At 36.4% G+C, this 57,671-nt stretch carries 48 protein-coding genes, 2 tRNA genes and 1 pseudogene (1 of these 51 running past the window's edge); 18 read left to right on the forward strand and 33 right to left on the reverse strand.

Annotated elements, in window-relative coordinates; genetic code table 11:
• Together ACFINS_RS06935 and ACFINS_RS06940 are read left to right on the forward strand one after the other, a co-directional pair.
• Positions 1-216: hypothetical protein (locus ACFINS_RS06935; RefSeq protein ID WP_375706039.1), on the forward strand; the 216-nt coding region annotated here is incomplete at its 5' end.
• Positions 209-429 (forward strand): annotated as a pseudogene (locus ACFINS_RS06940) (hypothetical protein). The gene ACFINS_RS06935 and the pseudogene ACFINS_RS06940, both read left to right, overlap by 8 nt.
• 166 nt (positions 430-595) lie before the next feature.
• On the opposite strand, the gene ACFINS_RS06945 reads toward ACFINS_RS06940, so the two are convergent.
• From ACFINS_RS06945 to ACFINS_RS06970, 6 genes are all read right to left on the reverse strand, one after another.
• Positions 596-907, reverse strand: a complete 312-nt coding sequence (locus ACFINS_RS06945) for a hypothetical protein (protein ID WP_375612158.1) — start codon at positions 905-907, stop codon at positions 596-598.
• A 131-nt stretch (positions 908-1,038) separates the two neighbouring features.
• Positions 1,039-1,341, reverse strand: coding sequence for a hypothetical protein (locus tag ACFINS_RS06950; protein WP_375706028.1), 303 nt, complete (start codon positions 1,339-1,341; stop codon positions 1,039-1,041).
• On the reverse strand, positions 1,338-1,526 hold the full coding sequence (locus ACFINS_RS06955) for a hypothetical protein (protein ID WP_375706029.1): 189 nt from the start codon (positions 1,524-1,526) through the stop codon (positions 1,338-1,340). The genes ACFINS_RS06950 and ACFINS_RS06955 overlap by 4 nt, the downstream gene beginning before the upstream one ends.
• A 710-nt stretch (positions 1,527-2,236) precedes the next feature.
• Complete coding sequence (locus ACFINS_RS06960; protein WP_375612156.1) at positions 2,237-3,178, reverse strand: outer membrane protein; 942 nt, start codon at positions 3,176-3,178, stop codon at positions 2,237-2,239.
• A 561-nt stretch (positions 3,179-3,739) separates the two neighbouring features.
• The gene (locus tag ACFINS_RS06965; RefSeq protein ID WP_375612155.1) at positions 3,740-4,012 is read right to left on the reverse strand and encodes a hypothetical protein; all 273 of its coding nucleotides are present in this window, start codon (positions 4,010-4,012) and stop codon (positions 3,740-3,742) included.
• Entirely contained in the window at positions 4,006-6,381 is a 2,376-nt protein-coding gene (locus ACFINS_RS06970; RefSeq protein WP_375706030.1) for a mechanosensitive ion channel domain-containing protein, read from the reverse strand. Before ACFINS_RS06970 ends, ACFINS_RS06965 begins: the two co-directional genes overlap by 7 nt.
• Positions 6,382-6,561: 180 nt before the next feature.
• On the opposite strand from ACFINS_RS06970, the gene ACFINS_RS06975 reads away from it, so the two are divergent.
• The 4 genes from ACFINS_RS06975 (at position 6,562) to ACFINS_RS06990 (ending at position 12,364) form a co-directional block, all read left to right on the forward strand.
• The gene (locus tag ACFINS_RS06975) at positions 6,562-6,939 is read left to right on the forward strand and encodes a hypothetical protein (protein WP_375651179.1); all 378 of its coding nucleotides are present in this window, start codon (positions 6,562-6,564) and stop codon (positions 6,937-6,939) included.
• Between the two features lie 91 nt (positions 6,940-7,030).
• Complete coding sequence (secD, locus tag ACFINS_RS06980; protein ID WP_375651181.1) at positions 7,031-9,544, forward strand: protein translocase subunit SecD; 2,514 nt, start codon at positions 7,031-7,033, stop codon at positions 9,542-9,544.
• A gap of 99 nt (positions 9,545-9,643) precedes the next feature.
• Complete coding sequence (gene ybaL / locus ACFINS_RS06985) at positions 9,644-11,395, forward strand: YbaL family putative K(+) efflux transporter (RefSeq protein WP_375613485.1); 1,752 nt, start codon at positions 9,644-9,646, stop codon at positions 11,393-11,395.
• Positions 11,396-11,410: 15 nt separating this feature from the next.
• Positions 11,411-12,364, forward strand: coding sequence for a YbhN family protein (locus ACFINS_RS06990; RefSeq protein WP_375612150.1), 954 nt, complete (start codon positions 11,411-11,413; stop codon positions 12,362-12,364).
• Between the two features lie 1,099 nt (positions 12,365-13,463).
• Here ACFINS_RS06990 and ACFINS_RS06995 read toward each other — a convergent pair.
• Positions 13,464-13,539 (reverse strand) — tRNA-Lys (locus ACFINS_RS06995).
• 436 nt (positions 13,540-13,975) lie between these two features.
• Between ACFINS_RS06995 and ACFINS_RS07000 the strand changes: the two genes are divergently transcribed.
• Complete coding sequence (locus ACFINS_RS07000) at positions 13,976-15,544, forward strand: TerC family protein (RefSeq protein ID WP_375651183.1); 1,569 nt, start codon at positions 13,976-13,978, stop codon at positions 15,542-15,544.
• Between the two features lie 622 nt (positions 15,545-16,166).
• Here the strand turns inward: ACFINS_RS07000 and ACFINS_RS07005 are convergent.
• The 5 genes from ACFINS_RS07005 to ACFINS_RS07025 form a co-directional block, all read right to left on the reverse strand.
• Positions 16,167-16,340: a DUF6990 domain-containing protein gene (locus tag ACFINS_RS07005; RefSeq protein WP_375631244.1), complete on the reverse strand. Its 174-nt coding sequence runs from the start codon at positions 16,338-16,340 to the stop codon at positions 16,167-16,169.
• An 88-nt stretch (positions 16,341-16,428) separates the two neighbouring features.
• Positions 16,429-16,623, reverse strand: coding sequence for a hypothetical protein (locus tag ACFINS_RS07010; protein ID WP_375706031.1), 195 nt, complete (start codon positions 16,621-16,623; stop codon positions 16,429-16,431).
• Positions 16,624-18,456: 1,833 nt separating this feature from the next.
• Positions 18,457-18,663 carry a hypothetical protein gene (locus ACFINS_RS07015; protein ID WP_375620801.1) on the reverse strand — a complete coding sequence of 69 codons (207 nt, stop codon included), beginning with the start codon at positions 18,661-18,663 and terminating at the stop codon, positions 18,457-18,459.
• A gap of 546 nt (positions 18,664-19,209) precedes the next feature.
• Positions 19,210-19,401, reverse strand: coding sequence for a hypothetical protein (locus ACFINS_RS07020; protein WP_375651185.1), 192 nt, complete (start codon positions 19,399-19,401; stop codon positions 19,210-19,212).
• 537 nt (positions 19,402-19,938) lie between these two features.
• Positions 19,939-20,015 (reverse strand) — tRNA-Arg (locus ACFINS_RS07025).
• 264 nt (positions 20,016-20,279) lie between these two features.
• On the opposite strand from ACFINS_RS07025, the gene ACFINS_RS07030 reads away from it, so the two are divergent.
• Both ACFINS_RS07030 and ACFINS_RS07035 read left to right on the forward strand, forming a co-directional pair.
• Positions 20,280-21,053, forward strand: coding sequence for an NAD kinase (locus tag ACFINS_RS07030; RefSeq protein ID WP_375651187.1), 774 nt, complete (start codon positions 20,280-20,282; stop codon positions 21,051-21,053).
• 146 nt (positions 21,054-21,199) lie between these two features.
• Positions 21,200-22,603 carry a DEAD/DEAH box helicase gene (locus tag ACFINS_RS07035; RefSeq protein ID WP_375612144.1) on the forward strand — a complete coding sequence of 468 codons (1,404 nt, stop codon included), beginning with the start codon at positions 21,200-21,202 and terminating at the stop codon, positions 22,601-22,603.
• A gap of 59 nt (positions 22,604-22,662) precedes the next feature.
• On the opposite strand, the gene gltX (ACFINS_RS07040) is transcribed toward ACFINS_RS07035, so the two are convergent.
• From gltX (ACFINS_RS07040) to ACFINS_RS07070, 7 genes are all read right to left on the reverse strand, one after another.
• Positions 22,663-24,036 carry a glutamate--tRNA ligase gene (gene gltX / locus ACFINS_RS07040; protein ID WP_273790689.1) on the reverse strand — a complete coding sequence of 458 codons (1,374 nt, stop codon included), beginning with the start codon at positions 24,034-24,036 and terminating at the stop codon, positions 22,663-22,665.
• Between the two features lie 10 nt (positions 24,037-24,046).
• The gene (locus ACFINS_RS07045) at positions 24,047-25,708 is read right to left on the reverse strand and encodes an NAD+ synthase (protein ID WP_375651191.1); all 1,662 of its coding nucleotides are present in this window, start codon (positions 25,706-25,708) and stop codon (positions 24,047-24,049) included.
• A gap of 119 nt (positions 25,709-25,827) precedes the next feature.
• On the reverse strand, positions 25,828-27,207 hold the full coding sequence (locus ACFINS_RS07050) for a class II 3-deoxy-7-phosphoheptulonate synthase (RefSeq protein WP_375612142.1): 1,380 nt from the start codon (positions 27,205-27,207) through the stop codon (positions 25,828-25,830).
• A gap of 68 nt (positions 27,208-27,275) precedes the next feature.
• Complete coding sequence (gene gor / locus ACFINS_RS07055) at positions 27,276-28,667, reverse strand: glutathione-disulfide reductase (protein WP_375612141.1); 1,392 nt, start codon at positions 28,665-28,667, stop codon at positions 27,276-27,278.
• A gap of 199 nt (positions 28,668-28,866) precedes the next feature.
• Entirely contained in the window at positions 28,867-29,436 is a 570-nt protein-coding gene (locus ACFINS_RS07060; protein WP_375612140.1) for a DUF2059 domain-containing protein, read from the reverse strand.
• A gap of 106 nt (positions 29,437-29,542) precedes the next feature.
• Positions 29,543-30,247: a ribose-5-phosphate isomerase RpiA gene (gene rpiA, locus ACFINS_RS07065; protein WP_375706032.1), complete on the reverse strand. Its 705-nt coding sequence runs from the start codon at positions 30,245-30,247 to the stop codon at positions 29,543-29,545.
• Between the two features lie 482 nt (positions 30,248-30,729).
• Positions 30,730-32,988 (reverse strand): ComEC/Rec2 family competence protein, encoded by a 2,259-nt coding sequence (locus ACFINS_RS07070; protein ID WP_375612138.1) that lies wholly within the window; start codon positions 32,986-32,988, stop codon positions 30,730-30,732.
• A gap of 111 nt (positions 32,989-33,099) precedes the next feature.
• On the opposite strand from ACFINS_RS07070, the gene gltX (ACFINS_RS07075) reads away from it, so the two are divergent.
• The 7 genes from gltX (ACFINS_RS07075) (at position 33,100) to ACFINS_RS07105 (ending at position 41,123) form a co-directional block, all read left to right on the forward strand.
• Positions 33,100-34,530 (forward strand): glutamate--tRNA ligase, encoded by a 1,431-nt coding sequence (gltX, locus tag ACFINS_RS07075; protein WP_375706033.1) that lies wholly within the window; start codon positions 33,100-33,102, stop codon positions 34,528-34,530.
• Between the two features lie 261 nt (positions 34,531-34,791).
• Positions 34,792-36,087 (forward strand): citrate synthase, encoded by a 1,296-nt coding sequence (gltA, locus tag ACFINS_RS07080; RefSeq protein ID WP_375612136.1) that lies wholly within the window; start codon positions 34,792-34,794, stop codon positions 36,085-36,087.
• 707 nt (positions 36,088-36,794) lie between these two features.
• A complete protein-coding gene (locus tag ACFINS_RS07085; protein ID WP_375706034.1) occupies positions 36,795-37,547 on the forward strand; it encodes a transporter substrate-binding domain-containing protein in 753 nt (250 codons plus the stop codon).
• A gap of 464 nt (positions 37,548-38,011) precedes the next feature.
• Positions 38,012-38,764, forward strand: coding sequence for a transporter substrate-binding domain-containing protein (locus ACFINS_RS07090; RefSeq protein ID WP_375612134.1), 753 nt, complete (start codon positions 38,012-38,014; stop codon positions 38,762-38,764).
• 79 nt (positions 38,765-38,843) lie between these two features.
• Positions 38,844-39,566, forward strand: coding sequence for an ABC transporter permease (locus tag ACFINS_RS07095; RefSeq protein WP_375612133.1), 723 nt, complete (start codon positions 38,844-38,846; stop codon positions 39,564-39,566).
• Positions 39,563-40,270, forward strand: a complete 708-nt coding sequence (locus tag ACFINS_RS07100) for an ABC transporter permease (protein WP_375706035.1) — start codon at positions 39,563-39,565, stop codon at positions 40,268-40,270. The genes ACFINS_RS07095 and ACFINS_RS07100 overlap by 4 nt, the downstream gene beginning before the upstream one ends.
• Positions 40,271-40,349: 79 nt before the next feature.
• Positions 40,350-41,123: an amino acid ABC transporter ATP-binding protein gene (locus ACFINS_RS07105; RefSeq protein WP_375612131.1), complete on the forward strand. Its 774-nt coding sequence runs from the start codon at positions 40,350-40,352 to the stop codon at positions 41,121-41,123.
• Between the two features lie 20 nt (positions 41,124-41,143).
• Here ACFINS_RS07105 and lpxB read toward each other — a convergent pair whose 3' ends face one another.
• From lpxB to ACFINS_RS07170, 13 genes are all read right to left on the reverse strand, one after another.
• Positions 41,144-42,340: a lipid-A-disaccharide synthase gene (lpxB, locus tag ACFINS_RS07110; protein WP_375706036.1), complete on the reverse strand. Its 1,197-nt coding sequence runs from the start codon at positions 42,338-42,340 to the stop codon at positions 41,144-41,146.
• Complete coding sequence (locus ACFINS_RS07115; protein ID WP_375706037.1) at positions 42,333-43,205, reverse strand: LpxI family protein; 873 nt, start codon at positions 43,203-43,205, stop codon at positions 42,333-42,335. Before ACFINS_RS07115 ends, lpxB begins: the two co-directional genes overlap by 8 nt.
• Before the next feature lie 2 nt (positions 43,206-43,207).
• Complete coding sequence (lpxA, locus tag ACFINS_RS07120) at positions 43,208-44,032, reverse strand: acyl-ACP--UDP-N-acetylglucosamine O-acyltransferase (RefSeq protein WP_375609506.1); 825 nt, start codon at positions 44,030-44,032, stop codon at positions 43,208-43,210.
• A gap of 24 nt (positions 44,033-44,056) precedes the next feature.
• Positions 44,057-44,524, reverse strand: coding sequence for a 3-hydroxyacyl-ACP dehydratase FabZ (gene fabZ, locus ACFINS_RS07125; RefSeq protein ID WP_375612128.1), 468 nt, complete (start codon positions 44,522-44,524; stop codon positions 44,057-44,059).
• A 1-nt stretch (position 44,525) separates the two neighbouring features.
• Positions 44,526-45,572 (reverse strand): UDP-3-O-(3-hydroxymyristoyl)glucosamine N-acyltransferase, encoded by a 1,047-nt coding sequence (gene lpxD / locus ACFINS_RS07130; RefSeq protein WP_375612127.1) that lies wholly within the window; start codon positions 45,570-45,572, stop codon positions 44,526-44,528.
• A 65-nt stretch (positions 45,573-45,637) separates the two neighbouring features.
• The gene (bamA, locus tag ACFINS_RS07135) at positions 45,638-48,034 is read right to left on the reverse strand and encodes an outer membrane protein assembly factor BamA (RefSeq protein ID WP_375612126.1); all 2,397 of its coding nucleotides are present in this window, start codon (positions 48,032-48,034) and stop codon (positions 45,638-45,640) included.
• A 202-nt stretch (positions 48,035-48,236) separates the two neighbouring features.
• Entirely contained in the window at positions 48,237-49,385 is a 1,149-nt protein-coding gene (locus ACFINS_RS07140; protein ID WP_375612125.1) for an RIP metalloprotease, read from the reverse strand.
• 15 nt (positions 49,386-49,400) lie between these two features.
• On the reverse strand, positions 49,401-50,216 hold the full coding sequence (locus tag ACFINS_RS07145; protein WP_375651203.1) for a phosphatidate cytidylyltransferase: 816 nt from the start codon (positions 50,214-50,216) through the stop codon (positions 49,401-49,403).
• A 731-nt stretch (positions 50,217-50,947) separates the two neighbouring features.
• Positions 50,948-51,508: a ribosome recycling factor gene (gene frr / locus ACFINS_RS07150; RefSeq protein WP_273790667.1), complete on the reverse strand. Its 561-nt coding sequence runs from the start codon at positions 51,506-51,508 to the stop codon at positions 50,948-50,950.
• Positions 51,509-51,545: 37 nt separating this feature from the next.
• Complete coding sequence (pyrH, locus tag ACFINS_RS07155) at positions 51,546-52,265, reverse strand: UMP kinase (protein ID WP_273790666.1); 720 nt, start codon at positions 52,263-52,265, stop codon at positions 51,546-51,548.
• A 157-nt stretch (positions 52,266-52,422) separates the two neighbouring features.
• Positions 52,423-53,346 (reverse strand): translation elongation factor Ts, encoded by a 924-nt coding sequence (gene tsf / locus ACFINS_RS07160; protein ID WP_375646790.1) that lies wholly within the window; start codon positions 53,344-53,346, stop codon positions 52,423-52,425.
• Between the two features lie 102 nt (positions 53,347-53,448).
• Positions 53,449-54,228: a 30S ribosomal protein S2 gene (rpsB, locus tag ACFINS_RS07165; RefSeq protein ID WP_273788135.1), complete on the reverse strand. Its 780-nt coding sequence runs from the start codon at positions 54,226-54,228 to the stop codon at positions 53,449-53,451.
• 167 nt (positions 54,229-54,395) lie between these two features.
• Positions 54,396-55,232, reverse strand: a complete 837-nt coding sequence (locus ACFINS_RS07170) for a cell envelope integrity EipB family protein (RefSeq protein WP_273790664.1) — start codon at positions 55,230-55,232, stop codon at positions 54,396-54,398.
• A gap of 145 nt (positions 55,233-55,377) precedes the next feature.
• Here ACFINS_RS07170 and ACFINS_RS07175 point away from each other — a divergent pair, with 145 nt between their 5' ends.
• Together ACFINS_RS07175 and ACFINS_RS07180 are read left to right on the forward strand one after the other, a co-directional pair.
• Positions 55,378-55,839, forward strand: coding sequence for a RidA family protein (locus ACFINS_RS07175; protein WP_375620782.1), 462 nt, complete (start codon positions 55,378-55,380; stop codon positions 55,837-55,839).
• Positions 55,840-55,973: 134 nt separating this feature from the next.
• Positions 55,974-56,396 (forward strand): HIT family protein, encoded by a 423-nt coding sequence (locus tag ACFINS_RS07180; protein ID WP_273790662.1) that lies wholly within the window; start codon positions 55,974-55,976, stop codon positions 56,394-56,396.
• Between the two features lie 7 nt (positions 56,397-56,403).
• Here the strand turns inward: ACFINS_RS07180 and clpA are convergent, their stop codons facing one another.
• Positions 56,404-57,671, reverse strand: the 3' portion of a protein-coding gene (gene clpA, locus ACFINS_RS07185; protein WP_375706038.1) for an ATP-dependent Clp protease ATP-binding subunit ClpA. It continues 1,084 nt past the right edge of the window; 1,268 of the gene's 2,352 nt are visible here — the last part of the coding sequence; its start codon lies off the right edge, out of view; its stop codon occupies positions 56,404-56,406.

Here is a 57,671-nt window from a genome sequence, read left to right on the forward strand (position 1 = left end):
AGGTGGAAAGTGAAGTTAATCAAAAAAGTGATGCTGATGTGCGTACTGCTCTCTCTGACTGGTTGCGCGACAAATAAATATGCTTCTTCTTGTATTGGCTGGTTGCCAATTTATTTAAGCCGGAAAGATCTGAACACCATCAGTTCAAACTTAGCAAGAGAAATTTTAAAGCACAATAATCTAGGTGAACGCGTGTGTGGGTGGAAACATGGCTAGAAAAAAATCCAAAAAACACACAGAGCTTACAGAATCAGAAAAAGAAATACTTCAAGAAATGATCATCACCTATCAAAGTGTGAAAATGATGTCTCGTTTGATGAAGTGGATAGCATTTTTTCTTTTTTTTGCTTATCCTTGATTTTGCACGCCTTATGGATGCGATAGACAATATCTTTGCACATTATAAAACAGTGGCTAACCAAAAACTGAAAGCTTTACCCCCTTCCCGCTTTTAAAGCGAGGAAAGAGAGATTATATCGTAATCTATCCGCTAATCGCTTAAATGTTTCTTAGACACCTGACGCGACAATAGACATAACAATTATCAAGCCTCTCCAGATATAAAAGACGCCCATTGTTCTGAGAGAACACGGCGCTATTCTAAAAAATCCGTCCGCATGTAAGCCTTTGTCACTGAATTCCCAACTGAATACGCAAGAACAGATTCTGCAATTTCAAATGGTGTTGACGTTGTCTCTGCTATACAGTCCCGCAGAATCGATCTGAAACCATGAAGTCTATAATTAAAACCTTTGTTTTTCATGAATTTAGAAAGTGCTACATCAGATATGGGCTTTCCAAAACTCTCAACAAATAAAAAACCATTTTTTGCTTTTTCAATAACAGCAAGCGCTTCAGCTGTAAGCGGCACATGAAAGTCAGAAACCTTTCCAACAATTCTCTTCATATTTTCTTTTGGGATAATCCATATTGATCCATAAATCTCTAAATATGCCTGATTGGTATAAAAAAACCGTCAAAATAAGAAGTTTTAAAGCTAGATGTGATACAAGCTCATCATTTTAAGATTGAAAAAACTTAGGCATTTCTTTCCATGGCATAGCTGGAATATTTGGGGCATTTTGAATAAACTTTTCTAATAAAGCTTTTGCTTTTAATTGCATATCTACATTTATACCAAGTGCCGCCGCATGTTTTATAGCTATATTCAAGCGGGGATAGAGCTTTACTTGCTGTTTCGTTTTTTGTCTTCCAAATGGGAAAAATGCATCCTTTTATATCAATCTGCGTCAGTTCAATGATTGGCGTATCATCAAGTTTAGAAAAAACATGTAACTCAAGAGGTGTTAACCAGCTTGCTGCTTTTCCTTCATTTTTCAATTCGTTTTTTTGGCTTCAAAAGTACTAGAGGCAATTTCTCGTAAAGAAATACCCCCTGCTCGACGTAAATTTTCTTTTTGTTTTCGGCGAATCGGGTCAATTCTTTGATCTAAAAGATCACGACAAGCTAAAGCTTTGAACAGTGCTTCTTTTAAAGATACATTGCGACAAGAGCCTAATCCCATTTCTCGTCGTATTTATATTGAGGTCAAACCTAAAAACCCATCATCCTTGATCTGGTGTAGTTTTGATAAGCCATAAACCAGCTCTGTCAGCATATTTTCCTTTAGATAGATTTTTTACAGATAAGACAGACAGTCTATCACGTTCTTCGAACCACCTTTTAAAAACCACCTTTTGAATTGCACTTGGAGCACTTTCATCTGGTACCAAGATTATATATAAAAGGCAATTTAATAAATAAAATAAAATAAAAACAATTAGTTATTAAACAGAAAAAAGATAAACTGTGCTATCAGGTGATATTGTAGAGAGTTCTAAGGGAAGAAAAAATTGTTGCACAAACGTACACGCCGTCCGCACCACTCTATGTAAATTTTCTTTATTTTCTCATTACTCAGATAGTAAAAACTCTCTTTAAGTTTACTGTTTGCAACTCTATAACGGTATTATAAAGTGATAACTGTAATAATATGAAAGACGAAGCAATCCTTCTTTGCCAATAAATGTTTCAACCACACCTCGTGAACTAAAAATTTTTTATTCTTAACAATTAAGAATCTGAGTAACTCTTCCTTACCTCCTCATTCTCACTCAAAGTCAAAGCCCCCCTTTTTTCACCATAAAATAGTGTTTACAATGCATAAAATTAAAAAATAAAGGCCCTATCAAAGAAATAGGACCTCTTAAATTTAAGCTCCTTTATCCTACAAAATTAGAATTTGTAAGCTATTCCTGCGCGAAAATCATTCGTCTTATACTTAACTTCAATCTCGTCTTTGAATTTCCTTTTACCAAAATCTGAGTAACGATATTCCGCACGCACAATAAGATGATCTGTCATTGCAAAATCAACACCACCACCGAGAGTATAACCAATCATCGTTTTTGTTACATCCGATGTCCTATTAAATGGCTCACCTCCCGTAATTACTGTCGACAAAATATCCTGAAACTGTCCATAAGCAACACCACCAGCAATATAAGGCATCACACGCCCTGCAGAAAACCCAACACGCACCCGTGTAGCACCTGTCCATTTTTGTTTTAACGTATGATTAAACGTTAAACTGTCTTTCTCTTCTTTATCCTCTGCAGAAGAGCGAGAAAAGCCTCTGCCCTGTCTCCTGACAATTTTTGCCTTTTTTCGACTTTTTTCTTCTGTATCTAATTCCTCAGTATCACTACCCGATCCTTCAGTGCCCGATCCTTTAGTGCTGGATCCTTCAGTTCCACCAGCACTCGATTCATCTGCATGAAATCTTGTTTTTGTATCCTTTTTTTCCGTTAAAATGATATCCGTATCAATCCCCATAATAAAATTATTACCGAGATCAAAATTAACACCCGCATAAAAACCACCTATAAACCCAGAAAGATCGGGCATTTTCTGTTTCTCGACAGGTATCCATGGTTTACTTTTACTCCCCTCATCAGGATAGAGAGGAATATTAACATCAGGCACTGTTGCAGAAATCTTACTTGAAAAGCCACCAACTTGCCCCCCGAAATAAAAACCTGCCCAAGAAAAAGGTGAAGAAGCAACAACTTCTGAGGCAACATGTACTGGCTCTTCGTGAGCCACCACATCTGCAGCCTGTACTATAGAAGGTGAAATCAAAGAAAAAACAGATGCTGTTATAAATTTTGTATTCATAAAATTATACCCCATTGCTAAATTTAAATATAATCAAAAATCACATTTAGAAAAACAAAGTTTTATAAAATCTTATGCCGCAAAATCGCATGTACTCCTTTATAATTACATTTAAATCTATTACTATATTAATATATCATTACATCAAAATTTAATATTATCAAATAAATTTTAAAATGTTATAATAATGATTACTTCAAATAATAAATATTTAATAAAAATACCTATTATCTTGTCAAAAGGAGGAAATATAAAACATTTTGTATTAAAATTACCGCAAAAAAATCACAAAATAGTATATTTTATGCCTTTTTTCATGAAAAAATTCTAAAAATGATGTAATTATTTTTAGAAAATCGATGTTCATTAACAATACTATAAATACCTCAATATTCTTACATCCAAAATGCATACTGTAGATTCTACATAGTATAAAAAAACATCCATTTTATACTAAAATCATACTTTTTTTTTACCATTTTCTAAAGGATGAGATTATTAATTACACACAATATCATTATCCTTCTAAATCTTGTCCCAAAACAAAAATTCTCAATCATTTTATTTAAAAATTGCTCTTCCCCTACTGATTTCTATATTATCATCTGCCTTTATTGCAAAACGGTCTTTATTAGGAAAAGTTATAAAACATCCCTTCATACAAATTGTAATTGTTTGATGAGTATTTAAAGAAATTTTTGAAGGTATACTTCCTTCAACAACAATAAGAGATTGTATCTTTAAATCAGTATTCTTCACTGTTGCAGCAAAAGCTGTTATGGTAAAAATACTTAATAGAATAACTGTAATCAAAATATAAGTATATTTCAGCATTCTAAGATTCCTTCCTCAGAAAAACGCTTATATAGGCTAAATCGAAGAGCATTGGTTACATGAGAAGATGAGGTAATATTAGGCACATAAATAGCCAAATTAAAGGAAAAACTCTTACGATCAAATGCTGTAAAACTTACCTGTGGGATAGGATTTTTTAAAACGCCTTCTGTCGCAGAAGCAATCTCTAACAAAATTTTAGCAACATGCTCTGGAGCAACCTTAGATGATACAGTAACTGGTACATCAATTCGTCCTACTTTATTATGTCGTGTCCAATTACTAACGTTGTTATTAATAAGGCTTGAATTGGGAATAATAATCGTCTTACGCTGAATTGTCTCAAGTTCCGTTGCACGCACACTAATACGCTTAACAACACCCCCTACTGATCCAGATTCTATATAGTCCCCTATTTTAAATGGTCTTCCAACTAAAATAATAAGTCCAGAGACAAAGTTTTGGACAATATTCTGTAAACCAAAACCTATACCAAGTGAAAGTCCTCCAGCAATAAGAGCGAAATTTCTAAGATCCAAACCTGCCATTGATAATCCGGTCAAAGCAGATACAACAACGCCTCCATAACTTATCACTGTTTTGATAGAATTACGTATACCAGAATCGAACTCTCCATGAACCAACACCACATTATCTAACCAACCAATAAATCGGCGAATAAGAAACCAGCAAACACAAAAAGAAATAATTCCTGTTACAAGAGAAATCAAAGAAAGACTAATATTTCCAATCTGAAAACCGGTCACCGATTGCCACAAAACTGCTTTTAAATCAGAATAGGAAAATCCAAACTGGACAGCAATTGGCATTGCACAAAATATAACAACAAATAAATTGAGAAAAACGCTCACAAAAACTCCCAATTGATTCATCGTTTTTTCTTCTAAATGAAACCTCTGCATCAAAAGATGACCAACCGTTGTTTTCATAAATTGGTCTTTAGTTCCAAGTGCTTGAGCGCTTTGTATTCCTAAATACATGAGAACTAAAAATGCTCCATCAATCATAATTTGCTGCGTAATAAAACGTGCAAGTCCAACGTAACCTAAAAAATTCAATACAAAGAGCAGTAACCCCAAGCCAATAAGAGGAATGCGTATATAAAATGGCCAAAAGTATGGCTCTTTTTTTTCTTCTTGAACACGCCTACGTCTAAACCGCAAAGGTACAAATGATATTATAAATAGCAATATCGCTACAAGAAAAACAGCAATAAAACTTTTAGCAATTGTCAAAGATAGAGGCGCTGAAATGATTTGATAAATACTATCAAGAACAGCGTCAAATGCCAAAATACCCCCTAAAGAAGTGAGTAAAATCACTAATTGATAAGCAGACGATGGTGCAATACTGAGAAGACGCACATGGGGCCGATTCGATGATAGAAGAACAACAGCTAATCGATTGATTAAAAATAATAAAATAATTTGACAACCTATCATATCAAAAACTGTTGTAAGCTTACCTGGATCTAAGTTAAAACTACGAAACAAAAACAACACAAGGTAAACGCAAAAAATACAGATAAGTGAAGGTAAGAGAACTGAAATAAAGGCGATCAATAAGCGTTGTAAATAAGATATTTCCTCATTAGACTTCGTAAAGTGGCAATACACATGAACAAGAACTTTTTGAGAAAAATACGAAAGTCCCAAAGTAATAAAAAGTGGAATTAAAAAGCAAAGAAATAGTTGTAAAAACTTGAAGTAAAATATAAAATTCCACCAAGAATTTAACAACACAAGAAAATCTGATGAAGCCTCTTTTGTTTTTTGGGCGAGATGTTTAACCATCGGAATCGAAAACTCAAGCCTATACGTAAGCGTGCGTTTAAAAAGCTCCCGAGATTGAGAAATAGAAAGTTCAGCTATTCTATTTGCCGCTAAGAAAATTGCTTCAAAACGAAGCATGATACTGTTAATTTTAGCTTTTTGCTCTATCAAGTAGGAATATTCCTTCACTGAGCTTTTCAGTTTTTTCACGTCACGATGGAGCTCCATTAATTGATCAAGAAGTGTATTAATCTCATTAAGAGGAGGACGCAAAACAAATGCTGCCTCAATAGCACGTTCACTGATATCTTGTGCACGTAACCGTAATTCTTCTAAAGCACGCTCATCTTCTGGCTTTCTGTCAAAATCTCTTTTTAAAGTTTCAGTATTTTCTTCAAGAGTCTCAATAATCAACTGTTGTTGCTGAATAATTTCATCAACTGAATAAGAAGCTATCGTTTGTTCGACAATTGTATTTTGTGCCCCCCTATTACCCCATGCACCAGAATTAAATACAAAGATAATCCCCAAAAGAAGGAAAAGTATGTGGATGTTTTTTCTACAAAATGAATACATATCTACCTTATGAGCACAAAAGGGATTTTATTTTTCTCTTTTAAATATGGTATAAAGTAGATATTTTCAACTTTTATAGAATAATCTTATAAAAGCTTTCCCTTATCCTATAATACTGGTAATAAGATAAAAGAATGATAAATAAGCTGAACTCAATAAGTTTAAAGAAGGCACTCTAGCATGTTTTTTTTGCACCTTTATTGCAAAAAAGAAGATTTTCTTCCTTTGACAACCTGGATTTTTCTATCCAGTTTAGGTGTATTCTTGACGAGCAACCTAGAAACACGTGCTTATTTAATCAAACAATCACACATCAATAATGTCATTAAAACGAATAGACTTGATTTACATCATAAGTGTGACCATGTGAATGTTACCACAACTGAAAACAAAAAACTTGTAACACTCCATACAGAATCTATTTTTATCAGGACCTTTCAAAAAATCCTAACATTGGATTTCTTTTTAATAAAGCTTCCAGCTGTTGACACACGATTTCGTAACGTTAAAACACAATATTTCTCAAATAAACGCGCTCCTCCCAATGAACATACTTAATTCTCTTCCTTGAATATAAAAACGATCATCTTATTTTACTTGTGCTTTTAACTTTGAATAACTGTTAGATTGCCTATTTACGGAATATATCATGCGTACACCTGGTTGGTTAACTACCCTTTATTGTTTTATTCTTTTAAGCAGCATTTATGTTGCCTTACCCAATTTATTTTCACACGAACAAGTTAACAACTCGAAATTTTTACCCAATACCCGTGTGGCACTTGGTCTTGATCTTCAAGGAGGCTCTTCTCTTCTGCTCGAGGTTGATAGCAAAACGTTAAAACGCGATCAATTACACATCGTTTTAAGCAATGTGCGCAATGTATTGCGTGAAAAACAAATCCGTACATCAAATGTGCGTATTGTTGAAGATAGCGTTGTCGCGCTTATTTCTGATCCCTCACAAACTGAAAAAGCACTCTCTGCTTTGAAAACATTAATAATCCCCATACACAGTAGCTTTGGCACGACAGAACATAACATCACGATCAGTGCTCAAAATGAAATGTTTCGTATCACATTAACGGAAGCTGGTATAAAAGATCGTATAAGCAATGCTATTGAACAAAGCTTAGAAATCATCCGGCGCCGTATAGATCAAGTTGGTGTTTCAGAACCAGCCATCCAAAAGGTCGGAAATGACCGTATTATGGTCCAATTGCCTGGTTTACAAGATCCAAAACAATTACGTGATCTTTTAGGAACAACTGCCAAAATGAGTTTTCATCTTGTTCCTTCTAATGTGGATCCCAATAATCCACCGATAGGTGTTTCAATTCTTCCTGGATATACTGATGAAACGCAACGCTATGCAATTTATGATCAAATTGCTTTAGATGGAAATGTCCTGAAAGATGCCCGTGCAGGTTTTGACCCCCAAATACCAGGACGTTCCATTATTTCATTTACGCTAGATTCCGCTGGTGCAAAAATATTTGCCGATATAACACGACAAAATATTAACCGTCCTTTTGCCATTGTTCTGGATAATAAAGTTTTAACCGCTCCGACCATCAATAGTGTCATTCCCAATGGACAAGGTCAAATTACAGGAAACTTTGACTCCAAAGAAGCCTCAACTCTGGCTGCTCTGCTTCGTGCTGGTTCCCTCCCCGCACCACTCACGGTCATTGAAGAGAGAACCGTAGGTCCAAATCTTGGTGCTGATGCCATCCAAATGGGACTTTACACCGGCATAATTGGCTTTATTCTTGTTGCAATTTTTATTTTTCTTCTCTACCGTATTTGGGGATTAATTGCCAATATAGCACTAGCTCTGCACACGATTTTAACATTTGCTGCACTGAGTCTTTTGGGAGCTACGCTTACGCTGCCTGGTATTGCTGGTATTATTTTAGGCATCGGTATTGCCGTTGATGCTAATATCCTTATCAATGAACGTATCCGTGAAGAAAGTCGAAAAGGTGTGGGTGCTTTTGCAGCCCTAGATCGTGGATTTAAACACGCTTTTGCAACCATTGTTGATGCAAATGTTACGGCAATTATAGCGACTGTCTTACTATTTTGGTTCGGCACCGGTCCCGTTCGTGGTTTTGCCGTAACAATGTTGCTTGGTATTATCATCTCCATGTTTACAAATATCACCATTGTACGCATCATCATGATTTGGATCGTTCGTAAATGGAAAATTAAAAAGTTGCATATTCACTCTGCTTTCAACATCATGCCACAAAACACAACTTTCCACTTTATGAAAGCACGTTTCATTGGTATTGGCGTCTCAATTGTTTTATCAATGGCTTCAGTTTTTCTCTTTTTTAAGCCTGGATTGAATTTTGGTATTGATTTCATTGGCGGAAGCCAAATGAGTATTACCACGAAAGGACCAGCAGATCTAGCAACTCTGCGTTCCAAGCTTTCTACTCTTAATATTGGTGAAGTTACCTTGCAAAATATTGATAACGAAAATACCGTATTAATTCGCATGCAGAAACAAAGCGGTGGCGAAGCACAACAAACCACCGCCATTGATAAGGTCAAAACAGCTGTACAAAATATCTATCCCGATACCACATTCGATCAAATAGAAGTTGTTGGTCCCAAAATTTCAGGTGAGCTTGCCACAGCTGCTTTTACTGCTGTTATTCTTGCGGCTATTGCCATGTCTCTCTATATATGGTTACGCTTCGAGTGGTTCTTTGCCATTGGAGCAATTATCACTCTCATTCTAGACACCACAAAAATGATTGGCTTTTTTGCTTTATTTCAATTTGATTTTAATTTAACGGCTATCGCCGCACTCTTAACAATTGTTGGATATTCTATAAATGATAAAGTTGTCGTCTATGATAGGATGCGCGAAAATATGCGTCTTTATAAAAAAATGCCGTTGCGCGAGCTGATTGATCTGTCAATTAATCAGGTTCTTGTACGTTGTTTTTTTACATCAGCCACAACAATTCTTGCGATGCTCCCCATGGCGATATGGGGTGGAAGTGCTGTTCATAATTTTGCATTACCCATGGTCTTTGGGATTATTATTGCAACATCATCCTCTATCTTTATTGCTGCTCCTATTTTACTCCTGCTAGGAAATTGGTGGCGTGAGCGAAATAATCGTGCAAATATCAAAGTGAAATAAAAATGCCCTTTAATGCGTATGGTACATCTCGCCTCTCTTCTCATAGAAATATAGTCGTTTTCATTCATTCGCTTTTTGATCAAGAATAGTAAATAATCCATGCTCCACGACACACCACTTATCACAACTATTGTTGCAGGCTTATGTTTAGCATTTCTCTTGGGAATGATTGCTAGCCGTTTACGTATTTCACCCCTTGTAGGCTATTTGTTAGCTGGTGTTATTGTGGGACCCAATACAGGCGGATTTAAAATAGATTCCGTCATCATTAATCAACTTGCTGAAATTGGTATTATTTTGCTGATGTTTGGTGTTGGGCTCCACTTTTCATTAAAAGACCTTTTATCTGTCAAAGCTATTGCTGTCCCCGCTGCTATTGCACAAATGGCATTTTCTACTTTTCTAGGTTTGTGCCTTGGTCTGATTATGGGATGGGGCTTTAGTGGTAGTTTGATTTTCGGTCTTGCTTTATCCATAGCAAGTACCGTTATCCTGCTACGTGCTTTGCAAGAGCGTCATCTTATTGAAACAGAAAAAGGACGCATTGCCGTTGGATGGTTGATTATTGAGGATTTAGCAATGGTCCTTATACTTGTCCTCATCCCTTCCTTGGCAAGTGCCCTCAGCAATACCAAAAAAGAAGCGTTGGATCCTCTTGTTCAATGGTTGGATTTAAGTATTTGGGGTATTTTTGGTCTCACCATCCTGAAGGTAATTGTATTTATTGCACTTATGCTCGTCATTGGGCGACGCGTTATCCCATGGCTTTTAAAAATGAGCGCACAATCGGGATCACGTGAATTATTTCGTCTTAGCGTCTTTGCTATTGCATTAGGAGTAGCTTTCGGAGCCGCTCATTTATTTGGAGTTTCTCTTTCTCTTGGTGCTTTTTTTGCTGGTATGGTCATGAGCGAATCAGAATTAAGCCACCGTGCCGCGGAAGAATCTTTACCACTGCGCGATGCTTTTTCTGTTCTCTTTTTTGTTTCTGTAGGCATGTTATTTGACCCCGAGAAACTCTTAACTCATTTTTTCCCTCTCTTAGCAACCTTATTCATTATCGTAATCGGAAAATCTGCTGTTGCCTTTTTCATCGTTAAAGCTTTTCGCTATTCTAATGCGACAGCTTTGACTATTTCTGCAAGCCTTGCCCAAATCGGAGAATTTTCCTTTATCCTTGCTGGTTTAAGTTTAAGCTTAGGACTTTTAAACAATGACGCTCATGATTTAATTCTTGGAGGAGCAATTTTTTCTATTTTGCTCAATCCTCTTGTTTTCATTGCCTGTAATAAAATTAAAAAACGTCTAGAAAAAAATTCTGCATCTTCACAAAATACCCAAACAATTATTGATATTGATCCACAAGATCCTGACCAAGATTTTTTACCGATGACCTTAAAAAACAACCATATCGTAATTATTGGCTATAGTCGTATCGGTAAGTGTGTTGCATTATCTTTAATAAATAGAGGTGAACCTATAGTGATCGTAGAAGAATCAAAACGCCTCTCTGATAAAGCGATTGCAGATGGCTTTGAGGCTATTTGCGGCAATATCATTCAACAAGAAATAATGAACGCAGCAAATATAAATAATGCACATAAAGTTGTTATTACAATGCGAAGTACCATTGAAGTAGGAGAATGTATCGTGAATATCCGTGATATGAAGAAAGATATCCAGATAATCACACATGCATTATCCGACACAGAAACAACATATCTCATTGATTTAGGTGCTGATGTTGTAGTAACAGATGATGAAGAAATTGCCAATGGCATTATAGAGTATATAACAGAACGAAGATCTGTAAGGAATATGCTCAATCATGAAAATTTACAGAAAACATAAAATGGATACAGAATCGTGAAAATAAAGCAATTTATATGGCCATTGATTGGTATCTTAGCAATGCTGGTATCTATTCGAATTCTTTACATGAAGCTCTCTGTCATTTCATTTGGGGATGTATTGGAGCGCTTGAGCAATTTAAATGCACAGCACTGGTTATTAGCCTGTTTATGTTCTCTCCTAGCTTATGCTGCTCTTGCTGGATATGATCGAATTGCTTTGCAACATCTAGGCCATAAAATTTCTTGGATTTTTATCGCTATATGTTCATTTACAACCTACGCTCTTTCACACAATATCGGTGCTTCAGTTTTTTCTGGTGCCGTTGTACGCTATCGCGCCTATAAAATGAAAGGATTAAATGGAACAGAAATCGCGATATTAGTAGGTTTTTGCTCTTTTACTTTTGTAATCGGCACAATCTTACTTTTGGGAATCGTTTTGGTGCTGCAACCCGAAATTATCACCCTCATTCATAAAGAACTTCCTGAATGGCTCGGAACAACGGCTGGAGCAATTTTACTCAGCTGTATAGCACTTTATACGTTTGGCAGCTGGCTTCAGTTAAAACCCTTACGCTTGGGTAAAAAAATTCAACTCTCCTATCCACAGCTGAAAATTGTTATTCAACAGCTTCTCATTAGCCCTCTAGAGCTTTTAGGAGCAGCAGGAATTATATATGCTGTTCTCCCACATAACGCAGATATTCATTTTATATCTGTTCTTGGTGTTTTCCTAGCGTCTTTTACGATAACTCTTCTCTCTAATGCTCCAGCAGGAGGAGTAGGAGTTCTTGAAGCTCTCTTCATAACAGGCATGCCCAATATAAATCCAACCGATGTTATTGCAGCACTTATTGTTTTTAGAATGTTTTATTTGATTATACCGCTCATCCTTTCATTATTTGTGGTCGTCATTTTTGAGGCGCAACAATATTGGAAAAGAGCCCCCAAAACACCACCTGAATAAATAAAAGGCTATCAATTACTTCTTTTTGTGTGCCTATATAAGAACAGAACACCATCGTGTTACCAATTTACATATCTTTTTTAAGAAAACTCTCTCAGTGCTCTTCCCCATTACACAACAATACCCGTGAATGGTATAATAGTAAAGCTATTGTTGCACCATTATCTTTATACTTAATAAAAGAGCAAGCCTGCGCCATTATACTATTTTTCCAATGTTATGATAACTTTTAGCACTTAAGAACATTAATGAGAATTATTTTTATGCCTTTCTTCAATAGTCTTTATCCACACGTTAATCCCATTTATGATGCAAAAATGAATGATTTTAATTAATTCATTATAAGAGGGATTGAAACAAAAGAAGTTTATGATAGTAAAGTTTTTTTTAAATAAAGAATAATCAATTCTTTATAAATAAATATATTATAATGAATCTGTGTGGCTTTCTTAATATTTATATTTTTAGAGGTTAAGCTAATGGAAAGACAGCATAGCGTAACCACGCAGCTTAATATTTTAAAACTTTAAGCCTCATTAAAGCCTATTGTCTTTCGTTTAACAGGTATTAGCTTTAAACAATTAAACTGATCTAATTTTATTACTTGTATGTCCAGCTAACTACTTTATTTTATCTTGATTTACCCTCTTGGAATACTGATGATTATTACAGAAGTTTTTTGTTTAAGCGGGAGAGTTATCAAAAAATATCCACGCTGCTGACACAACTAAAGTGTAAAGTTTCTTCTGTCGTTAAACAATATGTTAAAAATCCAAAAAAAAATTAATCAATTTATATTAAAAGAAGTGAAAACTGTTGATTTTTATACCCCTTTAAATAACACAATTGTCGGTAAGAGGCTTCTCCTTACCAATTGCAACTTAAAAAAAGAAACAATACGCATTAAAAGATCTTTAAATGTCCTTTGGAAGTTTTTTGAATCCCCTAAAAAGTACAAAAACCGATGACTAAGCTATATCAACAATCTTCACTTTTAAACAAACAGATATGGGGAAATCCTACTGCCCAATTTTATTTAGCAACTCGTACCTTAAAAAAAATTACGCAATCAATAAGTTATTTACGGTATAAAATAAAATGGTGGGTGATGAGGGGATCGAACCCACGACCCGCTGATTAAGAGTCAGCTGCTCTACCGACTGAGCTAATCACCCATAAGCTTCTCAAAAGACGAGAATGAGCGTTTCTATAACGCTCCTAAGGATAGATGTCCAGATATTTTGTTGTTTGTTATATAAACTCATTGTCTGTAAGGTTAAAAATATGATATTCACCACTTGATCTTATATAAAAATAAACCCATTATAAGAGGCTTTATAAATAAATGTTCTGATTGTTATACAGAACCTATAGTTAGAGGATTATCGAGCATAATGCCCGAGCGAAAATTAGAGGAACCTTCTTGTGGTTGTAAGCGGGATGGGGCATCGTTTTGTTTTATCAACAATAACATGCATTCAAGCAATATTGTGCTGTTTTTTTCTTTGAATATAAGTTTTTTATATTCAATGTTCATGATCCAATATACGAATAAAAGCCTATGAATTTTTTTTGTCAATCGCGCGCTTTTAAGCTTCTAAAAGGTAATGAATGATGGAATGGATCACTGATCCCCATGCGTGGTTTGGTTTGATCACGCTGGTTTTTCTCGAAATTGTTTTAGGAATAGATAACCTTATCTTTATTGCAATTTTAGCTGAAAAATTGCCACTGCATTTGCGTGACCGCGCACGCTTTATAGGTCTTACTTTAGCATTAATTATGCGGCTTTTCCTTCTTACCGTTATTGGATGGGTTATGAGACTCGATAGGGTAATTCTTTCACTTTCATCTTTTGTATTTAGTTGGCATAGCTTTATTTTAATCGGTGGTGGAGCCTTTTTGCTCGCAAAGGGAACGCTAGAATTACATGAAAGGTTAGAAGGAGTATCACATGAAAGAAAAACAGGCGTTGGTTATGCTGTTTTTTGGCAAGTAATCGTCCAAGTCGTGGTGCTGGATGCTGTTTTTTCACTAGACAGTATTATTACCGCAACAGGTATGATTGCAAAAGAGCAGGCAGCAGTTATGTATATCGCAGTCATAGCTGCTATGGGAGTAATGATGTGCGGATCTGGTGCTCTTATGCGTTTTATTAATCGTCATCCCACTATTGTAATCCTTTGTCTTGGTTTTTTGATGATGATTGGTTTTACTCTCATTGTTGAAGGATTTGGTTTTCATATTCCAAAAGGGTATTTGTATGCTGCTATTGGTTTTTCTGTTCTCATCGAAGCTTTTAATCAAATTGGACGTCGTAACCGTGAAAAAATGATTAAAACGAATAATCTACGCAGTAGAACAGCTGATGCTGTTTTGAGGCTCTTAGGAGGAGGAAGCAAAGATAGTCACCTTGCTGAGACTGTAGATGTTATTGCTGAACAGGCCGCAGCTTCTGAGTTGTTTAGACCAGAAGAAAAGGAGATGATTCGTGGTGTTCTCGATTTAGCTGATCGCCCTGTTCGCTCTATCATGTCGCCGCGTAATGAGATTGAGTGGTTAGATTTAAATGCTGATGAAAATGAAATGCGTGAAGAATTACAAAAGGTTAAACATAGCCGCTTAATTCTTGCGCGTGAAAAAGTGGATGAATTTGTTGGCGTTGCGTTGACAAAAGATCTTCTTTTGAATTTGGCTGAGGGGAAAAAGATTAATTGGAAAAAAGCTATGCGAGAACCCCTTGTTGTTCATGAAAATACAAGTGTTTTACGATTGATGGAGCAATTACGTCATTCTTCGATTCAGCTTGCAATTATTGTTGATGAGCATGGATCTTTTGAAGGAATTGCAACACCAACCGATATTCTTGAAGCTATTGCAGGAGACTTTCCTGATGACGATGAAGAACTCATGATCGCAGAACAACTTGAAAATGGCAGTCTTCTTGTTGAGGGATATGCTGATATCCGCCGTTTAAGTGGTTATCTTGGGCGTAACCTTGTGGATGAAGCAGATCGTTATACGACTCTGGCAGGCTTTATGCTTTGGCAGTTTGGTCATTTACCAAATGAGGGAGAAAGCTTTGAAACTGATGGTTTACACTTTAAAGTGATTGAAATGGAACGCAGAAACATATCTAAAATCCTTATTTCTCCACTTGTATCACCAGAAAAAAGCTAGTTCTTTTTACAAGCAAAATGAATAAAAAGATTTTTTTATGATTAAAAATTGAAAAGAATAAGCAGTTGATAACTCAATTGCATTTCATTATTTTTATATTTTTTTAAGCGTAAAATAATGACATACAAAAGTTATATTATCAATGAACTTTCCATTATAAAAAATTTTCATTGATGATTGACGAAAAGCTGGGAGAGAGAAAATGGTGCAAAATTATTTGTCAATGGTCATTAATCTCAAAACAATGAATATATACAATATATTGATTTATAATAATTATTTATTACAATATTACCTTCACATCAAGAAAGCCTCTTTCAAACATCAGATTTCCGCCAATGGATAAAACTCCACCATTGTTGAGTTCACTCAACTGATGATGGCATCTTTAAACCAGACTCTGGCTCCTATAATCTTTTTAGATCTTCTTGATATTTCTTAAGGAGCTATTCCTTAGCTTTTGTTTCGATAAATTTAGCTATTTTTTTCCTTGCAAGAATGAAACTCCACCTCTCTGGAAAGGCCCTTATTAAGAACTTTGTTTTTCTTCTAGATAGCTCATATTTTTGCTACTTTTTAATTAAAGCGTAGCTGAGCTGCTTAGATTTCACCACTTCTTTGACTAAAGCCAATGCACGTTCAGATGAATCTGTTGGGTATTTTCATCAAAGCCTAAATGATCCTCTGCACTGAAACTTTGATAATAAGATTGTAAGGTTGCAACATCACCCAATAAAGACAGTGCACCAATATGAAGTAAGCTATAATCTGCATCATATACCTTGATAACCTTTATGTGCCTCCAACTTCATTCTTTCGCCAAGATGGTGCTCCATATCTGGAATAAAAGCATTTATGAAGATCAATTCTTTCTATCGCCTATTTCAAGACATAATCAAGCTTAATTCCAACCAATCTGCATATATTCCTTCTTCACAAACTCTCAACCCCTTTTTATAAAAATCAAGTTGTAGATCTTGTAAGTGCTGAGAATTGATAGGGATCAATTGCAGATAAAATACCAGTACTAATCGAAACTCCAACATCAAATTACGGATAACCTTTGATAATTGCGTCATTATAAAGAATTTGTACTTCACAATCTGGTAGTTGATAACGTGCTGAATAATTATCTACCTCTTTAATTTTTTCAACAGACCAATCAAGATTTTGAAGAGCACTGTTGCACTCTCCATGATTAAAAAATTCTTTGCTCTAGCTCAAAAGAGGTTTTATCCATATCAAAAGTCAAAAGCGAAGCAGATTTTTGCAAACAAAAGTGATAACGCCGTGTAAGAGAAGAATCTTATCAATAAGGCCTTTGGTGATTTCTTTTGTAACGTCTAAACGAGATGGAATCTTATTCATAAAAAAATATAATAAAGTCAATAGTTTGTGTGCAATTATTTTATATGAATCCCATTTAAAATCTACACTTTTATACGTGATTTAATTAACCATTTTTCATAAACAATTACCATGTATGGATAGACCATAAAACGCATGTAAACATTCAAATGAAGTGAACGCAGCTATCATTCATAACAGTTCATAAATTTTATGATACGTTTTTATCACACACAAATCGCATTATTAAAAACGTAATCGTTTGAAATTATCGATAACATAAATTGCATGCGTTTAAAAAATGGTATGGGGTTTACTCTTTTTTTGAGCTAAACCTTAAAAGAAATAATCATTTGAAACTATCATAGAATAGGTTTTAATTCATTAAGGGCACATAAAAGGATTTAAAGACAAGTCGATTTTAAAGCGCCGCTTACTAAAAAGTTAGTCAATAATAAGCAGACATTATATAGATACTATCATCACAACAGGTAATGAAATTGATAATGTTATGTCGTAGAAATCAAAAGATTTTTAATGATATAACGCAGGCAAACAAGCAAAAAACGTTTTAAAAGTTATAGTTTAAAAATACGAAACCAAATGAAATCCCCTCAAATTTGAGGATACTTATTAAGACAAAGATAAGTAGATAAATTTCAAAAGGATTGCAATCATATTACAAAGGCATGGTGTTTTACTCAATTTTGAGTCAAAAGCGACAATGTTTAAAGAATGCTCTATTCTAAAGTTAACGAACTCGAATTTGAGCTGGTTAATTTTGCCAGCCCAAATATAGAGCGGCTTATTTGAAAAGAAGTTATGTTTAAATGCAAAGTGAAAATACGCTTATGAGAACCTCACTAAATGAACGTTTAAACGTTTAGAGACATAAAATGATATCTCTATAAATACGTTTGAAACCTAGATTTATAACAGTTTAAAAGCCTTAGATTTTATAAAAAGCGGTTGTTTATTGTCTTATGAAAAGCTGCTTTTAAAAACCAATGTTCGTAAATGTAAACAACGGGTTTTGTTACAAATATTTACTTAATACGCATTTTCTCTTGATTGTCTTGATATGAACCTACCAAGCGTTGAGACATTTTGATAATGTACTTTGTGTCAAATGACCACTTCAAAAATGCGAGCGTTATTCTTAATACGCTTTATAGCCATACATAAAGTGTTTATAGGTTCTGTAATTCAAATGAGTGATTAAAGATCATATCTGTCATTTACGTTCCTTTTGATCAGTTTTAATCAATAGAATAGAGCGTTTGCAATATGATACGTTTTGTATACATACATTCATTATTGACTTCTTTTGTATGATCTGTAGTACCTCTATTTAAAAGCAGCGTCATATCAATTGGCACAGCTTTCTTTTATGATGCGTTTATAACCATCAAAGAAGCACCCTCCACGTCTGTCATTTATTCTGTTTATCAATCTTGATAACATCATCACTTTCATAAACCTCTCAATTTATGGGAACCGAATATAAATCGCTATGTCTTTTTATTCTTGCATTGCCATATACATTACTTCTAATCACGATATAATCAGGAGATCTTGGCATTGCCATAAACAGAGCCGTAGACCTTAGTATGACACCCCACGCTAGCATTGCCGTAAACCTTGCCTAACAACCGCATGATCATAAACCGCGGCATTGCTATGAATACGTGCACTACCGGATAATTTTGCATTCCCATAAACCCGCGCTTAATGATAAACTCAAACGTTATAAGAAAGATGAGCATTGTCATAAACATGAACACCAAAATACACATGGGTTTTATCACATATAAGGGTATTGCCATACACATAGCCACCAATGGCAGCATTGCCATAGCCCCTTATATTTTCATAAACACAACCAGATTTTACAACACAGACATTATCAGCAACCCAGCAATTACCATCATGAGAGAGATTGCTTTCACTTTCAATAAAAGCATCCAGATCGCCTTTTTTTACATCACCAAAATCGTTTAAAGCACGAATGCGATATAAGATATATGACCAGTCACGAAATCTATTTGATTGGTCAATTCATATTTTTGGGATGGTTTTTTCTTATTAACAGGAGCGGTTTTATTTGCAATGGAAGAAATAACGGAGATGTTTTTGATATAGTTGTCATATTCAAACTAATAATAACATATTCATTACCTAGTAGTAGAATACTAACTCCTACACCTGCATAAAGCGAAGCAATAACCCGCCCATATGGCTATGCTGTATGACTATAATAGAACCCAAAACCATCATTGCTACACTCGCAACACCAGCAGCAAAACGGATCAAAAGGACTAAGTGTTAACGCCATGAAAATAATTAAGTGCACTCATCACTATAGCTGCACAAGATAGTATGCTAGGAGCAAGAAATATAATCCCAATTCTGCCAAACGTAAAGAACATACTCCCAACTAAATAACCACCATAATTAGCGTTCAGTATATAAGAAAGTTGATTAAAAGTAAACAATCCCTCATCCAACATAACTGGCAATATTGGTGTATAGAGAAATCACCAGATACCCATATCAAAACCATATCGAATACAGCATTTTGAAACAATTCAAATCTTAACGGTTGTTTTTTCCCCCTTATTATTCCTTTAACTGGTGATATTCCTCATCCGCGTTCCATATCACCATAACAGCCTTTAACTCCAAAAATAGAATAAAAGCAAATTTAGCTATCTATTTTAATGCTCAAAACAATATATTTAGCGATCTACTATCAACATCGCCAGATCAGTTTTACAATAACATATTGAATTAATATGTATTTTTATGTTATAAATGTTTATAGTTAAATTGAAAGCATATTTAGATAACCTTGCTTTTTTATCTCGATATTCAAAATGACTAACCGAAAAATTATATACGCAGCCGTAAATTTTACTTCTCTTAAAATCATTTGCTTATTCGCTGCAAAACTTAATAAACAACTCAAATAACCATTTTCATAAAAGAGGAAATTGGCTTCTTTTTAGATAATATTGTTATTTAATATGATATAAAGTTGAAAAATTTGGTGCACCCGACAGAATTCGAATCTGTGACCTCTGCCTTCGGAGGGCAGCGCTCTATCCAGCTGAGCTACGGGTGCTTCACACTGATTATTAAAATCAGTTATGGTCTTTTAACTAATCATACCCTTAGCTTCAATGCTAAATTATCATTCTAATAAAAAAAATTACTCGTTTGTAATTTATCTAACGACGCATTCCTTTTACTTTTTAATGATACTTTACCTTGAAATAACTTCTCTTTATTCAATGCTCTTTTTATTATAAAAAGAGCATTTATTACAACTTCAAAACTCTCAAAAATAAGTTACAACATAAATTATAAGTATCAGGATAATTTTTAAATGGCTACATTACCAAGTCGCTTTCATTTTATTTCCGCAGAAACTGAGGAGGCTATCAAAGCTACCCATAAATTAATTTCCGTTTATGGTCATTCTTCTCTGGAAGAAACTGATATTGTTGTTGCAATCGGTGGTGATGGGACAATGTTACAAACCGTACGAGATATCATGAACACAGGCAAACCTATTTATGGTATGAATCAAGGTTCTGTAGGATTTCTTATGAATGAATTTCATGAAAAAAAATTGCCCAATCGTATTGCTGCCGCACATAAAAAAGAAATCCATCCCCTGCGCATGATTGCAAAATCTGAATGTCAAGATTCTATCGAGGCGCTTGCAATTAATGAAGTATCCCTTTTTCGGCAATCTTATCAAGCGGCAAAAATTCGCATCACCATTGATAACAACGTACGCATGGAACAATTAAGTTGTGATGGTGTCCTCGTTGCTACACCAGCTGGATCAACCGCCTATAATTTATCAGCACAAGGACCTATCTTACCTCTTATGGCTCCCCTTATGGCCCTCACTCCCGTTAGCCCTTTTCGCCCTCGGCGTTGGCATGGAGCTTTGCTTCCCGATACAGTAACAGTGCGCTTTGATATGCTTGAACCTAACAAACGCCCTGTAAACGCTGCTGCAGATAATATTGAAGTTAAATCTGTCCATTCAGTTACTATTTCAATGGCAACAGAAGTAACAGCTTCAATCCTTTTTGACTCAAATCATTCATGGGATGAGCGCATTTTATCAGAACAATTTCGCTATTAATGATTGTATTATGCGTTTTATATGTATATGATTGTTATAGTTAGTTTTTTTTGTGAAAACATCTTAACACTTTTAAAGAGTGTAGAATATTGGTTATAATCATCATTAGATAGCGCAGTTAAAATCACAGAGCAGTTGATAAAAAAATGATACCATCTTTAAACAGTTTTGATGATTTAGGTCTTTCCGCAAAGGTTATTAATGCGGTGAAATCAGCGGGGTATACAGCTCCGACACCTATTCAAAGTGAAACAATTCCGCATGTCCTTCAAAGAAAAGACGTTTTAGGAATCGCCCAAACGGGAACAGGTAAAACCGCCTCTTTCGTATTGCCTATGCTCACTCTCCTTGAAAAAGGTCGTGCAAGAGCACGAATGCCCCGTACACTCATCTTAGAACCAACAAGAGAAATTGCAGCTCAAGTTGAAGAAAATTTTGATAAATACGGAATAAATCATCGTTTAAATGTTGCTCTTTTGATTGGTGGAGTTTCTTTTGAACTCCAAGATCGCAAACTTGAACGGGGAGCTGATGTTCTTATAGCAACACCAGGGCGCCTTCTTGATCATTGCGAGCGCGGTAAACTGCTCCTGATGGGCGTTGAAATCCTTGTGATTGATGAAGCTGATCGCATGTTGGATATGGGCTTTATTCCTGATATTGAACGTATCTGTAAGCTAACCCCTTTTACGCGTCAAACTTTGTTCTTTTCTGCAACAATGGCGCCAGAAATTACAAAACTAACGAAACAATTTTTACATTCTCCCGTATCTGTTGAAGTTACAAAAGCTTCCTCAACAGCTACCACAATTACACAACGGCTTGTCAAATCTGGAAATAAATCATGGGATAAAAGAGCGGTTTTACGAGAGCTTATCCAAAATGAAGGTGCAGAGCTTCAAAATGCAATCATTTTCTGTAATCGAAAGAGAGATATTTCTGAACTTTTTAGATCGCTCATCAAACATAACTTTAATGTAGGGGCACTTCATGGAGATATGGACCAATATTCGCGCATGAACACCCTAGCTGATTTTAAAAATAATAAACTTACACTTCTTGTTGCTTCTGATGTTGCTGCCCGTGGACTCGATATTCCAGCTGTAAGTCATGTATTTAACTATGATGTTCCTACACATGCTGAAGACTATATCCATCGAATTGGTCGTACAGGGCGTGCAAATCGTAGCGGAAAAGCCTTTACAATCGTTACAAAAGCTGATCAAAAATATATCAATGCCATCGAGGAAATGAGTAATGAAAAAATTGAATGGCTCAATGGAGATCTCTCAACTTTAATAGCCGATGATCAAACAGAAGATATTGTTGTAAAGAAAAAATCTTCAAAACCATCAAAGAAAACTACTCCAAAAGAGACTGTTGCTCACACTAAAAAATCTGTAGAAGAGAATAAAACAGAATATATCAAAAATGCAAATAATAAGGAGAAGCCATCTGAGCAACAACGCTCACGAAAAAATAAGAATTACACACCTATTGGATTTGGTGATGATATTCCTGCTTTCATGCTTATAAAAACGTGTAAATAAACCCGTTCTCTACTCTCTTTTAGAGTGAAATGAACGAAATACTTTTAAAAAATCCGCTCTTATTTCCTAGAGAGCCTTTCCGTTACCTTTTCACGCCCTAAAAGCTGCAAAATTTTTCCCATTTCAGGTCCATGATCCATGCCCGTAAGTGCCTGACGTAATGGCATAAATAAAGCTTTTCCTTTTCGACCTGTTTTTTCTTTTAATGCTGTTGTCCAAATTTTCCAACTTTCCTCATTCAAAGCACCTTCAGGTAAGAAATCGAGTGATTGGTGCACAAAAGCACGATCCTCTAGTGCTACTGTATCAAAATTCTGTTCATCATGAATGATTTTCCACCAAAAAACAGCATCATTGACTTTATTAATATTGCTTCTTATCGCGTTCCAGAAATATTCCGCCTTATCTCCCTCAATAGAAAGTTTTTTAAGGCGCATTTTTACTTCCTCATAGGTTAACTCATGGACAAGATGACTATTCAAAGCAAGAAGATCAGCAATATCAAATTTTGCAACGGATCTTGACGTATCTTGGAGATTAAAATGCTCTAAAAGCGCAGCTTGATTGGGATAGGGATGCACATTTTGCGATGTCCCAATCAAAACGGCAAGGCATTGAACAGCTATAGATTCAAATCCTTCTTCCCGTAGAGAACGAATAGAAAGATCATTATTACGTTTTGAAAATCCTTTTCCTAAAACTGTCGCCAATAAATTGGTATGAGCAAAAACCGGTAATTCTGCATTAAGAGCTTTAAAAAGAGCAATTTGAGCGCCTGTATTTGTAATATGATCATCCCCACGAATAATATGCGTAATAGCCATATCTACATCATCAACAATAGACGGCAATGTATAAAGATAGGTTCCATCTTCACGAATAAGAACAGGATCTGAAAGAGAAGCTAAATCAATCGTCTGCTTTCCCTTTATTGCATCATTCCAGCAAACTTCTGTTCGCTTTGTGTGTAAAGGATCACTTTCAAAATTAGGAAGAAGAAAACGCCAATGGGGTTTACGACCTTGTGATTCAAAGTTTTTTCTCTCTTCTGTTGTCAACTTCAATGCTGCACGGTCATAAACAGGAGGCAATTTGCGTGAAAGCTGGATTTTACGACGCCGCTCTAATTCCTCTGTTGTCTCATAACAAGGATAAAGAAGGCCACGTTGTTTGAGAATTTCTGCCACTTCATCATATCGATTAAATCGCTTGGATTGGTAATAAATTGCATCTGGTTGAATACCAAGCCATTCAAGGTCAACAGCAATAGCATCGATATATTCTTGTTTAGAACGTTCAATATCTGTATCATCATAGCGTAAAATAAATTCTCCCTTATACGCTTGCGCATAAAGCCAGTTGAAAAGCGCAATACGGATATTGCCAATATGAATATAACCTGTTGGAGAGGGAGCAAAACGAACTTTAACCATAAAATAATACTCAATTTTTATCGCGAAAATGATTGACTATAGGATAGCGACGATCGCGTCCGAAATTTTTGTAACTGATTTTTACACCAAGCGCAGATTGACGCCTTTTATATTCGGCACCATAAAGAAGCTGTTCAACTTTCGCAACAGTTTCTCGTGAATGTCCACGTTTAACAATATCACAAATACTCATGTCATTTTCTACAAGATATTGTAATATATCATCTAAAATAGGATAAGGCGGAAGAGAATCTTCATCTTTTTGATTTTCCCGCAGCTCTGCAGAGGGTGCTTTTTCTATAATATTGGATGGAATGATCATTCCTTCTGGTCCTCTCAAATTGTGCAAGTGATTTTTATTGCGCCACTCCGCTAATGCATAAACCTGCATTTTATAAATATCTTTAAGAGGATTAAACCCGCCATTCATATCCCCATACAGTGTTGCATATCCCACAGCCATTTCTGACTTATTGCCTGTCGTTACCACCATTGAGCCGAATTTATTTGAAAGCGCCATTAAAAGTGTACCGCGTATACGACTTTGAAGATTTTCCTCTGTGACGTCAGAGGGTAACCCTGAAAAAACAGATGCCATTGTCTTTAAAAAAGCCTCAACAGGTTGTGCAATCGGTATGATTTCATAACGACATCCCAAAAGATCAGCACATTCTTTGGCATCTTTTAATGATTCTTGCGAAGTATAATGATAGGGCATCATAATGGTGCGAACCCTCTCAGCACCAAGAGCATCCACCGCCATTGCCGTACACAGGGCTGAATCAATTCCTCCTGAAAGACCAAGAATAACATCCTTAAAGCCGTTTTTATTAACGTAATCTTTCAACCCCAAAACACAAGCTTGATAATCAGCCGCTAATCCATTGAGAAGACTTTCATTAGGACCTGAAATACAGTGCCATCCCGTCGTTGTTTTTTGCCAATGGCTTAAAGCAATATGGCTATCAAAGTGTTTCATTTGAAATATCTTTTTGCCTTGTCCATTCAAGGCAAAAGACCCACCATCAAAAACGAGCTCATCTTGACCACCTACTTGATTAGCGTAGATAATTGGCACTCCAGATTGTAGAGCCTGTGTATGAACAACGTCTATACGTTTTAATGTTTTATTACGATAATAAGGAGATCCGTTAAGGACAAGAATAATTTCCGCTCCTTTATCTTTAAGCTCTGTACTAAGAGAGGAATCATTCCAAAGATCCTCACAAATGACTATTCCTAATTTAATTCCATGATAGACAATAGGCTGAGGACGTGGACCTGAAGAAAATAAACGCTTTTCATCAAATTCAGCATAATTAGGTAAATCAAACTTCAAACATTCGGCAATGACTCTCCCTTCATCAAGAACCATGACAGCGTTGTAAATATTACCATTGCGCCTTAATGGAAGACCAATGACAATTCCTGGTCCGCCTACGGTTATCTTTGCTAATTTCTCAACAGTCTCTTCACATGTTTTTGTAAAAGCAGGTTTTAGAACAAGATCTTCCGGCGGATAAGCACTTATAAAAAGTTCCGTGAATAAAACAAGATCAGCCCCCTCTTCTTTGGCCTTTTGATGCGCCATGACAGCTAAAGAAAAATTCCCCTCAATATCACCGACAATAGGATTTAATTGGGCAATTGATACCCGAAAATCATTTTTCATAAGCCTTTGTATCATTTCATCAGTTTAGCAACCACAACTTTATTCTTCATCATCGGAAACATCATTTTTTAAAATTCTTTTCTGCCATAATGACCTAAAAATATTAGGCAAATTTTTGCCTACCCCCCAGCAGCAATTGCTAACGATTCAGTCACGCGATTTTTTTTAAGGAGTTCAGCAACAAGAAAAGCCAATTCTAACGCTTGATCTGCATTTAACCGTGGATCACATTGCGTATGATAACGATCAGATAAATCGTCCACAGAAATGGCGTGCGCCCCTCCTGTACATTCAGTAACATCACGACCTGTCATCTCAATATGAATGCCTCCTGGATAAGTTCCTTCTCCACGATGCACTGCAAAAAAATTCTCTACTTCTTTTAAAACATAATCAAAAGGACGCGTCTTATAACCATTGGCAGTAATTGTATTGCCATGCATTGGATCACATGACCATATAACCGCACGCTTCTCGCGTTCAACAGCACGGATGAGTTTAGGCAGATAACTTTCAACTTTATCATAACCAAAGCGCGTAATGAGAGTAAGCCGCCCCAACTCGTTTTCAGGATTTAAAATATCAATTAATTTTAAAAGCTCATCAGGTTCAATGGAAGGACCACATTTTAATCCTATAGGATTCTTAATGCCGCGACAATATTCAACGTGAGCATGGTCAATCTGACGCGTACGGTCACCAATCCATAACATATGACCAGATGTTGCATACCAATTTCCTGAAGTTGAATCAATCCGAGTCAAAGCCTCTTCATAACCAAGCAACAGTGCTTCATGACTGGTATAAAAAGATGTTTCACGCAATGAAGAATGTGTTTTGGATGTAATCCCTATAGAACGCATAAAATCAATTGCTTCAGAAATACGCTCTGCCAATAATTCATAACGTTCTCCCTGCGGACTGTTAGAAACAAAACTCAACATCCATGTGTGAACATTTTCTAAATTAGCATAGCCACCTTGTGAAAAAGCACGCAATAGATTAAGTGTTGCCGCAGATTGGCGATAAGCCATAGACATCCGTTGCGGATCTGGAATACGAGAACCGGCTTCAAATTCAATGCCATTAATAATATCCCCACGATAAGCAGGAAATTCAACTCCCTCTTTTCTTTCAATATCAGAAGAGCGAGGCTTTGCAAATTGACCAGCAATACGACCAATTTTAACAACCGGTTTAGAACTACCAAAGGTCAAAACAATCGCCATTTGCAAAAATACACGAAAAAAATCACGAATATTATCAGCTTCATGTTCTGCAAAGCTTTCGGCACAATCACCACCTTGCAATAAAAAAGCTTGGCCTTTCGCAACGGCTGCTAATTCATTTTTTAAATCACGTGCTTCACCGGCAAAAACTAAAGGAGGATACCTTCTCAGTTTTCGCTCAACATCTTCTAACATAGACTTATCCGGATAAGTCGGAACTTGTTTAATTGGCCTTGTTCTCCAAGTGTCAGGCGCCCATTCTTTTATCATTACACTCTCTCTAAAGATTAATCTTACAGATTAGCATATCAAAAGCTTTTTACCGCAATATATGCTGTTTAACTTTCTATTTTCTTCCCATTTTCATATATATAACTTGGTTTATACATCGTTACTAATTCTTCTGCCATCGTTGGATGCACTGCCATCGTCTCATCAAAGATATCCTTCGTCAGCTTACCCTTGAGAGATATCCCTATAAGCTGAGCCATCTCACCAGCATTTTCCCCTAAAATATGAGCGCCCACAACAATACGGCTTTCACCATCAACAATGAGTTTCATAAGCATTTTCTCTGAACTACCAGAAAGAATATTACGCATAGGACGAAAAACTGTACGATAAATTTCAAGACGCTTATAACGCTTTACCGCCTCCTCTTCTGAAAGACCAACCGTTCCAATCTCTGGCTGTGAAAAAACTGCTGTTGTAATTAAATCATAATCAGGTGTTGTTGGAATATTTTCAAATGCTGTCTTAACAAAACACATTGCATCATGAATCGCAACGGGTGTTAATTGAATATGACCTGTTACATCACCAACAGCCCAAATATGGGGGATATTTGTTGTCATTTTCTCATCAACAACAACTGCACCAAATTCATTCACCTTAACACCTGCCCGCTCAAGTCTTAAACCCGTTGTATTTGGTACACGCCCCGTAGCCAACATAATCTGATCGGCTCTGATTATTTTCCCATTTGATAAAACAACTTCATAACAATTTTCTGCAGCCTGCACTTTAGAAATTGTTATGCCATAGAGAATAGAAATCCCTTTTTCAATCATTGCATCGCTGAGCAATTGCCGCAAATCATGATCAAAATTACGAAGGATTAAATCACCACGATGAAGGAGTGTTGTTTTTACACCTAATTCATGAAAAATATTAGCAAATTCAACACCAATATACCCTCCACCAACAATCACTATTGATTTTGGGAGTTGATTAAGGTCAAAAATCTCATTAGAAGTAAGGCAAAATTCACCGCCTTCTATGGACGTATTTGGTGCAAGTTTTGCCCCTGTTGCAATCAAAATTTTTTCTGCACTTACCCGCTCACCCGTGGCAGAAAGCTCTAATGTGTGATCATCTATAAAAGTAGCACGACTTTCATAAATATGCACATTGTTATTTTCTAATCCCTTACGATACAACCCTTCTAACCTTGATATTTCTTTATTTTTAGCTGCAACCAACTTTTCCCAGCTAAAAATTGGATCCGCATATTCCCACCCAAAACCAACACTTTTCTTAAATTCTTTTACATATTGTGATGCATAAACATAAAGTTTTTTGGGAACGCAACCACGAATAACACAAGTGCCCCCTATACGATATTCCTCTGCTATAGCGACCCGCTTGCCAAGACCTCCAGCAAGCCGTGCTGCACGCACTCCACCAGAACCACTTCCAATAACAAATAAATCAAAGTCAAAAGAGCCCACGAATTATTCCTTCTTATACATCTGCAAGAGTAGGCTAAGATCTTTTATTATCAAATGAAAGTCTTTTTTTTGAAGAAGCCTTTTTTATAAAGCAGTATTCTAAAAAGACTTATTCTCATTAAAATATTTAAAACGGCGGGAAAACCGCCGCTATTAAAAAAATCAGAAATTGCCTATTGTTGTCATGATATCGATCAAGCTATTTTTTATTTTCTGAAGATTCTGATTTTATAGGCATATTTGTAGGCATAGTAGAATTATTCAAATTAAGTGTTTCAGACATCTCTTTTTTCACATTTTCTACAAGATCCCGCATAAGAGCAGTACGCCATATATCAAATGCTGAATAAGAATCACGTGCAATATTGGGGACTTCTGTCAAAAACTTTTTACCGGTATCAGAATTATAAAATGTTGTTATCGCATCAAGCTCTTTTTGAGTAAAATATTTTGCATATACATGAGCAATCTCTTTTTCTAGATCAGAGCGCCTTTTAATTAAAGCAAGCGCCTGCTTATCAACAATATCAGAAATAGCTGTTGCCAAATTCGGATCATCGCTAATCAGTTCATTTTTGAAATCATGGACCGCATTTGGTAAAAAGCTATCAAATTGATCCGTTGCATGAATAGCTCTGATTGCCTTTCGCGCTGAATCTAAATGTTGATCACTCACACCTTGTGCATAAGCCATGCCAACATTCACAACAAAAATAGCAATTGCACTAAAATATACGACAAAACGCTGAAAAGAAAATATTATTTTCATTTAATGATTACCCCGATCGCTAATTATAATTTTAATTCGTTATTCTACCTAAAATCTTTAAGACCCTTTTTTACTGTGCTAACATATCATCATGTAAATGCCTTTTCTAAAAATCAAACGGTTCTAAAACTTTTGTTTGACCATCAGCCATAGCGACAATTGCACGTGAAGCCAACCCCAAAAAAAGGCCATGCTCAACAACACCAGGAATAGCAAGAAGTGCATCTGATAATGGTTTTGGTTGCAAAATGCAGCCCCAAAATGCATCAAGAATAAAATGGCCACCATCTGTTTCAAAAGGATTTTTTCCATTCATTCGCAATGCAATTTTTCCAGAAAGCCCTAAATCATCAGCGACTTTTTCAATGGCTCTGCATGTTGTGTGGATACCAAATGGATTAACTTCAATTGGTAGTGCAAAAGCACCAAGTCTTTTTACCACCTTTGTTTCATCCGCAATGACAAGCATTGCACGAGATGCCGACGCTACAATTTTTTCATACAACAATGCTCCCCCTCCCCCTTTAATGAGCATCATCTCAGGACCAATTTCATCTGCTCCGTCAATATCAAGATCCAGCTCAGGTATTTGTTCTAAAGTGCTAACAGGCACTCCAAACTTATGACAGAGTTGTTCAGAATATTTTGAAGTAGCAACACCAGTCACCCGCAAACCATCCGCAACACGCTCACCTAGAAGACGAATAAATTCATTGACTGTCGAACCAGATCCGATACCAAGCCGCATACCATCTTCAACAAACTCAAGCGCTTTAATAGCTGCCATTTTTTTTAACTGCTGAACATTCATGAATGACTTTGCCTTCTATCCGTATAAGCAGCATTTATCACCCCTATTACCACCGATAATAATGATAATAAAAGATAACCTCTTGACGCAATCTATTTAAATTGACCATCATCTCTTGCTTGAAGAGATGTTACTCGTTATAGAAATATATGATAAGAATAAAATAGAATAATCAACAATTATCTTTTTTATTTCTTTGAGAATATTTGTTAGCATTTTTCTCATTCAATAAGAATTTTTGATTTATTTTGTGCTATCAATAGGATGCACAAAGATGCACATATCAATTTTTTTGAAAAAATTAAAATGATCAGATATAAAAAATCATCCATTTCTAGAAAACTGTAGATTATTATCTCATTTCAATAACGTTGATAAACTTACCAATTTAAATACCGTAAAATATTATGAGAAAAGTCTTCTGTTATTTTTTGTTTTGTCATTATCCAAATGTGAAGCAAAATATGACTGATTATATGTTTTTATGAATGCTGTCTGTGCATATTCCATGGTCTATGAAACCCTAGCGAAGACCAAATAATATCTCCACCTTTGGTCATCATAACGCTTCCTCGTGATAACAATTGTTGAGGTATAAATACCATTTTTGCCTTCTTGTAACAAGTTGGATTATGCATCACAAATGTCTGAATGAGAATATCTGCCTCTACACATTGATCTGTTTCTCTCTGTAAAACGATCACTTTTAATCCATTATCCAATAAAGATGTACATACATGATAATCACAAATAAATTGTCCGTGCAACGAAGGACCATATTTTGTTGGTTTAATCGTTTCATTCACACGAAATGACTTTTTCCATATGGATGTCGTGAACTTAGAAATATGGTAACGATCAATATATAATTTTTTATCATGAATAACGCCCACGAGGCGCATATTATCTGCTATAATCAGTTGTACAGGTGAATGCAATACACAAATAGAAATACCTGCCAAAATAAACAAACTAAAAAAGAGCCGGATGGGTGTTTTGCAAAAAGTCAGTCCAACCAAGCCTATACTCAATAAAACTAACGCTGATAACGGCATAAAACCAGGATTCAAATCAGGAGAAATAGCCTTGATAGCATGTGCAATCTTTATTACAAGATCAACTCCAAAACCCATAATTTGAAGAGGAAGCCATTCGAATCCTCCTAACATTGCAAGAACTGCGATTAATCCAAAGGGAATGACAAAAATTGAGATGACAGGCAAAGCAAAAGCATTACTGATAATGCTCAACGATGCCATATTAGAAAAATGATAAGCAGCATAAATTCCACTTGCACTCCCTGCAACAAAGGAAGAAGCACATGTTGAAAGCATCGATAAGAAAACAAAATTTATCACTCCTCCTCCAACATAAGAGGGAGTTGTTTTTCTTTTACGAAAAAATGATCTTCCACTCCACCAATCAAAAAAAGCGATCAAAGCAGCAGTCGCAGAAAAGGACATTTGAAAGCTAGGACCTAATATTTCATGGGGTGTCATCGCCAGAGTTATCAACCCTGCAATGGAAAAATTACGCATTGTTATAGCAGAGCGATTACACAATATAGCAACCAACATAACAGCAATCATCACAAAACTTCTTTGCGCTGATATTGCTAAGCCCGACAATAACAAATAAAAAGCTGTTATCATAAAAGCAACGATAGCAGCAAATTTTTTACTGGAATAATAGGAAGAAAAAACTGGAAAAAATGCTAAAAAACTACGGATACTCAAAAGAACTATGCCGCTTAACAACGCCATATGTAAACCTGATATTGATAAAATATGAGCTAATCCAGCTGTACGTAATGCTTCATTTGTCTCATTTGAAATACCAGCACGCTGCCCTGTTATGAGGGCAGCTGCAACACTCCCCTTTTCTCCTTCAAGGGCTATACGGATTCTTTGTGTCATCTTCGTGCGTAAATTTTCAATTTTCTGTAGAATGATAGCGAATATTCCATCAGGCTGCGAAACGGATATTTTTCTTGGTTTTCCTAAATAAACGCCTTGTGCTCCAATTCTTTTAAAATAATTATGAAAACTAAAATCGTAGCCTCCTGGACGCACCGGCCCAGAGAATGCACGAATCTTAACTTTTCCATGCAATCCATCACCAATCGCTAAGCCAGATGGCAAATATCTTGCCGATAAACGAACACGATGAAGACTATGGCGTAATACGGGATTTTCTGTATTCAAAATATCCAAAACTAAACGAAATCCTCCTTTGGCACCTGACTCAATAGAAACAATTCTTCCCGTCAATGTAGTGACAATGTCACTGCTTAGCATGGGTGTTGCAATACGCCACGTTTCTATTTTTGCCGCTAAAGCACCCAATATAATACAAAACAGAAACCCCACGGGAATCGATATTTTTCGATAAAAACGTGCTACATAGAATATTCCCAGAAAAATACTGACCAACGCCCCCAATTGTCCCCAACTTGGTTCCCACTCTAAATGAAAATAGAAAATGATTCCTAGGGCAAAAAAGACTAAAATCAGCGAAAAAAGGATACCAAAAGAAACTTCTTTATTAATACAATCTTCTAACCATTTGCGAAAAAAAATGATTACTTCTTTTAAGAGTGTCAATAAAAAAAGTTTTTGTTGATTATAGCTACTGTTCTTTGCATCATCATACCTAGAAAAAACACTCTGCCCTATCTGACATGGCTTTTTTCTTTCTGTAACAGATTTTTCGGATAAACCCTCTTTACTTTTATAAAACATCAGTCCCCCACTTTAACTCGCAATACGGCTATTGCACGCCCCATCACTTATGCTAACATGACTTTTCTATAAAATTCCATAAGTAATATCTTAGTTTAAAGGAAAATATTCGTGTCTGTTATTACTCGTTTTGCCCCTTCACCCACTGGCTTCCTTCACATTGGTGGTGCTCGTACTGCTCTTTTTAATTGGCTTTATGCAAAACATACCGGTGGAAAAATGCTTTTACGAATTGAAGATACAGACCGAGAGCGTTCAACCGAAGCAGCTGTAAAAGCCATTATAGATGGCTTGCACTGGATGGGTCTTAGTTATGATGGCGCCCCTATTTCGCAATTCGAACGAGCAGAACGTCACCGCCAAATCGCTGAACAGTTGGTCAAGAATGGCAAAGCATATTATTGTTATGCTTCACCTGAGGAGTTAGCTGAAATGCGTGAAAAAGCCCGTTCAGAAGGGCGCCCACCACGTTATGATGGACGTTGGCGTGACCGTGATAGTTCTGAAGCTCCTAAAGGTGTTAAGCCTGTTATTCGCATCAAAGCCCCTCAAGATGGAGAAACGATTGTACATGATCGTGTTCAAGGTGATGTCCGTTTTCCTAATAAAGATCTCGATGACTTCATTATTTTGCGTTCTGATGGTTCGCCTACCTATATGCATGCTGTTGTCGTTGATGATCATGATATGGGCATCACACATATTATACGTGGTGACGATCATCTTACCAACGCAGCCCGACAAACGATTATCTTTAAAGCAATGGGATGGGACATTCCTGTTATGGCCCATATTCCTCTTATCCATGGTGAAAACGGTGTAAAATTATCAAAGCGACATGGTGCGCTCGGTGTTGATGCCTACCGAACAATGGGATATCTTCCTGCTGCTTTGCGCAATTACCTTGTCCGTTTAGGTTGGAGTCATGGTGATGACGAACTGATGTCACTTAAAGATATGATTTCTTGGTTTGATATTGAGGATATTAACAAAGGTGCTGCTCGTTTTGATCTCAAAAAGCTCGATTCCATCAACGGACACTATATGCGTATGAGTAATGATCAAGAACTTTTTGATGCCGCTCTTAATATTCTACCAGAAACCGATAGGGGAGCACAAATTATTGAAAGACTTGATGAAAAACGCCGTGTTCAATTTTTAAAAGCAATCCCGCATTTGAAAGAACGTTCAAAAACACTGTGCGAACTGATTGACAATGCCTCCTTCATTTTTACGCAACGACCTTTACAACTTGATGAAAAAGCTCAAATGCTCTTAGATAAAAATGGACGAACCATTTTAAACGATCTTTATCTTGCTCTGAAAGCGTGCCCCTCTTGGGATACAAAAACTCTAGATGAAACACTTCGCTCTTTTGTCCAAACACAGAATCTCAAATTTGGATCTATCGCCCAACCACTTCGCGCAGCTCTTACAGGATGTGCAACATCACCAGGTGTTTTGGATATTCTTATTTTATTAGGACGCAATGAATCCCTTCATCGCATCAAGGACCAACTTATCACAACAATATGCCCATGATGTGCACTGAGTATATTTCCTCAAATAAGGATCTATACAGATATCTCAACGCGCCCTAAAAGAGTTTTTTATGTTATATCATTGAAATACATTTCTTATTGAGTAATAATGATCAATAAGGAAATATTTTTAGATTGCATGTACTCACTTTTAGAGGCAATCTACCCTTAAATAAGTAAGAAAAGCTTCAGTTATACATCCCCCACTCTGATGAAGCAGAGTCTTAATTTTTAGAAGTGAAGGATCTGAAAGGAATACCGAATGTCTGAGAATAACGCATATATTATTGTGAATGATAAAAAAGTAGAGCTTCCCTTGCGTAAAGGCACGAGTGGACCTGAAGTCATTGAAATTGCTTCTCTCTATAAAAAAACCGATATTTTTACTTATGATCCTGGTTTTACTTCAACAGCTTCTTGTGAATCAAAAATTACTTATATCGATGGTGATAAAGGCATATTGCTTTATCGTGGTTATCCTATTGATCAATTGGCTGAAAAAGGAGACTTTCTCGAAAGTTGTTATCTTTTACTTTATGGTGAACTCCCAACACAGCAAGAAAAAAATGAATTTGATCGATGTATTATGCAGCATACCATGGTCCACGAACAATTTGCACGCTTCTTCCATGGCTTCCGTCGTGATTCTCATCCTATGGCCGTCATGGTTGCCTGCCTTGGCGCTATGTCTGCGTTCTATCACGACTCTATTGATATTACAGATCCTCACCAAAGAATGATTGCTTCTGTTCGTCTTATCTCAAAAGTTCCAACGCTTGCTGCTATGGCCTATAAATACAGTATTGGACAAGCATTTGTTTATCCACGTAATGATCTTAGTTATGCTGCAAATTTCCTCCATATGTGTTTTGCTGTTCCTTGTGAAGAATATAAAACAAACCCTGTGCTTGCTCGGGCGATGGATCAAATATTTACCCTTCATGCAGATCATGAACAAAATGCTTCTACATCTACGGTACGTCTTGCTGGATCCTCAGGTGCTAATCCGTTTGCCTGTATTGCAGCAGGTGTTGCATGCCTTTGGGGACCAGCACATGGTGGTGCCAATGAAGCATGCCTAAAAATGCTACAAGAAATAGGTTCTATTAAAAGAATTCCTGAATTTATTGCACGTGCAAAAGATAAAAATGATCCTTTCCGCCTTATGGGCTTTGGGCACCGTGTCTATAAAAATTATGATCCACGTGCAAAAATCATGCAAAAAACCTGTCATAAAGTTTTAAAAGAACTCAACATTCAAGATGACCCTCTTCTTGATATTGCAATAGAGCTTGAAAGAATTGCCTTAAGTGATGAATATTTTATTGAGAAAAAGCTTTATCCCAATGTTGATTTCTATTCCGGCATTACATTAAAAGCTCTAGGTTTTCCAACTGAAATGTTTACTGTCCTTTTTGCATTGGCGCGCAGTGTCGGGTGGGTGGCACAATGGAAAGAAATGATTGAAGACCCTGCACAAAAAATTGGTCGTCCTCGACAACTCTACACAGGCTATGCTATGCGTGACTATGTTCCTATAGATGAACGTGCAAATTAAAAAAAGAAATCAATAAAGCTTCAATTTACTGAAGCTTTATTGAGAGTAATCAAAAAACATCCTTTAAAAATTTTTATAAAACGTGATTTTAAAACTCTTTCTACAGAGATAACATCATCATAAAAATTTACTAAAAAATTCTAAGTTTTAGCTCTGTAAAGAAATTGAGAATACTCTTCTGCAAATTAGCCAAACATTTAGCAAAAAGAAATTGAAAATTTTACCTTATAATCCTCATTATCTTTAATGGAAATGTATTCCCTATCATTCCCCCATGTTTAAAAGCCTTATTACATATTAAAATCTAGCAATGTCAGAATTTTTCTTTCTATCTTCTTCAGATAAAATTGCAAAAAGCTTACATTAAGTGCTTCTCTAATTAGAATAAAAACACTTTTACATTTTGTCCTGTTAAAAGCTGAAATTTTCTTTGTATTTAAGTTGATAGTTTTTCTTTTAAAGATAAATTATTGATTTTTAAATAAAATTATTAAAAATCACCCTATAACCAATAAGAGGTGACTTTCTTTCCTATATTTTTTATTCCCATACTTTATAAAAAGAAATTATTTTTTTGATAATGATATTCAGCATAATGATAGCAAAATGAACACAGATAAATTTTTTACATTGCTCCAAAAGAGCTTACAGATTATAAAAATTCATGATGGTTTCATATTTGCCAGCTTATCTAATAGGAGAACATAATGAAATTATTAGCAGGAGCTCTTATAATAAGCGCGACACTGTTTACCCTATCGGCCAATTCTCAAACGCTGAAAATTGCAAGCGATGCTTCTTATCCGCCATTTAGTTATATTGACTCAAATAACAAACTGCAAGGGTTTGATATTGATATATCTTATGCGCTTTGTAAAAAAATGAATGTTGAATGTACTATTGTCACACAAGACTTTGAGGGGATGATTCCCGGTCTTCTTGCCAAAAAATATGATGCTATCGTTTCTTCCCTTTCTCCTACAAAAGAGCGCTTACAAAAAATTGATTTTACAGATCCTTACTACAACACAGCACTCGCTGTTATCGTTACCAAAAATTCGGAAATTCAAGAAATCTCAACACAAGCCTTTAGAGGTAAAAACCTTGGTGTACAATCAAATACAACACAAGCTGCATATGCGGAAGATCATTATGCCTCTGAAGGAGTTAATATCAAACTTTATCCTACAGCAACAGAAGTTAATCGTGATCTTTTAAGCCATCGGCTTGATATCATCATCTTTGATAAATTAAAAGCATTAAATTGGCTTGAAAATGAAGGAAAAGACTGCTGTCTCCTCTTGGGAACTCTAGAAGAAACAAATTTTCCTATTGCAATTGCACTCCGTCAAAATAATAATGATCTTAAAAACAGTTTTAATAAAGCAATAGAAGAAATCCGCGCCGATGGAACCTATGAGAAAATTATGAGAAAATATTTTACTTTCGATATCAATTAGATAGTACTATGAATTAAAACTCAATCTGTATATTTAAGGGGTATCTTTAACTCTTTATTGAACATGCAGGTATAATTGGAAATTCGGCATTTTTATAAGAAAATTTACATTTATCAAAATAACTTTTAATTGCTCCTTGAGATCTAAACATTTTGTAGAATCTAATGACAACAATAAGGTTGTATTTTTACCGTATCAAAATCTAATTTTTTTATGTTCAAATTTAATAGCCTTATTTTCAAGAAAAATCCTCAGTTTTTACTCATGAAATGATTCAAATCAATCATTTCGTGAAAATTAAGCTATCATACAAGCAATAAGATATTTATTCTTTTTTTATCAATAATGCCCAACATAATGATCTAAAATAAACATCAATAAATTTTTGAATTGCTCCCAAAAAGCTTACAGATTATAAAAACATAATGATTTCATATTGCCCGCTTATCCAATAGGAGAACATCATGAAACTATTAGCAGGAGCTCTTATAATAAGCGCCGCACTATTCACCCAATTGGCTGATGCGAAAACATTAAAAATTGCGAGTGAAGGCACCTATCCTCCCTTCAGTTATATTGACTCAAATAATAAATTGCAGGGACTTGATATTGATATATCTTATGCACTTTGTAAAAAAATGAATGTTGAGTGTACTATTGTTACACAAGACTTCGAGGGAATGATCCCTGGACTTATTGCAAAAAAATATGATGCTATCATTGCTTCCCTCTCTCTCACACAAGAGCGTTTACAAAAAATTGACTTTACAGATCCTTACTACGATACAGCACTGGCTGTTATTGTTACCAAAGCTTCGGGAATTAAAGAAATCTCGACAAAAGACTTTAGAGGTAAAAATCTTGGTGTGCAATCAAATACAACACAAGCTTTCTATGCAGAAGATCATTTTGCCTCTGAAGAGGTGAAAATAAAACTCTATCCTTCCACAATAGAAGTGAATCGTGATCTTTTAAATCATCGACTTGATGTGATCATTGTTGATAAATTACAAGCATTAAATTGGCTTAAAAATGAAGGAAAAGATTGTTGTCTCCTCTTGGGAACTCTAGAAGAAACAAGATTTCCTGTTGCAATTGCAGTCCGTCAAAATAATAATGATCTTAAAAATAAGTTCAATGAAGCTATAAAAGAAATCCGTTTGGATGGAACTTATGAAAAAATTATGAGAAAATATTTTACAAGTGATGTTTATTAAATATCAATATGATATTTTAATGAAACCCGTTGGTTATTGCTAAAAAATATTATCTAACTCTTTCATGAGGAATACAAGAATGATTGAAAATTTAGCATTGCTATCATTTAGCAATGGTGGATGGGGAGCAGTTATACTTTCCAGTGCAGGAATGACTTTGTCATTGGCATTATGTTGTGGACTTCTAGGATTTCCTCTAGGGCTTCTCAATGCAGTGATGATTCGATCCAATATTAAGATGGCCAAAGCTATGGCACGCCTCTTTTCAACGATATTTCGTGGGCTACCAGAGCTTTTAACTTTGTTTTTAGTTTACTACGGATTACAAAGCCTTATTCAAAATTTATTTGACTATTTTAGTTTTGAAATCATGTTCAGTATCAATGCTTTTGTTGCTGGTGTTCTTGCCCTTAGTATGGTTCTTGCAGCTTTTTCTTGTGAAGTTTGGCTTGGAGCATTTAATATTTTTGATAAAGGTCAATATGAAGCAGCTAAAGCTTTAGGACTTTCACGGTCAACCACATTTTTTCGTATTGTCTTCCCTCAGCTCATCCGAAATGCCTTGCCAGGACTTTCTAATAATTGGCTTACTTTACTGAAAGATACATCCCTTGTTTCTACCATCGCGCTTGTTGACCTCATGCGACAAACGAATCTAGCTGTCGCTGCTACCAATAAACCCATGCTATTTTATTTTGTAGCATGCTTACTCTATTTGTTATTTTCAGCGGTTTTTACTGCAATCTTACGCCATTTGGAAACATACACTCAAATAGGCTATAAAAAGGTGCTAAGTCAATGATTCCTGAGTGGCTTTATTTTCTTTTTAATCCTGATCTTTTAAGTCATTATGGACCCAAATTTATTAATGGCTTTATTGTTACTGTTGAACTTGTTTCTATTTCTTGTTCTCTAGGCCTTTTTTTTGGTATGATTATCGCTTTTGCACGTCTATCAGAGAATACATTTTTACAATATTTTGCAAATGCTTATGTCTATTTTTTCCGTGGCTCTCCTTTATTAGCTCAACTCTTTCTTTTTTATTATGGGCTTGGTTCAATGAACAGTTTTTGGCAACAAGTGGGGCTATGGTGGTTTTTTCAAAACGCGTGGTATTGTTGTCTTTTTATTTTTACACTCAATTCTGCTGCCTATCAATCTGAGATCTTTAAAGGAAGTTTTCTATCCGTAACAACTGGACAACGCGAAGCATCAAAAGCTTTAGGTTTAAGCAACTCTGTCACATTTTTTAGAGTTATTCTTCCACAAGCAATGATTGTAGCATTACGCCCCTTAGGAAATGAGTTGATTTTAATGATTAAATCCAGTGCTGTTGCCTCACTTATTACTGTTTATGATTTAATGGGGGTTGCTAAACTCGCTTATTCACGGACTTTCGATTTTCAAGTTTACGTTTGGGCTGCTCTTATCTATCTCTTTATCGTTGAACTCATTCATCGTTTTATTGTTTTTATCGAGCAGCGCCTCACTCGATATTTACGGTAAATAAAATGATCATAAAAAACAGTATCAAATCAAAATGTTGAATTAATCAAGTTCTTCATCAATGAAAGAATAAAATAAGATGAATTTGAAAAATAATAAATCGATCTCTCCCAGTAAAAACCCTGTGATCTCTATCCAAAATCTAAATAAATGGTATGGAAACTTTCAGGTCCTACATGATATCAACTTTAATGTTCAAGCTGGTGAACATATCGTTATTTGTGGACCATCCGGATCAGGAAAATCAACGTTAATTCGTTGTATTAATCAATTAGAACAAGCACAAAAAGGTTCAATCTGTATCCATAACGTTGATATCCATACTGCACCTATACAACAGCAAAAAAATGTTCTTCGTAAGATAGGAATGGTCTTTCAGAACTTTAATTTATTTCCCCACATGAGCGTTATACAAAATTGTATTTTAGCACCTATGACCGTTCAAGGGCTTTCCAAACAACAAGCACAAGAACGGGCAATTCGTTACTTAACGCATGTTGGTATTGAAAAACACTGTGAAAAATATCCTTTACAACTTTCTGGTGGGCAACAACAACGTGTTGCGATTGCCCGTGCACTTTGTATGGAACCCGAAGTCATGCTTTTTGATGAACCAACCTCTGCTCTTGATCCAGAAAGTGTGGGAGAAGTTTTGGAAGTGATGGCTCGATTAGCCGATACAGGGATCACAATGCTTTGTGTTACCCATGAAATGGGCTTCGCACGTAAAGTCTCAGAAAGAATACTCTTTCTAGAAAATGGAAAAATTGTTGAAGATGCAGCCTCTGAAGAATTTTTTACCAATCCTAAAAGCCAACGTGCTTGTAATTTTCTTGCTAAAATTAAATATTAATCATTAAAATATTGCTTTATTTATACAATTTTATTCCTGCTTTTTAAAAGAGTGATAATTGTTTGTGCGCCAACAACCCCCGATGGTACTTCAGTTTTCATTTTCTGTTCTACCATCTCAAAGGAATCAAGTTGTGCCTGTCGCAATAAAGGATTAGCCAAAAGTTGTTCTACCTGTCTTGCTAACATGCCAGGACGGATTAATTCATTCAAATATTCCGAAACAATAGGCTTATCAGCAATAATATTTGGAAGAGCAGCACTCCATAACATCATTTTAGGAAAAATAAATAATTTAGAAAAGAAATCAAGTTTATAGCAAAGAACCATAGGAACTTTTGCTAAGGCTAATTCAAGTGAAACAGTTCCATGTGCAGCAAGAGCAACATTTGCTTGTGCAAAAGCACGCCATTTTTCATCTTCACCAACTACAATTTCTATCTTGCTTTTCCAGCCCTGCACAAAGTCCCGGATTCTATCTACCAAATGAGGTAAGGTTGGTAAAATAATACGTAAATGAGGAATACGTTGTACAAGAATCTCTACTGTTTCTCGAAAAATAGGCATTAAGGAACGAATTTCTGAATTGCGTGATCCTGGCAAAATAACTAATGTAGGCGATAATGTTTGTGTATCGATCAAATTTCTGTGTTCTAATTGGCTTTTTTTTTCTGACTGAACTCTCAAAAGGGGAGGATATGTCAAAAGACGATGTCCAACATAAGTCGTGGCAGGGCCTCCCAAATCTTGCATAATCTTTTCTTCAAAAGGAAAAACCGCTAAAACATGATCAACAAATCCACACATAGCTTTCGCACGCTCTGGCCTCCATGCCCAAACAGTCGGTGCAATATATTTAATGATAGGAATAGAAGGCGCTAAAGCACGTACCTTTTTTGCAATACGATGCGTGAAATCAGGACTATCAATAATAATTAAACAATCAGGTTGTTCTTGTGCAATAAATTTGGATAAATTGCGAATATGTAGCAACAACAATGGTAGTTTTTTCAACACCTCCTTTAAACCTATTAAAGCAATATCATGGGAATCAAAAAAGCTTTTTAAGCCTAATGCCTTTAAATGGCTCCCCCCAACACCAATCAAATGAATATTGCATCCTATCTGTTGTGATAAACAAGAAATTAGATCGGCCCCAAGTAAATCACCAGATTCCTCACCTGAAACCACTGCAATCTTTAAGAAACAATTATTCATGACCAAACTTTTCAAATGTCTCTATAAATAAAGAATATTTGTTGGCTTTTTCTATTGTTGTTTTCACTGATAATATTAGACTTCTATTTGCCTCCACCGCAACACCAGATAAACCACTCTTTGCAATATTCATTATTGTCGCTGGCCCAATTGATGGCAAATCAACGCGATTATCCTGTTGTGGTTTTGCGCATTTTACAAGAATGCCACCTTTAAGGGGAATTTGCCCTCTTTCTCGCATTTCACAAATACGCCACAACATATTATCAGTTCCCTCAGCCCCCTCTAGAGCAACCACCCTTCCTTGGACAACGACAACGGCTTGCCCGATATCTAATTGACCTAAAAGCTTTGCTGCTTCTACTGCTAAAAAAATATCTTTTTTCTCTTTTGGAGTAGCGCGCCGTACTGTTAAATTAAATTCTATGGGAGCTAAAAGATCTGGGACTATTTCGTGAGCACCGATAACACAAAAACCGTGTGCTTCAATAACCCGTATAAAAGCTTTTAATAACGCATCGTCTCCCCTCTTCAAAGCTCCGATTAACTTAGGAAGAGCTAAAAATGTTGTCCAGTCCAGTCGCAATTGTTTAAGAAGTGGACGCTTTTTTACACCACCTGCCAAAACAACATTATATACACCAGCCTCTTTTAAAATTTTAACGAGTCGTGCTAACTCTACAATTGATAGCTCGCAATGCTCATAGCGATAAAGAACAGAATCTGCCTCACCATGCAAAAGCACAAGAAAAGGATTTTCTCCATTCTTCTCAAGAGTCTGCGCAACAGTAATCGGTAGAACACCATTTCCTGCTATAATAGCAGTACGGCCGGAAAAAAAACTTCTGGCTCCCCAAATAGGCATTTTTAATCCTTATGTTCTTTTATTCTAACACCTTCAAATTTTGGTGTACAATAAAAACGCTTTCCTTCTTCTTTAATAAAATTAACAACTTCAGAAACAGACTGAGAAGAAGAATAGAAAGAAGCAACATCACTGACACGCTCTTTAAATGGTTTGCTATGATCAAAAAGCATAGCAACCGCATGACGGAGTGCATGAATATCTTGACGCTCAAGTCCTGCACGCTTCATGCCAATAATATTGAGTCCAGCAAGTTTTGCCTGCACACCAACAGCTGTTCCATAAGGTATCAGATCACCAACCAGTGCAGATACGCCGCCGATAAATGCATGATGTCCAACACGAACAAATTGATGAACAGCAGCACCACCACCAATAATCACATAATCACCAATAGTAACATGACCAGCAATCATTGCGTTATTGGCAAATGTTACATGATTGCCTACATAACAATCGTGAGCGATATGCGCATAACAAAAAAATTGGCAATTATCACCAACAACTGTCATTCCTACACTCGAATCGGAACCCCTATGCATTGTTACACCTTCACGAATCGTACAATTCTTACCAATAAAAAGAGTTGTAGCCCCTCCTTTATGTTTATTATTTTGCGGATCTGCCCCCAAAACGGCATGAGAAAATACTTTACTCTTGGCTCCTAACGTTGTCTTTCCCATTATTACAACATGACTTGTCAAACTACATTCATCACCAATAACAGCCTCTGAACTAATATGGCAAAATGGTCCAACGCGTACATTCTCACCAAGCTGCGCTCCCTTCTCCACAAGAGCAGTTGGATGGATTTTCGTACCGGACATTTTTTAATTCCCATCAAATATCGTTTATGCTTCTTCGACAATCATCGCAGCAATTTCTGCTTCAGCGACGCGAACATCTTCTACTTTTGCAACACATGAAAAACGTCTCATACCAGATCTTTTTTTCAAAAGCTGAACATGGATTTTTAGCTGATCACCAGGCATAACCGGCTTACGAAATTTCGCATTATCAACCGTCATAAGGTAAACTAAATTTGTTTGCTTATTGCCTAAATTTAAAAGTGCTATTGCTCCTGCCGTTTGTGCCATAGCTTCTAAAATCAAAACTCCAGGCATAACAGGCTTTGAGGGAAAATGTCCCATAAAATGTGGCTCGTTAATCGTTATATTTTTAATACCAATCGCTTCTTGTTCACCATCAATATCAACGATACGATCAATTAATAAAAATGGATAACGGTGCGGTAATATTGATAATAGTTTTTCAATATCGACAGCCTCTAAGTTTTTAGTTTTTTCACTGCTGATCATATCAGCGTTTCTCCTTTTTAACTTTTCCCATACTGCGCAATGCCGCTACTTCACGAAACCATTGTTTAAATGGTCGCGCTGGACTACCTCCCCATTTTTCGCCATCCGGAATGTCATTCATAACACCACTACGAGCAGCAATCTGAACAGATTTACCTATTATGATGTGATCCGCTACTCCCACACTTCCGCCAAGCTGAGACATATCCCCTATAGATGTACTTCCCGCAATGCCACATTGAGCGGCAATAAGACAATAGCGTCCAATTTTGACATTGTGGGCAATTTGTACAAGATTATCAATCTTGCTTCCTTCACCAATAACAGTATCTTGAAATGTTCCACGATCAATTGTCGTGTTCGCACCAACTTCTACACCATCCTCAATAATAACGCGACCAAGCTGTGGAATTTTCTCGATTCCAGAAACGCCCCCAACATAACCAAAACCATCTTGCCCAATGCAAACACCAGGATAAAGCTGAACCTTATCACCTATTATAGAACACTGAACTGTTACCTTAGGAGCAATATAGCAGTCACATCCAATACGGCAATTTTCACCGATAACAGCTGTGGATGAAATAAGAGTTCCTGCACCAATCTCAACATTTTTACCAATAACAGCTCCCGCTTCAATACACACATCATGTGCCAACTTAGCCGTTGGATGAATATGCGCATGCGATGAAATCCCCTTCTGCCCCAACCAAGGCATTGGCTTGACAGAATCTGGAAACAAAATACGACCAATCTGAGCAAAGTCACGCTGTGGTGTGGATGTCACCAAAATTGCCATAGTTTCGGGAACTTTAAAAACAATCTCATTCGTACACAAAACAGCAACAGCAGAACTGTCCAGTAAAGCATCAGAAAACTTCCGATGCTCTACAAAAACAAGCGAACCTTCCACAGCACTCTCAAGTGAAGAAAGAGTATTGATAACTTTATGAGAAAACTCTGGATTAAGAAGCTTTGCACCCGTCAACTCAGCAGCATTTGCAACTGTCAATCGTCGGGACGGCGTAAAAAAAAATGTATCCGCCATCAAAACACTTTCTCTCCCAGCTTAAGCTATTCTCTTCAAGTTTTTCCTTCTTAAAATCGCTCAAATCAGAACTTCGTAGAAATACCAAAGTTCAATTGTTGCACACGATCACCTTCCTGTTTCGTTATTGGCCAAGCATAATCAAAACGCAAAGGACCAAACGGAGAATCCCACATCAAACTCACACCTGCAGATGAACGCCAAGCACTTTTGGTATTGGTAACAGACGGTTCACCCTTAAAAACGGCTTTATAATTATTGCCATAAAGCGTGGCAATATCCGCAAATAAAGCACCGCGCAACCCAAATCCCTCAGGCACGACAGGGATAGGGAACTGTACTTCAGCAGTCGCATTCATATATGTCGTTCCCCCCAAGAAATAAACCTCACCCTTACTGGAAACCTGACGCGGACCTATTCCATTATATTTGAACCCTCGAATCATATCAGAATTTACTTTAAACATATCGAAAATACGAACACCATCTCGGCCCATTCCGTGGATATAACCACCCCCAAAGGAAAGCAAACCAACGATATCCTTCTGGTCAGAAAGAGTCTTGTACATCATCGCCTTACCCGTGGTCTTCAAGAACTTTGCACTCCCACCAAGCCCTGCATATTCCTGAAGCAGATGCACGTACCACCCATCATGGGGGGATCTCATATCATCAATCGTATTATAGGTGAAACCATAACTAATTGATGAACGTTTCCAAGGGCTGTGTTTTGCAGCTTGAACAATCGCACCAGAATATTTCCCATATAATTCTATTATGTCACTCTCTTTGTCAAAATCATACTCTCCGCCAAAATCATATTCTTCCTGCACATAAGAATAAGCTACATTAGCAGATAATTGATTATTAATAGGTAACGAAAACCGCAGAGATCCACCTGTCTGCCGTACATCATAGGCTTTATCAGCACGATAAGTACTACGAAAAACATCAACACCAGCAGATAAACGATACCCTAAGAAATAAGGATCAACAAATGATAAATTATAATTACGAGATTTTTCTTGCCCCGCACCTAATCCTAAACGAACATATTGACCACGTCCCCCAAGATTACGTTCAGTAACAGAAACTTCAAGTGACATACCAGGACTTGTTCCCCCTGTTGTATACCCTCCAGAAAGAGAGAGATCTCCTGTTGAAGCTTCAACGACATCTATTACCAAAACAACTTGGTCAGATTGATCTGTAGGAACCATTGAAATATTAACGGCTTTGAAGAAACCTAAACTTTCTAGACGACGTTTTGCCCGCTGTAATAAAGTTTGATTGTAAGCATCTCCTTCGTTTAAATCAATCTCACGGCGAATGACGTAATCACGCGTTTTCTCATTGCCACGTATATCAATACGTTGAATATAAGCACGTGTACCCCGTTCAATATTATATAAAATTGAAATTGTATGATTTGCTAAATTACGATTTCCCCGCGGTTCAACTTTAGCAAAAGCATATCCCGAATCAGCAACTTTGTTATTAATAGTTGCAACAGACTGTTCAATATCTTCTGCACTATAAACATTACCTGGCTGGGTTTTAAGCATCCTTTTCACAGATTGAACGTCAATTCCATCAACATCACTTTCAACCTGAATATCGCTAATTTTATAGAGCGCACCCTCATCAAGAACGAAAGAAATTTTATACGTATTGCTTGCTGCATCAAAAGTTGCTTTAGAAGAGACTACACGAAAATCCGCATAACCACGGTTATAATAAAAGCGACGTAAAGCTTCTTCATCAACAGCGAGGCGCTCTTCACTGTAAACATCACCTCCCAACAACTTCGAAAAAATTCCTGAAGTTTTTGTTGAAATCACATCACGCAAACGACGACTTCCAAAGACATTATTTCCCTTAAAAGTGATATCACCAATCTTTGTTTTTTTCCCTTCAACGACATTAAATACCACATTAACCCGCCCTTTTCCAAGGTTAATCGTTTGAACGTTAACAGTGATATTATTACGACCAAGAGTTTTATAAGCCTCACGAATTGTATTTATATCAGCAGAAAGCTTAGCAGAATTAAAAGGCTCATTCGGTTTTAAAGAAATAAACCGCTTAAGATCTGGGTCTTTAAAAGATTTATTTCCTTGAAACAATATTTGATTGACAACCTCATATTCTTTTACGAATACAACCAATTTATCACCCACCGGATTTATTTTAACATCATAAAATAAACCCAATTCGAAAAGATTCTTCACAGCACTATCAACATCACCACTGGAAACACCTTGCCCAACCTTAATCCCCATATTGTCTCGAATCGCCTGAGAACTTACAAACTTATTCCCACGAACCTCAATAGAGCGGACTACAGACGCTTGTATTTCTCCGACCGCAGCAATTGACATAAAAACCGTTGCTGGGGCAATCATCCCCATCTTTAACACCAATACAGATGCTGCATTTAAAAACTTTGAATTCGTAGTCATTGGCTTTTTTACCTTACTCTCGTTCCTTGGACATGATGCCTTAAAAGCTAACTGCCATAACAACCTTTTTACAGCGAGACTTTTCATTCCTTAATTACTCATTATAATGTACAACGCCACAACATTTTGTAGACATGGTAAACAACCTTCAATTTGTTTTTGCTATTATTACTTAATTTATAAAGCGTTTTCCATAATTTAATTAGCTAAACCAACAAAAATAATCATTAAAAAAGACAAAGATCATAAAAAGGAGAAGAATGAAAAAACCTAAACGAAAAACGATTCCCTGAATTTTAGCAGATATTTTCCTCCCAGTAATGACCTCAATGACATGCAATAAAAGATGCCCACCGTCAAGCGGTAGAATCGGAAAAAGGTTAATAAGCCCAACACTTATTGAAAGAAAAGCTGCCAAATTCAACAAAGAGATAAAACCTGTCTCGCTCACTTTCCAAGCAATTTTAACGGTTTTAGAAGGTCCACTTAGCCGACAACGATCCTCTTTGCCTCCTATTAAACGACTCATAAAAAGAACGGTTTGAGTGGCGATAAACACAGTACGGTCTGACGCTTTTCTTACAGCTGTTACAAAACCATAGCGAATATGTTTTATATAAGTTGGATCTAAACGTGCAGGATTATTTAAATCAACAGGAACACCTACACCTATCATAGCACTTCGTGTTCGATTACCAAATCCATCATCTCGCTCAACGACTTTCGGGGTAATCATCGTTGTAAAGACTCGCCCCATGCGTTCTATTTTAAACTCTATGGGTTCTCTTCCGTGAAAAGCTACATAATTCATCAAATCTTCAAAGCTTTCAACCCGTCGTCCATCCATTTCAACAAAACGATCACCTAATTCCAAACCGGATTGAAGAGCAGGGCTATCTTTTACCAAAGAACCAACAACGGGCTCAATGGCTACACGACCATAGATAAAGAAAAAAAATGTTAGAATAACAACAGTAAAAAGGGCATTAAAGAAAGGACCGGCAAAAACAGTTGCTGCTTTTTTCCAAGCATGCGCACTAACAAATGAACCATCAACAATCAGAGATGATTGGGATGATTCCGTATCGATTTTTTCCTCATCCCCAACAAATTTTACATAACCTCCTAAGGGGATAAGTGCTAAACGCCACTTCGTGCCATGCTTATCTGTATAACTCGCTATTTCTGGTCCAAATCCAAGCGAAAAAATTAACGCCTTAATACCACACCACCGACCAATGAGATAGTGCCCAAATTCGTGCACAAAAATGATAATCATAATGATGAAAAGAATACTCAAACTTCTTAAAAGAAAATCACCGATAGTGACGATATGATTTAAAAGTTCCAAACTATCTTCTCCCAATTAGATCATACTAAAAAGATTAAAAGGCGCATCCATATCAGACATAAATGAACCAATTAAATAAAGAAGAAAAGCTGCCCCTACCAATCCATCTATACGATCCATAAAACCACCATGTCCAGGCAATAAAGAACTAGAATCTTTAACAGAAAACCGTCTTTTGAGCCATGATTGCCCTAAATCACTCAATTGTGAAACAATTGACAAAACAAGTGTAAGGAGTGGCACAAAAAAACTGGCTAAATTTATATCAAAAAATCCAAAAGCGACCCATATACCACCGAAAACTCCGACAAATGTACCACCAAGTGCTCCTGACCATGTTTTATTAGGAGAAAATTGTGGTGCTAATTTAGGCCCCCCTAATGCACGTCCGATAAAATAGCCACCAATATCTGTTCCCCACACTATCGTAAATAAGAAAATAACAACTTGGAACCCCAACATTTCATGATCCCGTAGAAAGCATAAAGCAACAACAGGAAAAGATGCATATAAAAAACCAGAAAAAACCCAACCACTCTTTTTTATAGATATAATAGCTAACACTGTAGCTAAAATGATTAAAACACAAAAAATCAATGAAGCAGATACACTCAATACTAAAAAAAAGCCAAAAATTAAATAAAAGATACTTGCTAATATTTTTTGTAAAATACACCATTTCTCTTTAGTAATACTCACCCACTCATAAAGAACAAAACCGCCAATACACCATACAAATAAAAAAAAGAGGTTTCCTCCCAACCATGTTAGATACAACGCAATAATGCCAAAAACAAAAGCTGTCAGAATACGATAAACCAAATTAGACAAAACAACATCCAAACAATAAAAATAGAAAATACAAGCTCTAAAATTAACGCAAGAAAAACTCCCCTACGCAGTATTTTTATCTCATACCTGTATAATTTCTCTTATAATTTATCATAAATAATTCAGTCTACTAAGATAGCGCTTATGAGACTAATAATCAATGAAAACAGCTTCAAAAATCTTCGTCAAAATTATAAAATATTTTTTAATATTTTCTCAAATATAAAATGAAAAAGCAGTTACCTCTGCCCCACACAAATTAACTAATATAGGTTTCGTATAAAAACACTTTTCTATCAACTATTCGTCATTAAAAAACGAATTACGCCACATAACATCTGCTTGATCGATTATACTTACCATGTTTTATAATGAGAAATAAGAGAACGGTTAGGCTTGTTTTTTTACATTATATTCTTTCCCCAACCTTCATCTTAGAATATTTGAGTAATTTCTAACAATGCTTTCATTATGCATTTTAACAAAGACGTGCTCAACTAAAAAACCACACCATGCTGTTAAATAGTATCTCCCAGCAAAGGGCATGATTTACCACGCAGACTAAAAAATAAAAACATCTGCCCTTTCAAATCAGTCTCTCCCATATCAAAATGATAGAATACCTTCCTGCATCACACCTTGCTACCACAGAGCACACCACTCCCTACAATTTCCCTAGAAACAATTTACAGGCTGGGAGTAAACATCCTTTTTCTAGTGACAAAATCGTCTTAAACGTGCATAATTTCAGATTCTTTTACGGCTAAAATTTTATCAATATCAGCAATAGTTTCATCTGTGAGTTTTTGAACTTTTTCAGACAAACTATGGGCTTCATCTTGTCCAATTTCACCATCTTTTTCTAACTTTTTCAAATTGTCCAGACCATCCCGACGAACATGACGTGTAGCAACACGCGCTTGCTCTGCATAGTGATGCGCAATTTTTACAAGTTCTTTACGGCGCTCTTCATTCAATTCAGGCAAAGGAATACGTAGATTCGTACCATCAGTTATGGGATTTAAACCAAGACCAGAATCGCGAATAGCGCGCTCTACAGCTCCGACCATCGTTTTATCCCATACAGAAACAGAAAGCATCCGAGGTTCAGGAACAGAAATATTAGCAACCTGATTTATATGCACAACAGAACCATAAGATTCAACGGTCAACGGCTCTAATAAACTGGCCGATGCACGTCCAGTCCGTAAACCACCTAATTCATGTTTAAAAGCCGTAATGGCACCATCCATGCGACGTTTTAGATCATCCATAATCGATGTAACATTCATATTTCTGTCTCCTTCAATTGTCCTTTGAAGCTTACCCTTATTCCGATACTATTGTAAAGCGTCCTGTTCCATTCAAGACCTTAGCCAAACCGCCTTTTTCATGAATGGAGTACACAATAATCGGTACATTGTTCTCACGTGCTAAAGTGACCGCCGTTGAATCCATAACAGATAATCCCCATTGCAAAACTTCAACATGTGTTAATTGGTCAAAACGCTTAGCCGTAGGGTCTATTTTTGGATCTGCTGAATAAATACCATCAACTTGTGTTCCTTTAAGAAGGACATCTGCACCAATTTCTGCTGCACGTAAAGTAGCAGCAGAATCAGTGGTAAAAAATGGATTTCCTGTACCACCTGCAAAAATAACAACTTTTCCCTGATTCATATAAGCTATTGCTTTACGTTGCGAGAAACTTTCACAAATTTGTGGCATAGCAATCGCAGAGAGTACAACAGTTTCAACCCCTAATTTTGTCAAAGATGTTCGCAATGCTAAAGAGTTAATAGCAGTTGCAAGCATTCCCATATGATCACCTGTCACTCGGTCCCCACCATGCGAAGCAACAGCAACGCCACGAAAAATATTTCCCCCACCGATAACAACCGCAACTTCTATCCCCATTGTGCGCACTTCTGCAATATCAGCGGCAATACGGTCTACAACAGAAACATCAATGCCAAAATTCTGCCCTCCCATAAGAGCTTCACCAGAAGCCTTTAAAAGAATACGTTTATACGGAAGTGCTAATGCCATTAATAATCTCCCCAAAAGCCCATTTACTTTTTGCTTTTGACATCACGAAGGGCACCACTTTTTTCACGTGACGCCCTCTCAACAATTACATTATTCCCCTCAGAGATTCTACAACCAATGATATGACTTTAAATCTCTGATCAAGAGTTTGCAATAACTAGCCTTTTACAGCAGCAGCAACCTCTGCAGCAAAATCAGACTCCTCTTTTTCCACACCTTCACCTAATGCAAAACGAATAAAGCCTGTAATTTTTGCTGGAGCACCAATTGATTTCTCAGCATCCTTTAAAGCGGCCTCAATAGTTATATCAGGATTCATAACAAAAGCTTGAGAAAGCAAAACAACCTCTTCAAAAAACTTACGCATACGTCCTTCTACCATTTTTTCAATGATATTTTCAGGTTTTCCAGACTGACGCGCTTGATCTGAAAAAATTGCTTTTTCTCGCTCAACAGCAGCAGCATCAACATCTTGTGCTGTAAGTGCTAATGGATTGGTTGCCGCAATATGCATCGCGACCTGCCGACCAAAAGCAAGAGCAGCCTCTTTATTTCCTGTTGTTTCAATCGCAACCAAAACACCAAGTTTCCCAAGCCCATCAGCCACACTATTGTGTATATAAGTCGCAACAACACCATTCTCAACAGACAATTTAGCGGAACGACGAAATGTCATATTTTCGCCAATTGTACCAATTGCATCTTTAATCGTAAGCTCTACAGTCTTCTCAGAACCTGGATAAAGAGAAACAGAAACAGATTCAACATCCCCTGGCGTATCTAAGGCAGCAGTTGCTACTTTACGCACGATGTCTTGGAATCCATCATTGCGCGCAACAAAATCTGTTTCAGAATTAATCTCAACCAAAACTGCATGTGAATCTTTTGATACGACTCCGATTAATCCCTCAGCTGCTGTACGACCAGCCTTTTTATCTGCTTTAGCTATTCCTTTTTTACGAAGCCAATCAACAGCAGCTTCCATATCACCATTGGTCTCTGCTAGGGCGGCTTTACAGTCCATCATACCAGCGCCAGATAGTTCTCGAAGTTCTTTTACTTGTGCAGCAGTAATGCTCATATTTGCCTCTTTATTTTATAACAGTGAAAGCGTGCAAAATCCCTCTGCACGCCTATAACTTCTTCTTTAGACAATAAAAGTACCTTAATTAGGCATTTTATATTATTCAGAAACTTCTGAAACTGCATTTTCTTCCAAAATAGGCTCCACAGGTGCATCAACTTGAGCTCCTAAATCGATACCCATTGCTCCTTGCTGGCGTGCAATACCATCAAGAGCAGCACGGGCAAAAAGATCGCAATAAAGAGAAATTGCACGTGAAGCATCGTCATTACCTGGTATTGGATGTGTTACGTCATCGGGATCACAATTGGTATCAATAATAGCAATCACTGGAATACCTAAACGCTTTGCTTCTTGGAGTGCAATATTTTCTTTATTCGTATCGATAACAAAGATAAGATCTGGAACAGAACCCATATCTTTAATACCACCAAGCGCACGATTAAGCTTTTCACGATCACGTTCAAGATTTAAACGTTCCTTTTTAGTAAAGCCTTGCGCTTCAGCAGCAAGAATTTTATCAAGCTTCCGCAAACGATGGATCGAATTGGAAATCGTTTTCCAGTTTGTGAGCATGCCGCCAAGCCAACGTGCATTAACGTAATACTGAGCGGAACGATTCGCCGCATCTGCGATAATGTCAGATGCTTGCCGTTTCGTACCAACAAAGAGAATACGACCACCACGCGCTACAGTATCTGAAACAAGTTTAAGTGCTTGGTGTAAAAGTGGAACAGTCTGAGCAAGGTCAATAATATGGATATTATTACGCTGACCATAAATATAGGGAGTCATTTTGGGATTCCAGCGATGAGTCTGGTGACCAAAATGCACACCGGCTTCTAAAAGCTGGTGCATAGTAAAATCGGGTAGTGCCATAAATCTTATCCTTTCCGGTTCAACCTCCGCGGAAAAAGCAGAAAGACCTGCTACCGGCGGATGCTTGCTAGAATTTTCTCACAGATCATTTGCAAACACCCAGACTCCGCGTGTGGAATAGCGCAAACATACTAATATTTGATTCTTTTTCAAGTTATTTTCTTTAATCATTTAATATTTGCATTTTCACATTGATTAAGATCTTTTCCAAGTTCCAAGAATTCGAGACTGTTCAATTTTGCACGCACTGAAAAAGTTCCATAATCTATATGAAGATCACGCATGACACCATTCTCATGTAAGAGAAAACTGCTACGATAAACCGGCAAACCATCTTTATTTTCTCCATCATCAAAATAAGAAATTGTAACAGGCCAATATTCTTCTTCATCCAATTTTCTTACTTTTTCCGTTTCGCTATCAGATAAAAGTGTCTTCTTTTCCCCTATGACGATACTTTCTTTTATAACTTTATCTGCTTTATTTGTCCCATCAAATACAGTAACATTGTAAAAATGATCTCCTGCTTTTGCATGGCGGATAATATTTTTTAGTTGCATTATTGGAAATTCAGCCATTGCAAGCTTATACTCTTTTTCCTTTGGCTTTTTTAAGGTAACTGTAATACCATCTTGAGTACGCTCCGCAACCCCCTCGGCACGATGCACAACCTCTTCTCCCTCTTGATCTGTGATATTAAAACGAAATGTACGGCTGTCTCCTGTCTCATAACTCGTCGTCTGTTGATCAGTCAAACGTACTGGCATATCTTCAATGTGAACACGGCTAATGAAACGAAAACGTGTGCTATAGCCTTGGCATGCCGAACCAGTAAGCTCGTAAACCATTCGTCCTGACATCGCAGAAATTGTCATTTCATGAGAAACACTATCGAGATGAAAATCATAAATTGCTCGATGAGGCACAATAAAAATGGGCTCTTCAGCTCTCGCAGTACATAAAAAAACAATATATAAAATTATTATAAATAATGATCTAATCATTCCCAACTTCCGAACTTTATCCCCGTTGCATAACATCATACAATAAGGCAAAAAAGGTTAATTTCTCAATTAACCACACATTTTCTTAAATCAAAAAATAGATTATGCAATGAATATATTATAGAGCAGCTATGGAGTTAAAATTATGACCAATATGATTGAAAAAAACTTAGAAAAATTCGGAATCACTCTTCCTGAAGTAATCTCCCCCCTTGCCAATTACATCACCACTTCACAAAGTGGCAATCAAATCTTTATTTCTGGACAACTCCCTCTTATTAATGGAAAACCAATAGCCATCGGTAAAGTTGGTGCAACTGTGAATACCGAACAAGCCCAAAAAGCATCTGAAGCTTGCGCTCTCAATATTCTCGCGCAACTCAAGGCAACTCTGGGTGACTTAAATAAAATAAAACGTGTAGTCAAAATTACTGTTTTTGTGGCTGTAGATTCTCATTTTACCGATATTCCTTTTGTTGCCAATGGAGCTTCTAATTTATTCGTCAATATCCTTGGTGAAATTGGAAAACACGCCCGTTCTGCTATTGGTGTTGCCTCTCTTCCTATGGATGTTCCTGTAGAAGTTGAAGCCATCATAGAAATCTAAACCTTCATTAAGACAGTGCACCATCCTAAATATAACTGAAGTCAAAATACTTCTTTGTCTTACACTCTGATAAACCTTGCATTTTTTCGTTTTTAAATTAGAATCTTAAACTTACAATAAAAGGAAATATTTGTATGAAACAAGCTTACGACAATAACAATATTTTTGCTAAATTGATTCGCAATGAAATCCCTTCTGTTCGTGTCTACGAAGATGATGATGTTATTGGATTTATGGATATCATGCCACAGGCACCAGGTCATACGCTGGTCATTCCTAAAAAAGGCTCGAGAAACTTACTTGATGCAGATACTGAAACATTATTTCCTGTTATTAAAGCTGTTCAAAAAATTGCAAATGCCGTCAAAAAAGCCTTTCAGGCAGATGGCATAACTGTCATGCAATTTAATGAAGCAGCTAGTCAACAAACCGTTTATCACCTCCATTTTCATATTATACCACGTATGAAGGGAATAGAACTTACCCCTCATAATGATATGATAACACCTACAGAAATACTTGAAGAGAATGCAAAAAAAATCCGTGCTGCCTTATAACACACTCTTAAGTTGTTGAGCTTTTTTTTCCTACACGTTTTTTTGTAAAATTTTCCATTTTACTTTTCTTTGAACTTACAGATATATCGGAAGATGAAATTTCTAACTGTAAGCTTTCTTTTTTACCATTTGATTTTTGTGTCAATACGCGAACGGTACCACCATTGCGTAACTTTCCAAATAAAATTTCATCAGCTAATGGCTTTTTAATATATTCTTGTATAACACGCCCTAATGGGCGTGCTCCCATCTGAGAATCATATCCTTTATTGGAAAGCCATAAAGTTGCAGAAGGGCTTAATTCAAAACAAATTCCCCGATCAGCTAATTGTGCTTCAAGCTGAAAAATAAATTTTTGCACTATCTGATTGATGATTAAATGAGATAAAGGTGCAAACGGAATAATTGCATCTAACCGATTACGAAATTCTGGTGTAAATAACCGATTGATTGCTTCTATATCCTCACCATCACGATGTACTTTCCCAAATCCAATAGCTGATTTTGCCATATCTGAAGCACCCGCATTAGTCGTCATAATCAAAATAACATTGCGGAAATCAATTTTCTTACCATTATGGTCTGTTAATCTACCATAATCCATTACCTGCAATAAAATATTAAATAACTCTGGATGCGCTTTCTCAATCTCATCTAGCAATAGAACTGCGTGAGGTTTCTGATCAACGGCATCTGTAAGGAGACCTCCTTGATCAAACCCTATATAACCTGGAGGTGCTCCGATTAAACGTGCTATCGTATGCCGTTCCATATATTCTGACATATCAAAACGCAATAATTCAATGCCTAAAGATGATGCAAGCTGTTTTGCAACTTCAGTTTTTCCTACACCTGTTGGTCCTGAAAATAAATAACTTCCTATTGGTTTATCCGATTCGCGTAAACCTGCTCGCGCCAATTTTATGGATGAAACTAAGATGGAAATTGCCTGATCTTGACCATAAACAACATGTTTGAGTTCTCTTTCAAGCTTACTCAGTATCTTCTGATCATTCCGGGAAACTGTTTTTGGTGGAATTCTTGCAATTGTAGCAACAGTCGCTTCAATTTCTTTAACACCTATACTCTTCTTGCGTTGTTTTTGTGGCAAAAGCTTTTGCGCTGCGCCACTTTCATCAATAATATCAATTGCTTTGTCAGGTAACCTACGATCAATTATATAACGTGAAGATAATTCTACAGATGCCTTCATCGCCTGATCTGTATATTTAATCTGATGAAAATCTTCAAAGTAAGGCTTCATCCCTTGCAAAA

It is taken from the genome of Bartonella sp. AA2SXKL (genome assembly GCF_042197205.1).
In the GTDB taxonomy this organism is placed as follows: Bacteria; Pseudomonadota; Alphaproteobacteria; order Rhizobiales; family Rhizobiaceae; genus Bartonella.

Excerpts from the sequence above, each read along its gene's own strand:
- ACFINS_RS07180 (WP_273790662.1), top strand. The coding sequence starts at position 55,974 with ATGAAACAAGCTTACGACAATAACAATATTTTTGCTAAATTGATTCGC.
- ACFINS_RS06945 (WP_375612158.1), bottom strand. The coding sequence starts at position 907 with ATGAAGAGAATTGTTGGAAAGGTTTCTGACTTTCATGTGCCGCTTACA.
- ACFINS_RS07170 (WP_273790664.1), bottom strand. The coding sequence starts at position 55,232 with ATGATTAGATCATTATTTATAATAATTTTATATATTGTTTTTTTATGT.
- ACFINS_RS06955 (WP_375706029.1), bottom strand. The coding sequence starts at position 1,526 with ATGGGATTAGGCTCTTGTCGCAATGTATCTTTAAAAGAAGCACTGTTC.
- ACFINS_RS06975 (WP_375651179.1), top strand. The coding sequence starts at position 6,562 with ATGTTTTTTTTGCACCTTTATTGCAAAAAAGAAGATTTTCTTCCTTTG.
- ACFINS_RS07095 (WP_375612133.1), top strand. The coding sequence starts at position 38,844 with ATGATTGAAAATTTAGCATTGCTATCATTTAGCAATGGTGGATGGGGA.
- ACFINS_RS07090 (WP_375612134.1), top strand. The coding sequence starts at position 38,012 with ATGAAACTATTAGCAGGAGCTCTTATAATAAGCGCCGCACTATTCACC.
- ACFINS_RS07085 (WP_375706034.1), top strand. The coding sequence starts at position 36,795 with ATGAAATTATTAGCAGGAGCTCTTATAATAAGCGCGACACTGTTTACC.
- ybaL (WP_375613485.1), top strand. The coding sequence starts at position 9,644 with ATGCTCCACGACACACCACTTATCACAACTATTGTTGCAGGCTTATGT.
- secD (WP_375651181.1), top strand. The coding sequence starts at position 7,031 with ATGCGTACACCTGGTTGGTTAACTACCCTTTATTGTTTTATTCTTTTA.
- pyrH (WP_273790666.1), bottom strand. The coding sequence starts at position 52,265 with ATGGCATTAGCACTTCCGTATAAACGTATTCTTTTAAAGGCTTCTGGT.
- ACFINS_RS07115 (WP_375706037.1), bottom strand. The coding sequence starts at position 43,205 with ATGCCTATTTGGGGAGCCAGAAGTTTTTTTTCCGGCCGTACTGCTATT.
- ACFINS_RS06965 (WP_375612155.1), bottom strand. The coding sequence starts at position 4,012 with ATGCTGAAATATACTTATATTTTGATTACAGTTATTCTATTAAGTATT.
- ACFINS_RS07060 (WP_375612140.1), bottom strand. The coding sequence starts at position 29,436 with ATGAAAATAATATTTTCTTTTCAGCGTTTTGTCGTATATTTTAGTGCA.
- fabZ (WP_375612128.1), bottom strand. The coding sequence starts at position 44,524 with ATGATCAGCAGTGAAAAAACTAAAAACTTAGAGGCTGTCGATATTGAA.
- ACFINS_RS07175 (WP_375620782.1), top strand. The coding sequence starts at position 55,378 with ATGACCAATATGATTGAAAAAAACTTAGAAAAATTCGGAATCACTCTT.
- ACFINS_RS07010 (WP_375706031.1), bottom strand. The coding sequence starts at position 16,623 with ATGACGCAATTATCAAAGGTTATCCGTAATTTGATGTTGGAGTTTCGA.
- ACFINS_RS07030 (WP_375651187.1), top strand. The coding sequence starts at position 20,280 with ATGGCTACATTACCAAGTCGCTTTCATTTTATTTCCGCAGAAACTGAG.
- rpiA (WP_375706032.1), bottom strand. The coding sequence starts at position 30,247 with ATGAATGTTCAGCAGTTAAAAAAAATGGCAGCTATTAAAGCGCTTGAG.
- gltX (WP_273790689.1), bottom strand. The coding sequence starts at position 24,036 with ATGGTTAAAGTTCGTTTTGCTCCCTCTCCAACAGGTTATATTCATATT.
- tsf (WP_375646790.1), bottom strand. The coding sequence starts at position 53,346 with ATGAGCATTACTGCTGCACAAGTAAAAGAACTTCGAGAACTATCTGGC.
- gltA (WP_375612136.1), top strand. The coding sequence starts at position 34,792 with ATGTCTGAGAATAACGCATATATTATTGTGAATGATAAAAAAGTAGAG.
- ACFINS_RS07015 (WP_375620801.1), bottom strand. The coding sequence starts at position 18,663 with ATGACAATGCTCATCTTTCTTATAACGTTTGAGTTTATCATTAAGCGC.
- ACFINS_RS07035 (WP_375612144.1), top strand. The coding sequence starts at position 21,200 with ATGATACCATCTTTAAACAGTTTTGATGATTTAGGTCTTTCCGCAAAG.
- ACFINS_RS06970 (WP_375706030.1), bottom strand. The coding sequence starts at position 6,381 with ATGTATTCATTTTGTAGAAAAAACATCCACATACTTTTCCTTCTTTTG.
- lpxA (WP_375609506.1), bottom strand. The coding sequence starts at position 44,032 with ATGTCCGGTACGAAAATCCATCCAACTGCTCTTGTGGAGAAGGGAGCG.
- ACFINS_RS07000 (WP_375651183.1), top strand. The coding sequence starts at position 13,976 with ATGATGGAATGGATCACTGATCCCCATGCGTGGTTTGGTTTGATCACG.
- ACFINS_RS07045 (WP_375651191.1), bottom strand. The coding sequence starts at position 25,708 with ATGAAAAATGATTTTCGGGTATCAATTGCCCAATTAAATCCTATTGTC.
- rpsB (WP_273788135.1), bottom strand. The coding sequence starts at position 54,228 with ATGGCACTACCCGATTTTACTATGCACCAGCTTTTAGAAGCCGGTGTG.
- lpxB (WP_375706036.1), bottom strand. The coding sequence starts at position 42,340 with ATGAATAATTGTTTCTTAAAGATTGCAGTGGTTTCAGGTGAGGAATCT.
- lpxD (WP_375612127.1), bottom strand. The coding sequence starts at position 45,572 with ATGGCGGATACATTTTTTTTTACGCCGTCCCGACGATTGACAGTTGCA.
- ACFINS_RS07050 (WP_375612142.1), bottom strand. The coding sequence starts at position 27,207 with ATGATAAAAGAATGGGCGCCTGACACTTGGAGAACAAGGCCAATTAAA.
- ACFINS_RS07100 (WP_375706035.1), top strand. The coding sequence starts at position 39,563 with ATGATTCCTGAGTGGCTTTATTTTCTTTTTAATCCTGATCTTTTAAGT.
- frr (WP_273790667.1), bottom strand. The coding sequence starts at position 51,508 with ATGAATGTTACATCGATTATGGATGATCTAAAACGTCGCATGGATGGT.
- ACFINS_RS07070 (WP_375612138.1), bottom strand. The coding sequence starts at position 32,988 with ATGTTTTATAAAAGTAAAGAGGGTTTATCCGAAAAATCTGTTACAGAA.
- ACFINS_RS07105 (WP_375612131.1), top strand. The coding sequence starts at position 40,350 with ATGAATTTGAAAAATAATAAATCGATCTCTCCCAGTAAAAACCCTGTG.
- ACFINS_RS07020 (WP_375651185.1), bottom strand. The coding sequence starts at position 19,401 with ATGTTGGATGAGGGATTGTTTACTTTTAATCAACTTTCTTATATACTG.
- ACFINS_RS06960 (WP_375612156.1), bottom strand. The coding sequence starts at position 3,178 with ATGAATACAAAATTTATAACAGCATCTGTTTTTTCTTTGATTTCACCT.
- bamA (WP_375612126.1), bottom strand. The coding sequence starts at position 48,034 with ATGACTACGAATTCAAAGTTTTTAAATGCAGCATCTGTATTGGTGTTA.